This window comes from Marinobacter sp. OP 3.4, from assembly GCF_036224885.1.
Lineage (GTDB): Bacteria > Pseudomonadota > Gammaproteobacteria > Pseudomonadales > Oleiphilaceae > Marinobacter.
In genome coordinates, this window is record NZ_JAVVLT010000035.1 from 1 (window position 1) to 56,453 (window position 56,453).

Consider the following 56,453-nt stretch of genomic DNA (forward strand, 5'->3'; position numbering starts at 1 on the left):
TTCGAAAACAGGGACGTTTTCGAAGAGCCTCCATGGATGGATTCACGGCGTGTCCTGGAAAAGCATCCCGGTCCCGCTGCCAGCACGGACAAGAAGTCCTATAAAACGAGAGCCCGACAATAAATTCCGACAAAAACAAGTAAGCGGAGAACCCAATGACCCAAACGACCCAACCCCACCAGCAGGCCAACAACCTCTGGTCCTCCAGGCTCGCCTTCATCCTGGCCGCCGCCGGCTCCGCCGTCGGCCTGGGCAACATCTGGAAGTTCCCCTACATCACCGGCGAAAACGGCGGCGGCGCCTTCGTCCTCGTCTACCTCGCCTGCATCGCCATCATCGGCGTGCCGGTCCTGATCGCCGAAACCATGATCGGCCGTCGCGGTGGCCAGAGCCCGGTCGCCACCATGCGTACCCTCACCGACACCGAAGGCACCGCCCGGGGCTGGCGCGCCATCGGCTGGAACGGCGTTATCGCCTCCTTCCTGGTGCTCTCCTTCTACGCCGTGATTGGCGGCTGGGCCCTGGTCTACATCGGCAAGGCCGCCGCCGGACTGTTTACCGGCGCCGATGCCGAAGCCATCGGCGGCCAGTTCGGCGCCCTGCTCGCGAACCCCTGGGAACTGCTGCTATGGCACGCCATCTTCATGGCCGTCGTCATCTTCATCGTCGGCCGGGGCATCCGTTCCGGGCTGGAGAAAGCCGTCAACACCCTTATGCCACTGCTGTTCGTGCTGCTCATTGTCATGGTGTTCTACGCCATGAACAGCGGCAGCTTCGGCCAGGGCGTCCGCTTCATGTTCTCGCCGGACTTCAGCAAACTCACCACCGCCGGCGTGCTGACCGCCCTGGGCCACGCTGCCTTCACCCTCAGCATCGGCATTGGCGTACTCATGGCCTACGGTTCCTACCTGCCGAAAAACGTCAACATCGCCCGCACCGCCATGACCATCGCCGTGCTGGACACCAGTGTCGCCCTGCTGGCCGGCCTGGCCATCTTCCCGCTGGTGTTCGCCAACGGCCTGGAACCCGGCGCCGGCCCCGGCCTGATCTTCGTCACCCTGCCCCTGGCCTTCGGCCAGATGAGCGGTGGCGCCCTCTTTGGTACCGTCTTCTTCGCCCTGCTGCTGGTGGCGGCCATCACCTCAGCCATCTCCATGCTGGAACCCGTGGTGGAGTGGCTGGAAGAGCACAAGGGCATCAGCCGGGCCAAGAGCGCCCTCGGTGGTGGGCTGGCCATCTGGTTTATCGGGATTGGAACCGTACTGTCCTTCAACGTGTGGGAAGGTGTCCACCCGCTGGGCTTTATCGCCTTCTTCGAGGGCAAGACCGTCTTCGACCTGCTGGACTTCCTGGTCTCCAACCTGATGATGCCCCTGGGCGGACTGGCCATCGCCCTGTTTGCCGGCTGGGCCATGAGACGGGAAGGACTGGCTGAGGATATCGGCCTGCAGGGTGGCGCCTACAGGGCCTTCATGGTGGTGCTGAAGTACCTGACCCCGGCGGGCATCGCCGTGGTGTTCCTGTACAACCTGATCGGGTAACACAAAAAGGCCCTTCCCCCGGAGAGGAAGGGCCAACGCTTATACCTGCGACGCTTTGACGTTCCGGTCGGGGCCCGCCGATTCCAGGTTTGCGGCGGAACCCCGGCCTTTTTTACCGACCTGTCACAGGGGCCCGGGAATCACTCATCCCCGGACAGGGTGACGCCACCACCAACACTGCCATCGTTAAGACTGATCATCCGCGTCTTGCTGATGCGGTGACGGTAGATTTCCCGCAGGTACTTGATCGCCTTCTTGACGTTGTCCCGGCTAAGCCGGATGTCGTTGATGGACACAAAATTGTTCTGGTCGTGGCACATCTCCCGGTACTTCTTCTCGTACATCGGCTTGATGGCATACCAATTGGTATCCAGGATCTTGGCCGGATTCTCGAACTCATTGAGCATGCTGTCCACCAGCTCCTCGTCCAGCTCCGGCGACCGGATAAAGTCCAGCATGGCCTCATCCAGGCTGTCGTCGTAGCGGGCACTGTCATTGGCGAAGCAGCGCTTGATGTAGGCGACAATCAGGGTCAGGAAGTCGTCACTCAGGCAGGGGCTCTTCACCACCAGCGTGGTCAGGGACAGGTTGGCGGAGGCCCCTATCACCAGCGCGTAACGCTTCAGCGTGGTGTTGGGGAACAGCGCGTTCAGGTGCGTCTTGAGGCGGTTCAGGTCCATGTAGGACAGTTTGTAGTCCTTCGGCAACGACACGATGGATACGATGGACGAGCAGTTCTTGAAGAAGTGCAGGTCCTTGAGGTGACTGGCGTCGTAACCGGACTCCTTGTACTGCTTGAGCGCCTGGCGGTACCGGCCTGCCTCGATAGGCAGCAGGCTCACGCCCTCGATCGCCTCCGTGACCTTGTTGAAGTGCGGCAGGTCGATGGAGCGGTAGAACAGGTCGTCAATGTCCAGCCGCGAGTCCTCGTTAATACTGCGGAACTCCGTGGCATGGGCATCCGTGGGCACCACCGATTCCGCGTAGGCCACCGCCACCGGGCCGGCCAGGCTCATGAACAGGTCGTTGGCATCCAGGCGGATGGTCTCGCCAATATCCACCCCGGCCCGGCGGAAGTAGTCCTCGTCGTAGTCGGTGGTCACCGCCTGAGCGGTGAGGATGTTGAAGATCTGCTGGGAGATGTACTGGTTGGCGTACTTCTCCATGGCGTTGACGTCCACATCGCGGATCTTGCCCTCGTCCTGCTGCTCGGCATAACGCATGATGTCGTTGGAGATCAGCATCATGGCGTTCCAGGGGCGGATGCGGTGCATCATATCGGCATCACGGGTTTCATCCACGTCGAAGTTGTAGGAAAAGTCCCACTCCTCCGCCAGGTACTTGCACAGCAGGCGACCGGCGTTGATATGCAGCGCCTCGGACATCTCCACCCGGTTGTCCTGGATATTGGGCAGGATGCAGATACCGCTGGTGAAGATGGGCTCGAAGACGAAGGAATGGTCGCGGTTCTCCATCTCCCGGTCTTCCAGCTTCGGATCGAAGGTCTTGCGCATGTAGGAATACTGCTGCGCCAGACCGAACTCCGACGCCATGCCGGACCCGGTACCGCCACCGGCACTGAAGATGTAGAAATACAGCCGTGACTGGTTGGCCTTGATGCCGCAGGAATCGATCAGGTAGGAATGGATGAACTTCCAGTCCTCATTGGAGAAGTGGTCGGTATCCTTGTTGAGGATGATCCGCGCCAGGTACTGACCCAGGATCGGCGCGTTACCGGCGCCACCGGCATGGACCTCCGACAGGTCCATGATCTTCATCTTGTTGTAGTCTTCCAGGAAGGTGCTCTCGTCCGCCCGGCGGGAGAAGCGGATGCGGCCCTCAATGTCCTTGTCCAGGTCCCCCAGCATCACCATCGGCTCAATCAGGAACACCGGCTTGACACTGTTGGACGGAGGCAGGTTCAGGCTCTGGCGAATCCACCGCAGGGGACCGATTTCCTTCTCCCGGCTACGACGTTCGTCATTATCCAGCTCCTGCAGGTAGTAGGAGCGGGCGCTGTGCACCAGTTCGGCCACATCCAGGGCAATATTGGAACCACAACGCCCCAGACCAATCAGGCAGACGGACGGGAAGAACTGCTGTTTGCCTTCCTCTTTCTGGCTATCAGAAAACACCCTCGGAAACACGGATTCCCGGAGATGGTCCAGATTGGCCAGAATCTGGTCCAGGTCCCGCTCCGTGAAGTACATGTATGGCTCCTGGAGCTCCGCAGGCGATTTTCTGCTGTCTGTAGAGCGGGTCGGCTTCCGTGTCTGGCCGCGTGCGCTTTTGCTCCGGGATCTGGAAGTGCCTGGCTTGCTGACCACCCTGGCATCGGAGGCCACGCTGGTCGGCACGTCCTGCCCGGCGGACGCTGTCTTATCGTTGTTGTTGCTATCAGAAGGGTTTTGACTGCTCATGACTTTCTGCCTGTGGATACCGGATATACATTTCTTGAAATTAACCATAAAGGTAACAACACATCACAGAATAGCCAGCATAAATGTGGTTATGGAGGCGTCAGGTTACAAATTTAAACACGGTGAAACAGCGGGATACGAAGACGAGCCCTGGCATCCCTCCCAGGCACCAGTCCACAGCAGACTTTCTTTTACAACAGAGAAACAGCGATTCGTCGAAACAACTTTCGACTGACAGTGTCAGTCTTCAATCCCGAAAAACCATCAACCCATTTCATCTACATGACATTTATATATGCAGGTTTAACAAATAATCAACGCAAAACCTGAACAAATCTTACGCAAACCAAACACACCCCAAGAATAAATGTTAAATATTCAATTAAGCACGATTAACATTTCATTAAAATCCATTAAAAACAAAAATTTAAATTAATTTAATTAAGACAAAATGTCACAACGAAAACGGCGCCGCATGGCTGTGCATCGTTGAAATGACTGCCTTATTCCGGTGCAGACAGTATTGTCTTTTATTTTTATACCCATACTCGTGACATGTCTTTCGCCCTGTTTTTTCTTTTAGAATCCTTAAACCACACCAAGGCAGCTTCCCCCGACTTTCATGGCCCGCTTAATGCAGGGCATATGTGTCCTTGTTCTGTTTGGTGACCCAGGGGTATTCATGGAGGGATTTATGGGCAGTCAGCAAAAACAGCAAAAGGCGACTGTGCTTCCACCAGCTTCCGGGACCACAGCCTCAATTCGCCTGCACCGTTCCAATATCCTGGCGTTCTTTCGGGCGTTCGACAGCCTGTTGGTTATCGTCGTGCTTTGGGGCGTCCTCCAGTTCTGGGATACCACCTGGAGCCACACCTATACCTGGCTGGGTGTACTGGCCATCATTGCCTTCGTGTTCTTCGCGGAAAGCAATGAGGTATATCACCTCTGGCAGGGCTTCTCCACCCCGGCACTCGCCCACCGGCTCACCCTGGCCTGGGCAGGTACCGCCGTGGTTCTGGGTACCTTCGCCGTGGCCATGGAGCTGATGGCCAGTATCAATATTCGCGCTGTGGCCCTGTGGCTCGCCCTCACCCCCGTCACCATTATCGCCTGTCACTGGCTGCGCCGGCTGGTGCTGACACGTTTCCGCCGACAATCCGCCCAGCGCCGGGTCGGTATTGTCGGTGCCACTTCCCTCGGCCAGCGGGTCACCACCGCCATCCATAACCTGCCCTGGATGGGCTATCAGATTGCCGGCTACTACGATGACCGGCTGCTGACGGAAGACCGCAGCCGACGCCTGGACAATGACCAGATCCAGGTGTCCGGCAACCTGGAGCAACTCAAGCAGGCGGCCCGGGACGGGGAACTCGATATGGTATTCATCACCCTGCCCATGGCGGCGGAGCGTCGTGTCCGCGAACTGGTGCACGACCTGGCCGATACCACGGTGTCCGCCTACCTGATACCGGACGTGTTCAGCTTTGATCTGCTGCATTCACGCCTGACCGGTATTCAGGGCATTCCGGCGGTCAGTATCTACGATTCACCACTGGCGGATCAGGCCTGGACCAAGCGCCTGTTCGACCTGGCCGCCAGCCTGGCCATACTGACCCTGGTGGCCATTCCCATGCTGGCCATCGCCATCGGCGTCAAGCTCGATTCCCGGGGGCCGGTGTTCTTCAAACAGACCCGCTACGGTGTCCGGGGGGAAAAGATCAAGGTCTGGAAATTCCGGTCCATGAAGGTCTGTGAGGATGGACCCGATGTGCCCCAGGCCAAACGGGGCGACCCCCGCATCACCCCCTTCGGTGCCATGCTCAGGCGCACCTCCCTGGACGAATTGCCCCAGCTCTTTAACGTGCTCAGTGGCAGCATGTCGCTGATCGGTCCGCGCCCCCATGCGGTGGCCCACAACGAGTTCTACCGCAGCCATATCCAGGGTTATATGCTTCGCCACAAGGTGAAACCCGGTATTACCGGGCTGGCCCAGGTTAACGGCTTCCGGGGTGAAACCGAGACCATGGACAAGATGGTGGGCAGGATTGCCTATGACCTTGAGTACATCCGCAACTGGTCACTGTGGCTCGACATCAAGATCCTGTGGTGGACCGTTTTCCGGGGGTTCGTAGGCCAGCAGGCCTATTGACGGGACGCCCGTTCAGGCCTGATGAACCGCCCAACCTCCCATGACAATTTTTTAACCGGAAGCGGGAAAACCGTAACCCCACAGGCCGGGAAGACACTTTAATTCCGCACACGGATCGGGTAACTTGATTTCAGTGAAATCAGTAGCCTGGCGCTGTCAGCCCTATGACAGGCGTCCAGCGGACCGATATCTCGCCAGGCTGAAGGACTTCCCCATGGGTACACGGATGAACATGCCAATCCCCTTACCGGTTCTCCCGACGGCAACCTCACCTTGCCTCCTGGTTCTAGCGGCAGGTCTGGCGACAATAGCCGCACCGGCGATGGCGCAGGACGCTGAACGACCGGACCGGTTCCAGTTCAATGCCGATCTCGGGCATACCCGCGACAGCAACTACGACCGCGAGCCGGACAATGATCCGGAACACATCACCACGGGAACCGCCGGCATTCGCCTGAACCAGACCCTCAGTCGCCAGCACTTCAACGTCAGGGCGGCCGTAACCCGGGATGAGTTCGGTGAGCGGGAGGAACTGGACACCACCACCTGGTCCGGCGGCGTCGGATGGCAGGGCAATATCGGCAGCAGACTGAATCCCTACCTGTCCTGGAACTACCGCGAAAACCTGGTGGATCGCGCCGAATTCGAGGGCAAGGATGTCCTGACCGACGAGGTGATCAGTGGCGGAGTCGTCTATTCCCTGGGCCCTCACTGGAACATTCCTGTCAGGGCCCGCCGGTCCGAGCAGGAGCACTCCAACGACAGCCAGACGGCCCTGGACTATATCGATGAGCAGGCCTCCATCGGCGTGCTGTATACCAGTGACCGGTATTCCAGCGCCGGTCTCAACCTGATCGGCGGCCAGCGGGAATACCCCAACCAGGACCGCTCCCGCCCGGAAGACATTCCCCAGGGCGACGACCTTGACTACGATTACACCACCGTGGAATTCGAGACCAACTGGATCATCAGTCCCAAGACCCAGCTTGAGGGACGCCTTGGCTTCTTCGACCGGAACGGCGAAGCCAACGATGGCTCAGGGGGTTACGCCCTGGTAGAGGGACGCTGGAAACCCACCTACAAGACCAAGCTGACCACCGGCGTCCAGTACACCGAGCCGCCCATCGGTGAACGCTCAAACAGCCCCTCCGAGATTGAACGCGTCTATCTGGATGCCGAATGGCAGGCCACTCCCAAGATCCTCCTGAGCACCGGCTATTCCTGGGCCAACAATGACTTCGAGGCGAACTCACGCCGCGAGGCACGGTCCGAACATGTCCAGGTGCTGAATCCATTGATTGCCCGTTACCAGATGACCGACGCCCTGGAGTTCTACTTCCGCAGTACCTGGGTCGACCGAAGTTCCCCCGAAGACGACCGGGAATTCGACGCGACCATCGTCAAGGTCGGACTGGACCTCACGCTTTAGGCGGATTACGCACGCTCCCGGAAGCAGCGAATCAGAAAACGCCCGATATCCACTGTATAGCGCCGGGCCAGTCGCCGGGGTTCCAGACTCAGCCGGTAGAGCCACTCCAGCCGCATGCGCCGGATGATTGCCGGCGCCCGGGGCTTGTCGCCGGCCAGGAAGTCCAGCAGGGCGCCCACGCCAATGAACAGCCGAGCCTCCAGCCGGGGGGCGTGTTCGAGGATCCAGGTTTCCTGGCGCGGATTGCCGGTCGCCACCAGCACGATATTCGCTCCCCCGGCATTCATCTCCGCCACCACACGATCGTTGTCCGCTGATTCCTGATAACCATCCAGGGCACCGACAACAGCCACACCACGGCCCTCCAGTACCTGCGCCGCCTGGCGGGCAACCCCCGGTTTCGCGCCCAGCAGGAATACCCGGGGCGCTTCCCTGCCCTCATCGCCGACCCGGTGACGTTCCACCAGGGCGTCCAGCAGCGCCGGGACAAAATCCGTTCCGTTCAGGTTGTCGGGATAACGCCGCCGGTGGATCAACACGCTGGCAAGGTCCATTCCGACCCCGTCGTTTACCAGGATCACCTCGGGGGACCTCAGGGCGGCCTTAAGCTCTGTGCACTGGTTGACGAAGTTGGTGTTCACGAAGAACAGCATCCGCCGCTGGCCCTGACCCAGGTCCCGGATCAGTTGCGCCTTGAGCTGGTCCGTGGTCAATGCCGCCACCGGGAACCCCGCCAGTGGCAACAACGGAAACAGATCGGGCTTCTCGTAGGCGGTCATGGCGATATCCGGGTGTCATCGAATTCCGCAGGCGCCAGGATCCGGTCGGTCACCTCCGACCAGTTCAGGTGCTGGCGGGACGCTCCCCGGGGGGCCTTGAGAGCCTGGTTGATGGCCTGCTCCACCGAGACGCCATCACCGGGCTTGTACCCGAAACGGCTGGCATAGCTCCCCACCACGGCATGGGGGCACACGGCCGGTACTCCGAAGAAGTCATACTGGATCAGCTTCATCGAGGTGTCCGCCAGGTAGGCGGGAACCGCCTCTGAGCGGTAGGGAGCAATGCCAATATCGGCATGGCGAATATAGCGCACGGTGTCCTCATGGGGCATTTCATCGTACACCGTGACATTGGGACCATAGGACGGGTGATGGGGCTGGCCGCATCCGATAATGTGGAAATGCACATTGGGGAACCGGTGGGACGCCTCGGCAAAGAAGCCGGGGTCAAACAGCATCGACCCTACCGACACGGCATTCAGGGCATCCCGGTACGGGGACGGCGCCTCCGCACCGGCCAGTTTGTGATCGATACCATGGGGAACCAGGGCCAGGTTGTCCTTCGACGGTATCCGCTCCACCAACGTCCGCGACGGTATCCGGATGGTATCCATCTTTGGCGCCGCCCGGCGGAACGCCTCCTTTACGTAGTCCGCCACTTCGATGGTGTCCAGATCGTCCGACGCGATGTAGATGGTCCTGGCCCGGGGATTGAGGCGCCTGGCCAGGTCAAAGAACACCGGCGATATCCCACTCTCGAAGACCACCACATCCGCTTCCGACAGCCAGCGTTTAAGTACCCGGCTGGCCAGCATCACGTAGCCCCGGAACATCCACTCCTCGAGTTTGCGCAGGTCCGGGCGACGGGTGTTGAACGGGTGGATTGGCGTCTTCCAGAGATAGCATTCGACACCGTCAAGGGTTCCCACCCGGTTGGCCTCCCGGTCCAGGGACAGCCGTGGATCTCCCGTGCGTCGGGACAACAGGCTGTAACGCAGGGAGAAGAACCGGGCCTCACCGCGTCTGGCCAGTTCCCGGGCAATGAAGTGGATGTTCGCTTTTCTGGGGGAGCGATAGTCGTGGGCTGAAAGCACCAGGTACCGCAGCCCGGCACCAATACGGCCTGGCCGGGACTGTCCCGGGGATGTCCCGCGATCGGGTTGGGTGGGGGTATCGCCCTTACGCTGGACCGGTTTGCGTATCACGGATTCCATGACTTGGGTGTCCTTCTTGTTGTGTCAGTCTGTCGCCAGGTTTTCAGGAGGTTCGGGGCACTGGTCGCTGGTCATGTCGGCACAGGACCAGTTCTGGAAGTAGTCCTCCAGGATGGCCATCTGGGGCCGGTCCTGGCCGTTCTTGGGGTGCACGGTAAGGAAATAATCACCCCACCAGGCACCGGCCGCCCAATAGGCCCAGCCCCGCCAGATTATCGGGTTGTTGGTCAGCTCCAGGAGTCGCTCGAGGGAAGCCAGGCACTCCTCCCGGGGCGGCGAGCCGAATTCTCCCATGAACAGTTGCTGATCGTTCTCGTCCGCCCATTGGGAAATATTCCTGAACATGCTGTCGAAATGCTCCGGGGGCAGGCAGTCGTCCCTGGTACCGGAGTAGCCCTCGTTCAGGTACTGGTGGACCTCCAGCACGCTGCGGTCCAGGGGGTCCTCGAAATCCTTGAACTCTGCCGCGTTGCTGCTGCCCGCGCTCTGCTTGAACCATTCATGCACACCGCTCCAGCGACCGCCGGACACCATGATGAGGTGGTCGACACCCTGCTGCCGCAGGGCGGCCACCGTGTCCTGGGCCACCACTGCCCAGTCGGGGAGATCCAGGGTGTATGGCTCATTCATCAACCCCAGGGCGACATGGTCGGTGTCATCCAGTTCGGCGGCCAGCCGTGACCAGACATCCACCAGGTCCTCAGCGGTCACCCTGCCCTCGCCGATGATTTCGCCCTCGTAGGCGGCGTAGTTGTGGAGGTCAATCAGCAGACACTGGCCGTTATTGCGGGCATTGGCCACCGCCTTGCGGATCTGGTTCAGTTCCGCCCCGTCCAGCTCCCCCTGGAGTTCATGCTGGATCCGTTCCCAGCGGATCGGAAGACGGATCATATTGGCCCCCTTGTCGGCAAAATACTGAAAGTCCGACGGCGACGGATAGGTGTAGTCGGTGAACATCCTGCCCGGAATCTTGCGGCTGTTGAACTCGGCACCGGACAGGTTGACGCCCCTCAGCGGTGCGTCCTGAAGGCATACCGCCGAGGCGGACGAGGCGCCGGCAAATGCGGTGACAAGCCCCAGAACCCAGGACATCAGGGAACGGGTGAAAGACCTGGAAACAGCTTCAGGGGAAAAGCGGTGGTGGATCATCGGGGTCCTCCCAGAGTGTCGTAGAGCTGAATGTACCGGTCCGCAATACGCGGCCAGCTGTACTGACGGGCAAAGGCCATGGCCCCATCGCGGCGCTCCTGATGAGCAACCTGTCCCTGGTCATGCAGGTGCTGCAAATGGACTGACAGCGCCTCCGGCGCGGAGGCATCGGCACAGAGACCAATGCCGGAGGCTTCCTTTAACTTGCGGAACGGGGGAATATCGCTGAGCACAGGGGTCAGCCCCGCGCTCATGGCCTCGATGGCGGCCAGGCCAAACCCTTCGTGCCGGGACAGGCACAGGAAATAGGACGCCTGCCCCATCAATTCCGACAGCCTCTGGTCGGAGGGGCTGGCTTCCAGCGTTACCGCGCCATCCCCGAGATCCCGGCGGCGGACTTCCCGGTTCAGGGATTCCAGGCTGAAATCGTATTCCCGGCCAGCGATGATCAGGTGCCAGCGGCCATCCTGTTCCCGGAGCACCCGGATCAGGTCCAGCGCCTCCAGGAGCCCCTTGTTGGATGACCAGCGACCGAAGTAGATCAGGGTCCGGTTGATTTCCTCGCGGCCCCGGCCCGCATACTTGTCGGTATTCACCCCATTCTCGATAACCTCCAGCCGGCTGTCGGGAACAATGTCACGGAACCGGTGGCCGTCATTCTCACTGGTCGCCACGATCCGGTCGTAGGCATGGGAAGAGGCCCGGGTGATGGTGCGAAACCAGATCTCCTTCAGCCGGCTGGCAAACTCGGTATGGAAAAACCCGCCGTGGGTGGAGACAACCAGCGGTCGGCGATGGACCAGCCGGGTGGCGGCCAGGTAGTCAAAGAAGAAGTCCACACCATGGACATGCACCACATCGGCCCGGTGGATTTCCCGCAGGACCGACGGGCACAACGGGTAGCGGCTGGAACCCCGGTAGGGTAGTCGCGTGACCGGCACACCATCCACGATATCGACGGAGTCAAGCAGCTCTCCGGAATTCCGGAACAGACGGTTCAGTGTCACCACCGATGCGGTCTGTCGACCGGTGGCGCGCTGGCTGGAGGCGATGTTCCTCACCACATCCTCCATGCCGCCCACCGAGGGGTAGTATTGCCGGATCACGTGCACCACATTCAGGCTCATGCATCTGCCTCCTTGCGATAAGCCGTCAAGCCATCCCAGCCGGTCCACCCGGCCCGCAGGTGCCGGGGAACCGGCAGACGGAAGGGATCGGCCAGGACAGCACCAAACAGGAACCAGAGCAGCGCGGACGTCTTCATGGCGAACAGGGACGTACCACTGATGGTCAGGATCAGGGAAATATAGATGGCCGCAAAGCACCGGAACCGGGCGGCCCGTTCGTCCGGCATCGGCATCATCCAGATGGTCAGCCAGAAGCCCAGCGCCAGCACAATGCCAAAACTGGACAGCAGGTGGGCATACCCCTGGTCCGGGAACCAGGCGTTGCCATCCGCGCCCAGCAACATCGCGGTATCAAAACTCATCAACCCCCAGGCACTGGCCACCAGACGTCCGACGAAGGTGTCGCTGTAGCCGATGTCCGTGAACGAGCCCAAGGCCACCAGCCCCGCCATAATGAGAAAAGGCATGGCGGCCGGCAGGTAGAGCATCCAGCCCCGGAACAACAGCCGCACGAACATCAGCAGGCCCACCGACAACAGCGCAAAGCGGGAATCCGCCATCACCATCATGACGACACCAGCACCCACGAACAGCCACATCAGGGCGCGTTCATCACGGCCCTTGCTGAGCCCCCAGGCGGCCACCAGGGTGGCAAAGTTGCCCAGGGACACGGGCTCCAGGAAAACCGACGACACCCGATGATTGTCCAGTAGCCATGGTAATAACGTTCGCCCGATGTCCTCGGGACGAATGCCATTCATCTGCAACCGGCTGTCCCGCTCATACTCGGTGATGGGCTGCAGGCTGCCGATATTGACGTAGTAGCCGAAGATATCCAGCATTTGCGTGAAACTGTCCAGGGCAAACAGTTCGTAGAAGCCCACCACCAGCACCACGGCAATGGTGATCTTCAGTATCCGGTCCGCCAGCCGGACATCGCCCAGGTTCCTGCCCAGCCAGAAGAACCAGATCGGAATCAGCACATCCCGGAAGCCCTTGACGTCCAGCCCTCCCCGGAACAGGGCCAGGAGACACAGCATGGCCCCGGTCAGCGAGGCCAGGATAACCACACCCGGCAGCAACCGGGGCAGCAGCAACGGCAGGCATGCCAGCATCAGCATGGCCTCCGCCAGCCCCACCAGGGGCCGCGACGCCGGAAATACATGGGTATTAATCAGACACAGCACCACCTGGTAACAGACGGCGCCGATCACAATGGCCATGCCAAGTGGCCTCAGCATCACATGTTGAGCCGGATACTCTGCTGGCATGACGTTCCCTGCCTGGGGCGCACGCATTCCCGCACTGCCCCGTACGTGTGACCCCGGCTACGGCACGGCTTCCGGGCATGAAGCTTTTGGGGAGGCTCGCCCCTAGTGCGAGAGTGCCACCCCGGTAACGGCCACTCCCAGCTCCCTTAACCGGTGGGAGGCCTTGTCCAGTGCCTTCAGGGGGGTGTGATGCTCCCGGGCGACCATCAGCGCGGCCCCGGAGCGGGCCGCCACAAGCTGGGCATCAAGGTTGCCATTCAGCGCGGGGGTATTGATCAGCACGGCATCGAACTTGGCCCCGAGCTGTGTCATCAGCGTCTGGTAGCGCTTGTGCGCCAGCAGTTCCTGGGGGTTGGGCGCCACCGTGCCACCATTGAGGAGCCAGAGGGAATCCAGGGGCGGGCAATGCCGGGGGATCGCTGATGATCGCCCGGCCAGGGCGTCGGACAGCCCCCTCAGGTTCGACAGCCCGAACCATTCATGAAGCGACGGATCCCTCAGGTTGCCGTCAATCAGCAGGGTACGGGCGCCGGTCTGGGCGATTACCACCGCCAGGTTGGTGACCAGGTCCCGGATACCGGCCTCGCCGTCCACGCCGACCACCGCGAGCACCTTGTTCTCCGGCTGGTTGAAAAAACGCAGCATCAGTTCGCTGCGCAGGCTACGAAGCGCCTCCACCCGGGGATGGGTGGGCTGGTAGGCCGCAATCACCCGGGGATGGAGACTGACCTCACTGGCGGGACGGGCCACCACCGGATAGGCGAACTGTTCGGCCAGCACCGCCTTGACGTCCTCGGCCGTTACCAGGCCCAGGGACTGGGCGGCCTCGCCGAAGCGAATGCCCTTCTGTTTCTGCAGGCCCAGGATACGGTCCAGGTCGTCACCGTGGATCAGCCCCTTCTGGACCATCAGCCGACCCATCAGATCGGTTTCGCTGGGGATGTGCGAACCATCCCGGAACAGCGGAAGCGCGACTTCAGTCATACCGTCTGGGCCTCTCTTTGGCGATAGGTGCCGGCGGTGTCAGGTAAATAGGCCAGTACCGGGATACCAAGGGTTTCCTCGATATCCGACCGGCTCCTCACCCGACGGTTGCCAAGCTCCAGCAACAGCGACAGGGCCACCCCGAGCATGAAGCCCAGCGCGGTGGCAATCACCAGATTCAGTTTCAGGTTCGGTGATGTCGGCAACGACGGTGGAATGGCCTCGTTGAGCACCGTCACACTGGTTTCCGCCAGCCGGCTCTCCAGGGTGTTGGCCTGGGCCCGGCCGGAGGCGGAGTTGTAGGCATCCTGGGCCATCTGCACTTCCTGCTGCAGTAGCTCCAGTTCGTCACGCTTGGCTTTCAGGGCCAGCACTCGCTCTTTCTGGTCATCAAACGACTGCCGCAGCTCCTCAAGCCGGCTCTGGGACACATCGGCGGTAGACTCAAGGCTTTCCGCAGCGATGCTCCGCTCCCTGGACAGGCTTCCCCGCAGGGCCTGCACTTCGGAGCGCTGGCGACGGTATTCCGGGTGACGCTCCCCGTAACGGGTGGACATGTCTTCCAGTTCCGCCTCGGCCCTCGCCAGTTCCGAACGCAGGTTCTGGATGGCCGCATTATTGGGAATGGCCGTGGCTTCATTGCCCTCACCCTGGCGCAACTGGTCCTGGGTGCTCTGGTCCTGGGCTTCCACCAGTCGGGAGGACAGGTCCGCCAGGCGGGACGTTTCCAGGTCAAGCTGTTCATTCAGCCCGACAATGCCATGCTCCTGCTGGAAGCCGGACAGTTTACTGCGGGCCTCACGCAGGTTATTCCGGAGCAGTTCCATCTGGTTCTGGTACCACACGGAGAAACGGCGTGCCGGGTCGGTACGCAGCTCGATGCTGGTGTCGATGTACGCGGCCGCCAGGCTGTTCAGTGCCCCGGCCGCCACCTCCGGGTCCTCCGCCGTCAGGGTGATCGCCATCACGCTGCTGTTCTTGCCGGGTTCAACGGTCACGTTCCTGCGGACATAGCCGGACAACCAACCCGCCGGGTCAACCCTGCCCTCCGGCTGCACCTCCGCGGCCCGCTCATCCACCAGCGCGCGGATGTCGTCAGGCAGGTATTCGTAGACACGTTCCGCCACCCGCCGGCTGCGGATGATTTCCGATTGGGTGGACATGTAACCGGATCGGGCGGAAACGGACTCGCCAGTCACCCGGTCCTGCACATTGCCCTCCATGATCATTTCGGTGGACGCAGTGTACTTGCGCGGCATGAACATGGTGACCACCGCCATGGCGGCGATGCAGATCACCACCAGGGCGGCGGTGAGCCACCATCGGGCCAACAGGATTCGCAACAAACTGCTCAGGCTCATGCCTCTCTCCCTGGAAGCGGTTTCAGAACAGGCTTTCCTTGACGAACAGGACATCACCGTCGCGGATCGGATCGGACAGGTCCACATCCAGGGTCTTGACGGTACCGTCGGACTGCTTGCGGTAGAGGACCACACCGTTGGTATTGGCGCGGGGGTTGAAGCCGCCACTCACGGACAGCGCCTGCATGACGTTCAGAGGCCGATCCAGGGTGTAGGTGCCGGGCTTCTGGACCTGGCCGTGAATATAGAACTGCTCCGCCTTGGGCACGAACAGCGTATCACCCTTGCGCACCATCACCGGTGGCTGGCTGCCAGCCTTGCGGTCCAGCAGTTCGTTAAGGTAATACTCCTGGCGGATCTGGGTGCCATCCGAGCCTTCCCGGATCAACACCAGCCGCTCACCACCGCCACTCTTGATACCACCGGCCAGGGCCAGGATCTCTGTCAGCGAGGTGTTCCCCCGGAGCGCGATCTTGCCCGGCTGATTGACGTGCCCCAGCACCGATACGGTGTTACTGCGATACTCTTCCACCACCAGATTGACGTTGGCATTGCGGAGGTAGCCTTCGTTCTCCAGCCGCGATTCCAGCAGTCGGCTGACCGATGGCGGGGTCATGCCCTCAACGTTCACGCGACCGATCAAGGCCATGGTGATGGTGCCATCCGCCGCCACTTCCGTGGTGGTGCTCATGTCATCCTGGCCGAATACGGAGATGCTGACCCGGTCACCAATCCCCAGTTCATAGGCATCCTGCGCATGAGCGGCCATGGCCGTCAGCAGCATTAATGCCAGTACCAGAATCGATTTCCGGAAAGTAACGCTCTTTATCATCCCAATCCATCCCTTGTTGGAGCATCAGCATGTCAGGCGCACCGGGTGGCGAAACCTGAACTGTTCCATGCAATTGCTGGGCCTTTGGGAACAAGGCCCGGGTAAGCATTCGAATCACGACCTGCAAGGGGCGTCAGGCAACCCTTACGCAACCTATTATGCGCACCTCTTCACGGCATCATCAACGTGTCGCAGTCGTGGATAGGTGGAACACAGGATGTCGTAACTATCAGAATTATCGACACTTTCCAGTTTAGCGACAGAACATGACAGGCATGTTATGAGATCTTCATCACATTGAGCCTGCAGGAAGGGTTCAGGCCGGGGACATAGCTGCGATTTTCAAGGGAGGAGATGACCCCGGCAATGGCCGGAGTCGTACCGGGATCAGTGGTCCGAATGATCGGCGTGACCTGAATCCCCCGAACGGCCTGAATGATCGGAATGGTCCATGGCCGGCTCCCCACCCTGATCGTCCACATGCAGCCAGACCTCCATGGGCTCCAGCCCATCAAATGTGAGGGTCAGGGGAATTTCATCGCCGGACTTCAGGGGCGCCTCCAGCTGTTCCAGCATCAGGTGATAGCTGTGAGGCTTCAGGGCGATGGTTTCCCCGGCGGGAATGGTCAGCCCCGAGGTTAGTGGCCGCATTTTCATCAGGCCGTCCTGACTGACGGTTTCATGGATGGAGACATTGGCAGCGACCGGCGTGTCACCGGCAACCAGAACCACGGGATCCTCTCCATGGTTGTGGATGGTCATATACCCTACGCCCATCGGTGTTCCAGGAGGCGTTGGGCGGGACCAGGGATGCTCGATCACAAGATCCCCACGGCTATACTCGTGGGCCATGGTCGCAGCAGGGATGGCCAGCAACCCCAGTGTCAAAGTCAGTGCTCTTGGCAACATCAGGTTGTCCCTTAATTGGTATCGGAGTATTCAGACCGTCTTGTTTACCGTGCCCAGTCTTCCTTCAGTACCCGCCAAAAACAAGCGCTATGGGTGCGATAAATTGCCGCGTGCCCGGAAATGCCGGTGCAGGAACGGCCTGAACCGGTCCATGGCTGGCCCCTCCTGCCCCGCGTCAGGCCAGACACCTTCACGGAAACCCGCCAGGCCATCCCCCTGCCCGGCGGTGCCAGCAAATGGCTCAAGCAGGTCCGGGTCCGCACTGATCAGGTGCACGGGAACGTCGCGACTCGCCCCCTCGCCGGTTACCAGCGGCGCCGGTTGATGATCGCCCATGACCACCAGCAGTGTCCGGTCATTCATGCGGTTCTCGATGTAACCGGCGATCACGTCGATGCTGTAGGAGACCGCCCGGGCATAGTGCTGCCTGACCCGGTCCGGGTCCTGCCAGAGGGAGGCCGGCGTTTCACCCGCCTGTCGCCAGGGTTCAAACACCTCACCCCGGCCAATGGACTGCCAGTCCTCCAGTACCGGCAATACCGGCACCCAGGGCGCATGGCTGCTGATCAGTGACAGCTCCGCGAACACTGGCGCACCAGAGTCCCCCAGGACCACATCGTGCATCCGGGACCAGGTGTACTGGTCCGGCATGGTCACCCAGTTCAGGCTGGGGCCCAGGTAACCCATGTTGTCCGCGTCCAGTATGCGGTCGTACCCCAGAGCCCGCCCCTCCGGCCAGGCCAGGGTGATGGCGGGCATCACGGCAACGGATTCATGCCCCGTGCGCCGGAAATCATCGATCAGGGTGGCGCGGCCACTGGCCAGCAGTGCGTCATAGTCCTGCTGGCTGTCGATCCACAGCCCGCTGAGCAGCGTCCCGTGGGCCAGCCAGGACTGCCCACCCTGCACCGGAGACCGCAGGCGACCGGACACCACATGGAATCCGCGCTCTTCCGCCGCCTGCCCCAACCGTTCCAGGGACGGCGCCAGGGTGGGCCGGTAGCGGTCATCCGTCAGCGCCGAAACACCATAGGATTCCACGAACGCCAGCACCACCGTGGTACCGGAGAGCCCTTCCAGGGCCACGCCATCGTCTGCCGACCTGTCCGGGCGCAGGGACAACCGCTCCCGGAATCGCTTATTGGCCTGGCGCGCATCCAGCACGTGATCCGCCTGGGAGGCCCCAATCCTGATGGCGGTGGCTCCCACCAGCGGCACCGGAACCACCAGACCCGCCATAACCAACAGGGTCAGGCCCAGCGCCAGGGGACGGTAGGCCACCTGCGGCCCCAGTTCGCCAATACCCAATAACAGACGCGACACCAGCACTGCCAGGGCCAGGCACAGCAACAGGCCAAGGGCACATGCCACCACCGCACCCGGTATGCCGAGATTGGACACCAGCAAATCCATGCTGGCCCGGATAATGGAGACATCGAGATACAGGTTCAGGGGGCGCCCGAGACTCATCCTGACCAGGCCGTCCAGCATGACGAACAGGGCCGACACACCGTAGAGCAGGCCCACGCCCCGGGCCAGCCCGAGACGCAACCACCGGTCGGGCAGCCACAGGAACAGCCCCGCCAGCACCAGGGTTTCGGCGGCAATCCAGGGCAGGCTGGCATCACCCGGTACCATCAGGGCCACCAGGAATGCGTTCAGCAGGAAAGTCAGAAAGGCCAGACGCGCCATATTATCGGTCCCGGAGAAAGCAAAGCATTGACGACCACTCACGTCCGTTCCACGTCGCGCACATTCGCGAGTGTGCCATCTGACTTTACTGTGTCGCCCGCGTCCATGGATGTCTTTTCCACATGAAAATCCTGTTATTTGCGGATTGCGTCATGGCGAGGGTAAATGAAATGATTGCTATCATTAGGACCCAAACAACCTACAGGTATTCCCATGTCCAGACAGGTTCCCCAGGTCGACCCGGACGGGTTGCTCGAATACTCGGTGGTCTTCAACGACCGTTCCCTGAACCATATGTCGGCGCTGTTCCAGCAGGTGATGCGCGACATCTCCGCCACCCTCAAGCGTACCTACCGGGCCGAGGCCGCGGTGGTGGTTCCCGGCGGCGGCAGCTTCGGCATGGAAGCGGTGGCGCGCCAGTTCGCCCATGACCGGCATTGCCTGGTCATCCGCAACGGCTGGTTCAGCTACCGGTGGAGCCAGATCTTTGACATGGGCCGGATCCCCTCCCGGGAAACCGTCCTCAGGGCACGCCCCGTGGCCGACAGTCACCAGGCCGCCTATGCCCCACCCCCCATTGATCAGGTGGTGGACACCATCCTGTCGGAAAAGCCGGAAGTGGTGTTCGCGCCCCACGTGGAAACCGCCTCGGGCATGGTGCTGCCGGATGACTACCTGACCGCCATCGGCGATGCCGTGGCCCGGGTGGGTGGTCTGTTCGTGCTGGATTGCGTGGCCTCCGGCGCGCTCTGGGTGGACATGGAAGCCTGTGGCGTGGATGTGCTGATCAGCGCCCCGCAGAAAGGCTGGAGCGCCTCCCCCTGTGCCGCCCTGATCGCGTTGAGCCCGAAGGCCCTGGAGCGGATCGAACAGACTACCAGCAGCAGTTTCGCCGCCGATCTGAAGAAATGGCTGAACATCATGCGGGCCTACGAAGACGGCGGACATGCCTACCATGCCACCATGCCCACGGACACTCTGGCGATCCTGCGGGATGCCATGGCGGAAACCGAGAGCGCCGGGCTCGAGACGCTGAAGGAACACCAGTGGACGCTGGGCAACCGGGTCCGGCAACTGTTCGCGGAGACGGACTTCAACAGCGTCGCGGCGGAAGGATTTGAAGCTCCCGGCGTGGTAGTGCTGCACACCGACAATATCGACATCCACAATACCAGCCTGTTCCGGCAACAGGGCCTGCAGACCGCCGCCGGGGTGCCCCTGATGTGCGACGAACCGGACAGCTTCCGCAGTTTCCGTATCGGGCTGTTCGGGCTGGAGAAGCTCAACCACCTGGACCGCACTGTGGACAACCTGCGCCAGGCGCTGGCCGCCATCCGGTGAGGATCGCGGTTACGGCATCCGCCCGGTACGCTCCAGCCGCCGGTTGACCATCCAGTGGTAGATCCGCGCCAGCAGGGGGCGGATAACCGGCAGGCCCATCACCCAGGCCAGTGGCTTCAACAGCCTGACCCGGGACATGAGCAGGATATAGGCATCCATCTCCCGGTGGATGCGCCCCTGACCATCCTCCACATGCAGCTCCTTGAGAGCGGCCTGTGGCTCGATACCGACGGACCGTAACTCCTCATCCCGGCCCGTAATATCCACCCACTCAACGTTGTTGCCGGCATCGCCGGCCAGCTTCTCGTACTGTTCCCGGTCCCGGATACAACTGGGACAGGAGCCATCGTAGTACACCCGAAGTCTGTCACTGGAATCGACCATGGTGTCTCCTCCATCCGGTGACGTGTCCCTCACCCTAACATCCCGGCTCCGATGTTTGGGCCTGCCGCAGGGGAAAGTTCGCCAGCACTTGGTAGTGCGAGCCACTGTCTCCGGTCTGGCTCAGGAACAGGCTGACCCGATCCACCAGGAACCCCGGCGCCGAGGCCTCGCGATGGTCCAGGAGGAAGGCGTCCGCGGGCCCTCCCGCCTGCCGGCCAAACCGGGCCAGGGTAATGTGGGGCGTGAACGGGCGAACCTCCACCGGCAGCCCGGCATCGCGGATCCTGCCGGTGACCTCCTCGTGTAACGCCTTCACCGGTTCCTCCGGATCAACCCCGGCCCACAGGGTCCGGGGGCGCGGTGAGGGGCCGAAACAACCTACCGACACCGGCTGCAGCTCGAAGGCGGCACTCTCCAGGTCCGCCATGGCCCGGAAGACCGCCGGCACCCGGTCAGGGGCAAGCTGCCCCAGGAAACAGAGGGTCAGGTGGAGCTGCTCCCGGCGCTGCCAGCGGGCACCAGCGATATCGGTTTTCCAGTCCAGCAGCCGGTCCTTGACCGGCTCGGGCAATTCCAGCCCCAGGAACAGTCTGGGCATTGGGTAACCCCTGTTTAAGATCGACGACGCGGCGGGAACCACCACCAGGTTGCCACAACCAGCAAACCAAACCCCGTATAGAGCGTTATGAACACCCAGGCCGGTGCCTGGTAGTACAGTAGCTGCTGCAGCCAGTGTTCAATAAAGCTGCCATCATAGCCAGCCTGACCGGCCTGCCGTCGAAGCCACATTTCCAGGGTGGTGAGTGGACAGATCACCCCGAGCCAGGCCTGGAGCACCACCACCCCGATCGCCACCAGGTGGGCCAGCCGGAACCACAGGTGGTTGACCCATCGCCAGCCCAGCCCGTTGCCCAGGAACACCAGCACCAGCCCCAGCACCACGAACAGGACCACCCCCACGTGGAGGGCCAGCACAGCGTCCGCCAGCCATTGCCAGATCATCGCCTGCCCCATCCGGGATTCACGGTGGGCATGGGTGCCTCCCTATTTCCGAAAAAACCGGGGATTACGTTCGACAAACTCTCCGATCCATCGTTCCAGGAAGGACGCCTTCTGCGGATTCTTCAGGTAACGCCAGCCCAACACACTGATAACCAATGCTCCCAGGGCATCGACGGTCAGGTCCCACATGGTATCGGTGAGCCCCGACGGATCCCCCAGCATCGGCTTCTGCATGGTCGTACCGGCCACCTGGTCCATGGTGAACTCGAAGATCTCCCACAATGCCCCGACACCCAGGGCGAACAGGAATGCGAAGAAGGCGACAAATCCCGGTTTCATGTGCACCTGGACCCGTTCCGCTTCGTTCAGCACGTGCACCAGCAGGAACCCGAAAATGCCCAGCAGGAAGCCGGAGGAGGTGTGCAGCACAATGTCCCACCACCAGAAACGGTTGTAGTAGTCCCGTACCTCCCCCAGGAACAGGGAGGCGAACACAAAGGCGATGGCCAGCAACTGCATTTCCGGCGGGATGTGGATCCTGAAGCGGCGTTCCAGCAGCACCGGCAGGAAGGTCACCAGGATAATCAGCACGGTGAAGAACCCCGTGAACCAGCGCTGGGTCCACAGAGCCACCAGCACCTCGATAAACAGCAGGCATTGCAGCACGAAGGTAATGCGCTGATGGGTTACCCGTATGCGCATCGGCTCCTCATGACAGTTCCGGTCGTGTGAGATCGTAGGGCTCATGCAGCGGCGGGTGCCGCTCCCGGCATTCCTGCCGCTCGTACAGGGGCAGATTATCACACTCCCGGGCGTCACCCGGGTAACGGCCATCCTCGTCGGGCTGACCGGTGGCACAGCCGGACAGCATCACCAGCGCCAGCAGGCCGGCCAGCGCCGACCGGGAAGAACCTGCCATCAGAGCACCAGCACGAAGCCCACCGCCACCGCCAGCATGAGCAGCAGGAACCAGCGGGCATAAAACTCACTGCCGTCATCCGCAGAAGGAATACGGCGACCGTCGGTGGTGGCCGCCCCCTCGTACTCGGCAATCAGGCGACGGGCTTCCAGGTAGTCTTCGTCATCCACCTGCACATTGGTGAAGCCGGCGGCACCGATTTCCCCGAGAGCGCCCTGCAGGTAGTGCCCGCCCACATGACTGTCGATGCCGTGGGCGCCCAGCAAACCGGCTATGATGTGGGCCTCGGTGAGGTCCCGGGCATTGTAGGCTATCTGCATAGTATGGCTCCCGATGCAGCTGCGGAAGCCCCTGCCCGGTTCTACGGCGAACCGGCAGGGACACTTTCACTATAGTCAGTTATCCACCCGTGCGCCGAATCGGTTACGCAGATATCACCGGAACAAACTAGACTGCGCACAAACAACAAATGGAAAACCGAGTCTATGCTGGTACTTATCCTTGGACTGATTATCTTCCTGGGCGTTCACTCGCTCTCGATCATCAACGAACCCTTCCGCCACCGGCTCCTGGAAAGACTGGGCGAAGGTCCCTTCAAGGGGGGCTTCTCAGCACTGTCGGCCGTCGGCCTGGTCCTGATTGTCTGGGGCTACGGCCTGGCCCGGATGGAACCCACCCTGCTCTATGCGCCACCGGCCTGGCTACGGCATGTGGCCCTGTTGTTACTGGTGCCGGTATTCCCGTTGCTGGTCTCGACCTACTTCCCCGGTCGGATCAGCCGTACGGTCAAGCATCCGATGCTGGTCGCGGTCAAGCTCTGGGCGGTGGCTCACCTGCTGGCCAACGGCATGCTCCACGACGTCCTGCTGTTCGGCAGTTTCCTGGCCTGGGCGGTGATCGACCGGATTTCCCTGAAACGTCGCAGCGGGCACCCGGTACCGACCCTGCCCACCAAACCGGCAAACGACGCCACTGCGGTGATCGGCGGACTGGTCATCTACGTGCTGTTCGTCATGTGGATCCACCAGTGGCTGATCGGCGTGCCGCCGGTAGTGATGTAATGAGAACCCGGGGGCATCAGGACCTCCTATACTGTCGTCTACGAATACGGTGATTCTGAAGATTAATGTCAGGAGTCAACAACAATGAAAATTGGTATCCCGAAGGAAATCTATCCGGATGAACGGCGGGTGGCCGCCACCCCCGCCAGCGTGGAGAAGCTGATCAAACTGGGTTATGAAGTGGTGATCGAATCCGGCGCCGGTGACGCCGCCGACTATCACGACGATGTCTACCGGGAGGCCGGTGCCGCCATGGCCGAGGACACCACCAGCCTCTGGCGGGAATCGGACATCATCCTCAAGGTACGGGCGCCCACGGAGCACCCGGACACCCACAAGCACGAAGCAGACATGATCCGCGAGGGCGCCCTCCTGGGGAGCTACATCTGGCCGGCCCAGAATCCGGAACTGCTCCAGAAGCTGGCGGATCGCAAGGTCACCACCTTCGCCATCGACGCCCTGCCCCGGATAAGCCGCGCACAGAAGATGGACGCCCTCAGCGCCATGGCCAATATTGCCGGCTACCGGGCCGTGATCGAGGCCGCCAGCCAGTTTGGCCGCTTCTTCACCGGACAGGTCACCGCCGCCGGCAAGGTACCGCCAGCCAAGGTGATGGTGATTGGCGCCGGGGTGGCCGGGCTGGCGGCCATCGGCACCGCCAACAGCATGGGCGCCGTGGTACGGGCCTTCGACACCCGCCTGGAGGTGAAGGAACAGGTGGAAAGCATAGGTGCCGAATTCCTGGAGCTGGACTTCGGTGACGAGGAAGGTAGCGGCGGGGGCGGCTACGCCAAGCAGATGAGCGATGAGTTCATCAAGGCGGAAATGGCCCTGTTCGCCGAGCAGGCCAAGGAAGTGGATATCATTATCACCACCGCCCTGATCCCCGGCAAACCCGCACCAAAACTGATTACCGAAGACATGGTCAAGTCCATGAAGCCCGGCAGCGTGATCGTGGATCTGGCCTCGGAACGCGGTGGCAACTGCGAACTGACCGAGCCCGGCAGGATCGTGGAAAAGCACGGTGTGCGGCTGATCGGCTATACCGACCTTCCCAGCCGCATGGCCAAGGTGGCCAGTGATCTCTACGCCACCAACCTGGTGCATATGATGACCGAGCTTACCCCCGAGAAGGACGGCCAGCCGGTGGTCAACATGGAGGACGCGGTGATCCGCGGCCTTACCGTGGTCAGGGACAACGACATTACCTGGCCGCCCCCCGAACCGGAGAAACCGGCCACCTCGGCGCCACCACCAGGCACGGAAGAGCCTTCACCGGCAAAACCCGCGGCGCCGGCACCCTCACCGGCACGGAAGGCCGCAGGCAAGATCGCGCTGCTGGCGGTGACCGTGCTTGCCCTCTACGGGGTGGGGGCCTATGCGCCGGAGAGTTTCCTGAGCCACTTCACGGTGTTCGTACTGGCCTGCTTTATCGGCTGGCAGGTGATCTGGAACGTCACGCCGTCATTGCATACCCCGTTGATGAGTGTCACCAACGCCATCAGCGGCATCATCGTGATCGGCGCCCTGCTGCACCTGGCCGAGGCTGAACATGCCGCCGTGGGTATCCTGTCGTTTATCGCGGTACTGATCGCCATGATCAACGTATCCGGCGGGTTCCGCGTCACCCATCGCATGCTCAAGATGTTCCACAAGTAGGAGGCCTGACTTATGAGTACCGGACTGATCAGTGTCGCCTACGTGGTGGCCAGCGTACTGTTTATCCTCAGCCTGGGCGGACTCGCGCACCAGGAATCCGCCCGTCGGGGCAACTGGTACGGGGTGGCCGGCATCCTCATTGCCATTGCCGCCACCGTTGCCGGTTTCGACCCCGGCAGTCTCACTGCCATTATCATTGCCATGGTTTTGGGGGCGGCCATCGGCCTGCCCATCGCCAACAAGGTGGAAATGACCCAGATGCCGCAACTGGTGGCCCTGCTGCACAGTTTCGTGGGCCTGGCGGCGGTTCTGGTGGGCTTTTCCAGCTACATCGACCCGCTGGTGGTGATGGTGGGGGTCGAACACACCATCAAGCTGGTGGAAGTCTTCCTGGGCATCTTCATCGGTGCCGTGACCTTCACCGGGTCCCTGGTGGCCTGCGGCAAGCTGGACGGGCGTATCGACAGCAAGGCCCTGACCCTGCCCGGTCGCCACTGGATGAACCTGGCCGCCGTCATTCTCTGCGTGCTGCTGGGCGCCGCCTTCCTGGGCACCGGCAGCATGGCCATGGGCATTATCTTCCTGATCGTGATGACCCTGATTGCGGCGGTGCTGGGCGTTCACCTGATCATGGCCATCGGCGGGGCCGACATGCCGGTGGTGGTATCCATGCTCAACAGCTACTCGGGCTGGGCGGCCGCGGCCATCGGCTTCATGCTGGGCAATGACCTGCTGATTGTCACCGGCGCACTGGTGGGCAGCAGCGGTGCCATCCTCAGCTACATCATGTGCCGGGCCATGAACCGGTCGTTCATCAGCGTGATCCTGGGCGGCTTCGGCCAGACCTCATCCAGCTCGTCCAGTAGCAGTGGCGACGAAACGGTACAGGAAATCGCCGCCGATGAACTGGCGGAGGAACTGCGCAATGCCGACTCGGTGATCATCGTTCCCGGTTACGGCATGGCCGTGGCCCAGGCCCAGAACGGCATCAGCGACCTGACCAAACTGCTGCGGGACCGGGGCGTCAACGTGCGCTTCGGCATTCACCCGGTGGCAGGGCGCCTGCCCGGGCACATGAACGTGCTGCTGGCCGAGGCCCATGTGCCCTACGACATCGTGCTGGAAATGGACGAGATCAACGATGACTTCCCGGAAACCGATGTGGTCCTGGTGATCGGCGCCAACGACACCGTCAACCCGGCCGCCGCCGAGGATCCGACCAGCCCCATCGCCGGCATGCCCGTGCTGGAGGTCTGGAAGGCCCGCCAGGTGGTGATCCTGAAACGGGGCATGGCCACCGGCTATTCCGGGGTCGAGAACCCCCTGTTCTTCCGGGACAACAGCTACATGCTGTTCGGGGATGCCAAGGAGTCCGTGGACAAACTGCTTGGTGCCATCCGGTAAGGCAAAGCGTGATGGGCGGACCTGGTGCGACCAGGTCCGCTATACTGCCTGGTGTCCCGTTCTCTTACACCAGAAGGATTGCCATCGTTGACCCTGACCACCCCCGCCCTGCTGTTTCCCGCCATTTCCCTGTTGCTGCTGGCGTACACCAACCGCTTCCTGGTGCTGGCCCAGCTCATCCGTCAGCTCAGGCAGATGGATTCGGAGGAGGACCACGCCCTGATCGCCCGCCAGATCGGCATGCTGCGCAAGCGCATTGTGCTGACCAAGCGGATGCAGACGTTCGGGGTACTCAGCTTCTTCGTGTGTACCGTATCCATGTTCATGCTGTTCCTGGGCGCACAGATGGCCGGTGCCATGACCTTCGGCCTGAGCCTGGTGCTGCTGTCGGTGTCGCTGCTCTACTCCCTGTACGAGATCGTGATCTCCACCAACGCCATCAACGTGGAACTGGAAAGCTTCGAAGCCAGGAAACAGGCGGACCGCCCTCAGGACTGAGGATTGGATGAAGGGCGATCGCAGGACCCCAGTCCCTGTTGCACGGGCGGACAGTTTTCCGATCCCCAGGAGCAGAATACGCAACAGTCGCCGGGTTTGGGCCTCAGGATCTCGCCGCAATGGGGGCACTCGAAACTGATCTGACAGGCATTGGGTGGCATCGTTTCGGGGCTCCGGTGTCCACAGACCGGGCAGGTAATGATGGAGGTGGTAATCACTGCACCCATGGCCAGTCGGCGCTCTCTTTCAGGATGGATCGGAAAGGCCCTGCGTGACACAGGGCCTGGGCTGGTCCGTCAGCCGGTGGGTTCAACGGTCACTGCGTCACTGGTAGTGACGGGCACAGCTCACCAGCTTCCGGGCCAGTTGGTCGTCTTCACAGTGATTGGCAATATCACCCAGTGACACAATGCCTGACAGGTCCTTCTTCTCAGGGTCATTCAGTACCAGCAGGCGCTGGACATGCTGATCGATCATGTTCTCCAGCACGTGGTCTACATCCTCACTCTCGTAGGTGTAGAGGACCTTGTCACTGGCGATGGCACTGACCTTCTCGTCCAGGCTGCGGTTATCGGCATAGGCCCGTAGCGCCAGGTCACGGTCGGTCACCACGCCGGTCACCCGGTCGTCCTTCACCAGGGGCTCGAAGCCGGTATTGCGTTCACTCATGGTCTGGGCGACTTCCCGGATGGAGGCATCCGCGTCCAGATAATGCGGCTGTTTCGTCATGACGTCTCTGACTTGCATAACACGTCTCCTCTCAAAACCATGAATGGTTGGTGGGTCACCCATAAATCAGTGACCTGTCAGTAGGAGTTGGTCTACATTAGGAGTTTTCAACCGCCCCATGAACCACCTGACCTCACTGTAATGTGGCGCCATGTTCAACCAGAGCGAGGCCGGAGAACTATGATGACCAGACTGTTCAGCCAGCGGGCCCTGCGGGTGCCCCGACCCACACTCCTGCTGTCACTGATAATTGCCTCCCTGCTAGCCCCCGCAACCCGGGCCGAGGTGGAAATTGCCCCCTTCGCCGGGTTCCGCATGGGCGGCGAGTTTGACGTCAGCGACCGGGACACCGACGAGGAGGACTCCCTGGAGTTCAAGGATTCCGAGAGTTTCGGCGTGGTCATGAATGTCGACCTGAAGGAGCCGGGCAAGCAGGCGGAGCTGTACTTCAGCCGACAGGAAACCACCGCCTCCACCTCGAACCAGTTGCTCACCGAGGACAGCTATTCGGTGGACGTGACCATCTACCAGCTCCAGTTCGGTGGCCTGTACTTTCCCGGCCACAAGAACACCGGCGGGTTCGTGTCCGGGGTGGTCGGCGTCACCCGGCTGGACCCGGAGCCCTCCGGCCTGGATGAACACCACCGGGCGTCCATTGCCATCGGCGGCGGCTACAAGCTGGCGTTGACGGAAAGCCTGCTGGCCCGGTTCGACCTGCGCGGCGTCTACACCGTGCTCGACAGCGGAGGCTCGGTGTTCTGCGATGGCGGCTGCGCCGTGCGCTTCGACAGCAGCGGTTATGGTCAGGTGGAGGCCAGTGCGGGGCTGGCATTCCGGTTCTGACAGGGGGCTTACCCGCAAGCATCAGACACCGGGACTGTAAATACTGCGCAAATCCGCAAATCCAGACCTGACAGGCCGGCGGACGGGTTGTACAGTTCTCCCTGAAACCCTGTCGAGGAAGCAATCCATGCATTTTTTTCGTCAGCCGGCTGGCCTGCTGCTGATCCTTGCCCTGCTGTTGACGGGCTGCGCTTCCGGGCCGGATGTCGGCCACCGGGGTGGCCAGGACTACACACCGGTCTACCAGCCCGCCACCGAGGCCGATCACGAGCGCATCGCCGCCCTGGAGGACGTGTTCGCCCGATACGAGGGTACGCCCTACCGGTATGGCGGCACCAATGCCCGTGGCTTCGACTGTTCGGGCTTTATCGGCAGGGCCTACCAGGAGGCCTTCGGCATGGAACTGCCCCGCACAACCTCCCAGTTGCTGGACAAGGGGGACTATGTGCCACCGGACCAGCTAAGGCCCGGTGATGTGGTGTTCTTCAATATCCGGGGCAAGGAAAGCCACGCCGGTATCTTTATGGGCGGAGACGATTTCATCCATGCTTCCACCTCCGTGGGCGTCACCCAGTCATCCCTGAACGGTTACTACTGGCGGGGCCGTATGACCCAGGCCCGGCGTTTCGATTGAGGCCGTGTTTCAGGACCTTCCAAGACCGAACAACTGCGGGTACCAGCGCAAAACCGCAATCACCACCAGGTCGTACACCGCGTGCCAGACCATCACCAGCTGCAGGCTGTCGGTGAGGGCATAGGCAACACCAAACAGCGCCCCCAGGGCCGTGGCCACCAGGAAGTAGGCCCGCGACATGGCATGGGCCAGGCCAAACGCCATGGCCCCGGCCAGGATGCCCGCCACCGTGCCCAGGTGCTGCCCCACCCAGCCCTGGATCACGCCCCGGAACAGCAGTTCCTCGCCAATGCCGGCCAGAACCGCCAGCCCGACCAGCACCGGCCAGCGCTGGGACCCGACAAACCGGTGCAGGTCCCGGATATGCTTTTTCATGGTGTCGGAGGACAGCACGTCCATCAGTGACAGCAGCAACAGCACGCCATAGGTCAGCAGGCCAGCCAGCGTGCCCAGGGCCAGGTAGCCGGCTACCGTCAGTCCCTTCAGGGCCACCGGGATATCGAACACCATCAGCGATATCAGTCCCAGCACCACAATGCCCGCCTGGAACATCAGGCCCGCCAGCGGTGAAAGCCCCCGTTTTCGACGTGTCGCCATGCTAGTGTCCCGTGATTGATCCTCCGTACTGCGCTCACTTTACGTGGCCACGGGCCAAAGACAAGCGTTCACCCATGTAGTAATCCGCTAATACCCGCCGCTATGGCAACCCTGATAGCGTTATTGATGGCAACTGTGCCGAGACAATGACAAGGAGAAGGCCATGAGCGGTAAAAAGATTCTGATGATCACCGGTGATTTCACCGAGGACTATGAAACCATGGTGCCCTTCCAGGCCCTGATGGCCGTCGGCCATACCGTGGACGCCGTCTGCCCGGACAAGAAGGCCGGCGATACTGTCGCCACCGCCATCCACGATTTCGAGGGAGACCAGACCTACACCGAGAAGCCCGGCCACCGCTTCGCCCTGACCGCCGACTTCGATTCGGTGGACCCGGCCAGCTACGACGCCCTGGTGATCCCCGGCGGACGTGCCCCGGAATACCTGCGCCTGGATGACCGGGTACAACAGATGGTGAAGCACTTCTTCGAGACCGAGAAGCCGGTGGCGGCCATCTGCCACGGCGCCCAGATCCTGGCGGCGGCGGGTGTGCTGAAAGGCCGCAAGTGTTCCGCCTACCCCGCCTGTCAGCCCGAGGTGGAACTGGCCGGAGGCTCCTTCGCCAACATTGAAGTGGACCAGGCGGTCACCGATGCTAATCTGGTAACAGCACCGGCATGGCCGGCCCACCCGGCCTGGCTGGCCCAGTTCTTCAAACTGCTGGACCGCTGACGGTTGCCCGGGCCGGCTTTGTCCGGCCCGGGAACCCAGGCGGAGGAGATCCCGTTATGTGCAAGCTCTTCATCAATGCCGACCCGGATCTCTGGGTCAGCAAGACCCATTCCCTGCGCATTGATGGCATGGTTACCAGTATCCGCATGGAAAACACGTTCTGGCACGTGCTGGCGGAACTGGCGGACCGGGACGGCATGAACGTGCCCCAACTGGTCACCCGGCTGTACCATGAGTCCATCGACGCGGGCCATGACCTGGGCAACTTCACGTCCTTCCTGCGGGTCTGCGCCATGCGCTACCTGGCCCTGCAACTGAGTGGCGACGTGCCCCGGGATCATCGGGTATCCATCGCCTCACTGGACGCGGAAAAGATCCTGGAGCAGGAACCCAAACGGCCCGTGGTCAGTGCCAGCGCCGGCAACGCCGCCCATTGATCCGTCGCTCACGACAGTCCGCTGATGGCCAGGTGCAGGGCGATGCCCGCCATCATGGCGCCGATCACCCCATCAATTACCCGCCAGGCCACGGGCTTCGCCAGCACCGGGGCCAGGGCCGAACCACCCCAGGCCAGGGCCCCGAACCAGAGGATGGATGCACTGCTGGCACCGGCCACAAAGGTCGCCGTATTCTCCTGCTGGGCGCCAATGGATGGGATCAGCAGCAGGGTGTCGAGGTAGACCTGGGGGTTGAGCAGGGTCACCGCCAGGGTAGTAAAAAGAACGCCCTTGAGACTCCGGCTTTTCACCTCGCCCACCTGTAACCGGTCCCGGCCACGACCGGCCCTCACCAGGGCCTGGATCGCCAGCCACCCCAGGAACACCACCCCCAGCCAGCGCAGGACTTCCAGCGCCTGGGGCACCGCCATCAGGGCGGCACTCACCCCCAGCATACCGGCGCTGAACAGCACCACGTCCGCCAGCATGCACAGGCCGGCGGACCACCAGTGGTGTTCCCGTCGGATTGCCTGGCTCAGCACATAGGCATTCTGCGCGCCGATCGCCACGATAATCCCGCCACACACCAGTAATCCGGTCAGGTAACTGTCCAACATGTCCGCCTCTTGCTTCGATGTTTTTCTGTTAGAGAGGCGATCATAGCCACTTCCCGATATACTGGAAATTCATATTGCTACTGCCACATCAGTTTTACTTATGATCGACTACAAATTGCTGGAAGCCCTGTCGGCGGTGATCGAACATGGCGGGTTTGAACGGGCCGGCGATGCTCTCGGCATCAGCCAGTCCGCTGTCTCCCAGCGGCTGCGTTCGCTGGAGGTGCGGGTCGGGCAGCCGGTGCTGATCCGTTCACCGATGCCCCACGCGACGCCGGCAGGCCAGCGGCTGCTGAACCATGTGCAGCAGGTCAAGCTGCTGGAACGGGACCTGGCCCAGAGTATCCCTACCCTGGCGGAATCCACCAGCCGCCTGCGGATTGCCCTGAACGCCGACAGCCTCGCCACCTGGTGGGCGGATGCCCTCAGCGAGTTCTGCCAGCAGGAGGGGTTGCTGCTGGACCTGGTAATCGAGGATCAGGACATCGGCCTGCAACGGATGCGCGAGGGGGACGTCGCCGCCTGCCTGTGCAGCAGCCCGCAGCCGGTGGCCGGGGCCCGCTGCGTGTCCCTGGGCACCATGACCTACCTGCCCCTGGCGACACCGGCCTACCAGGCCCGGTACTTCCCGGACGGCCCCACCCTGGAGGCGTTCCGCTCAGCCCCGGTGATCGTATTCGGCCCCAACGACCAGCTCCAGCACCGCTTCCTGGCCCAGTGCGGCTACCATGGCCGTTTTCCCTACCACCTGTGTCCGTCGTCGGAAGGTTTCCTCAAACTGGCCACCAGCAGCATGGGCTACGGCATGCTGCCGGAAAGCCAGGCCCGGCGGGAGCTGGACACCGGCGTGCTGTCCAGCATCGTGCCCGGTCAACAACTGGATGTGCCCCTGTACTGGCACTTCTGGCGCCACGGCGGCAGCCTGATGGACCGCCTCACCGACGTATTACTGGCTGCCTGGAACCCCTGACCCGGAGACGGACAGGCAGATTTGTTACACTGCCCCGTTCATTCTGTTGAGTCCGTCTGTCTTATGCCGACACTGATACGCCTGTCCAATGCGGTGGAACTGGCCGACTGGGAGGTCGAACTGACCCAGATCCGCGCCCAGGGCGCCGGCGGCCAGAACGTCAACAAGGTGGCCAGCGCGGTGCACCTGCGCTTCGACGTCGCCCGATCCACCCTGCCGCCCTTCTACAAGGAGCGACTGTTGGCCCTGTCGGACCACCGCATCACCAAAGACGGCGTGATCATCATCAAGGCCCAGTCTTTCCGCACCTTTGAACTGAATCGCCAGGATGCCCTGGACCGGCTGAAGGCGCTGATTCTGGATGCGGTAAAAGTGCAGAAGAAACGACGGCCAACCCGCCCCACCCGATCCTCCCAGCGCAAACGCGTGGATAAAAAGACCCAGCGCGGCAAGACCAAGTCCCTTCGTGGCAAGGTTGTGTAATATCCTGGCTGGATAGGCAGATCAGGAAAGCACTTCCAAAAGAGCACCCGACATCCATCAGAAGGAGACAGCCATGTCCAGGCAACAGGTCGCCGTTGTCATTGGCGCCGGCGACGCCACCGGGGGAGCCATCGCCCGCCGCTTTGCCCGCGAGGGTTTTACCCTCTGCGTGACCCGGCGCAACGCCGACGCCCTGGACCCCCTCAGGGAATCCATCGAGGGCGACGGTGGCACCGTCCACACCTTCGGCTGTGACGCCCGGGATGAAGACACCATGACAACGCTGTTCGACGGCATAGAACGGGATATCGGCCCGGTTACCGTGGTGGTCTTCAACATCGGCGCCAACGTCCGCTTCCCCATCACCGAGACCACCGGTCGAGTGTATCGCAAGGTCTGGGAAATGGCGGCCTTCGCCGGCTTCCTGACCGGCCGCGAAGCCGCCCGGGTCATGCTGCCCCGGCAACAGGGCACCATTATCTTTACCGGGGCGACGGCATCCCTGCGCGGTGGCAGCGGCTTCTCCGCCTTTGCCGGCGCCAAGTTCGCCCTGCGGGCCCTGGCCCAGAGCATGGCCCGTGAACTGGGGCCGCAGGGTATCCACGTGGCCCACAGCATTATCGACGGCGCCATCGATACCGACTTCATCCGCGACAACTTCCCGGACCGCTACGCGCTCAAGGACCAGGACGGCATCCTTAACCCGGACCACATCGCGGAGCAGTACCTGCAGCTGCACCGGCAACCCCGGGACGCCTGGACCCACGAGCTGGACCTGCGCCCCTGGCTGGAAACCTTCTGACGCAAACGGAGAATAACCATGAGCAAGACACTGGAGTGCTACTTCGATGTGGGCAGCCCGGCCAGCTACCTGGCCTGGACCCAACTGCCCGGGATCGCCAGCCGTCACAACGCGACACTGGTATGGAAACCCATGCTGCTGGGTGGCGTGTTCCAGGCCACCGGCAACCAGTCCCCTGCCGCCATTGAGGCCAAGGGCCGCTACTCACGGATGGACATGCAGCGATTCGCCCGCCGCTATGGGGTCACCCTGAACCAGAACCCCTACTTCCCGGTGAACACACTCCATCTGATGCGGGGTGCGGTGGCCTTCCTGGACACACCCCGATTTGATGACTACCTGACGGCGGTCTTCAACGCCATGTGGGTGGACGAGCAGGACATGGGGCAGCCGGAGGTGGTGTCCCAGGTCCTGTCCCGCGCCGGCTTCGACCCGGAGGACGTCATGGCCCGGGCCAGCGACCCAACGGTCAAGGACCGGCTCAAGGCCATCACCACCGAGGCCGTCGGGCGGGGAGTGTTTGGCGCCCCCACCCTGTTCGTGGACGACGAGATGTTCTTCAGTCAGGATCGCCTGTGGATGGTGGAGGAAGCCCTGGCCTGAAGGCTAGCGGATAGCGAAGGACGCCACCAGTGCCAGCAGCAGCAAGGCCGACACCCCCTGCCAGAAGGCCACGGGGTGTCGCTCCATCAGCGGTCGACGGGCCTGTTCCAGGTAGGCCCTGTTGGGGTGGCGTAGGTCGTGGATGAACTCCGACAGCGCGGGGTAGCGCTTGTCCGGGTGCGGGTGGACGGCCCGGTGGATGGCATCGTCCATCCAGGGGGGCACATCGGCCCGGTCCAGGGTCAGGGGATGGTACCCCAGGCGGTTCAGGTCCCGGGGATGGCGCACCCGAGGGACCTGCACGCCATAGGGCAAGCGCCCGGTCAGCATCTGGTAGACCAGCATGCCCAGGGAGAACTGGTCCGAGGCTTCGGTCCCGGCCTGCCCCAGGAAATACTCCGGGGCGCTGTGCTGTTCCGTTCCCTGCAGGCCGCCAGACCTGCCTTCGGCATCCATCTCCTCAACCCCCGCCACCCGGGTGGCCCCGAAATCCACGATCCGCACCGTGCCGGCACGGTCAATCATGACGTTGGCGGGCTTCAGGTCCTGGTGCAGCATCTCCAGACGATGGAAGGCCCGCAGCCCCCTGGCGATCTGCCCGATGATGTCACGGACGCTTTCCAGGTCCGGCTTCGGGTGGTCCTGCATCCATTGCGCCAGGGTCTGGCCGTCGATGTACTCCATCACGATATAGAGATACCGCCGCGGCCGCTCCGGCAGGCGGGGCCGGACCACATGGGCACTGTCAATGCGCCGGGCGATCCATTCCTCCATCAGGAAGCGCTCCAGGTAGGCCGGGTCACCCCGCAGGTCGATGGACGGGGTTTTCAGCACTACCTGGGCGTCGGTGTCCTCGTCCACCGCCAGGAACACATGGCTGCGGTTGCTGCCATGCAGTTTGCGGAGGATGCGGTAACCATCGAACACCATGCGCGCATCCAGTTCCGGCGGGAACGGCAGCTCGGTAAGCTGCCGGTAGAGTTCATCCGCCTCCCGCACCCGGGGCACGCCGTCCACCCGGACCAGTTGTACCGTAAGGTTATCGTCACTGCCGTTATCCAGGGCCTGCCCCACTATCGCCTGGGAGGCGGCATCCAGATCCTCGCCATGGGCCTCGATGGCGGCGCGGATATCCCCAGCGGTGACAAACTCATAGACGCCATCCGTGGCCAGGACAAAGAGGTCGCCCGCGTCCACCGGCAGGCTCCGGTAGTCAATCTCCAGCGACTGGCCGATGCCCAGGGCCCGGCCCAGGTAACTCTGGTCCCGGGACACCCAGAGCCGGTGATCGGTGGTCAGTTGCTCCAGGGCACTGCCCTGGAACCGGTAGATCCGGGCATCACCCACATGGAACAGGTGGGCCGTGGCGGACTTGAGTACCATCACGCTCAGGGTGCAGACATAGCCCCGGTCCCGGTCGAACCGGTACTGGCTCTGCTGGGTCTGGGCGTACAGCCACGAATTGGTGGCCAGCATCACCCGCTGGGCCGACTTCCTCACCGACCAGGCGTCGGAGGTGCAGTAATAGTCCGCCAGGAAACCGTTAACAGCGGCCTGGCTGGCCACCTGGCTGACGTTGCTGCTACTGATGCCATCCGCCAGGGCGACCGCTACACCCTTGCTGGCCAGCGGGTGCCCCTTAGGCACACGGGCGCCATGAAAGTCCTGGTTAATGGCTTTGGGGCCCGGGTGGGAATACTGGCCGATGGCAACGCTCAGATCATGGTTCACTGCCTGCTCCCGCCGGAAATGGGCCCCGGCCAGCAAATGGCCGGGGCGCTGGACTCAGACCAGGTTGCGCTTGGGCGCGGTGCGCACATGGGTGGTATAGAGGGTCAGGCCGGTAAACGTCAGGCCACCCACCAGGTTGCCGACCACCACCGGTAGTTCATTCCACAGCAGGTAGTCCATCAACGAGAAGTTGCCGCCCAGGATCAGACCGGAGGGGAACAGGAACATGTTGACCACGGAATGCTCGAAGGTCATGTAGAAGAACAGCATGATGGGCATCCACATGGCGATGACCTTGCCACTGACGTTGGTGGAGATCATCGCGCCCACCACGCCCATGGACACCATCCAGTTACACAGCACCCCCCGCAGGAAGATGGTGAGCATGCCGGCAGCGCCGAACTCCTTGTAACCCACGGTCCGGCTCTCACCGATGACGCCGATGGTCTGGCCTATCTCATTGGGCTCCACCGAGAAGCCGTAGGTAAAGACAATCGCCATAATCACGGCCACGGTAAAGGCGCCGGCGAAGTTGCCGCAGAACACCAGCCCCCAGTTCTTGAGGATACGGGGAATGGTCACCCCAGGCCGCTTGTCGAGCCACGCCAGCGGCGTGAGCATGAAAACGCCGGTCAGCAGGTCAAAGCCCATCAGGTAAAGCATGCAGAACCCCACCGGGAACAATACCGCCCCCAGTAGTGGCTCCCCGGTCTGGACGTTGATGGTGATGGCGAAGACGGCAGCGAGGGCCAGGATTGCCCCGGCCATAAAGGCCCTGATCAGGGTGTCGCGGGTGGACATCCAGATCTTGGCTTCACCGGCGTCCACCATCTTGGTGACAAATTCCGAAGGAACTAGATAGGACATAGGGTTTTCCTCGCACGCATAAAAAAACGGTGCCGTCCGGCCACGACCCGGTCTGGGTCGCGAACAGGACAGACACCGTTGTCTGTAAGTCTTTCAGATCTAATGTTTCAGAAATGGTTTTGCAGGGAGCATGCCAATACACCGGATGCCGGGCTCACCGGGGCAGGCTGGGGCAAACGCAGGCAACCGGCGAACCGTTAGCGCCCCTAAAGTGCGCAGGTGACGGGCTTTCCCGCACAAAAATGGCGCAGTTACCGGGAAATGAGGTTACACCAGGAGACGTTAGCGGAGCTGGGAATCCTTGCTGCCCCGGCGATTGAACAGACTGGCATCCGACTGCTCACGATCCCTCTCGCCCTGGCAGCGTACGCAGAGGCGAACACCCGGCAGGGCCTTGCGCCGGGCTTCCGGAATAGGCTCTTCACATTCCTCGCAGTGCGTCAGGCTCTCACCCTGGGGCAGATTCGAGCGGGCCCGCTCGAGGGCATCCTCCACGGTGCTGTCAATCTGGTCCTGTACCGCACCATCCCTTGACCAGCCGCCAGCCATCTCAAACTCCTTCCGGGTCCGGCGGCAGCACCACCCACTCCGGGTCCTCGAACTCGCCAAGAGGGGTGATATCCACGAACGGGGCGGCGCTGCGGATAATCTCGGTGATTTCCGGGTTGTGCTGGCCTTCCATGGCATCCCGCTGTTCCTTGCTGTCCCAGCTGGCGATGGCGATCAGGGTGTTGGGATCGCCGATCTTGCGGTGCAACTCGGTGCCCCGGGCACCGGGTGCCTGCTGGATCAGTTCGCTGGCGCGGACCCAGGCGTCGGCATATTCCTCGGCGGTGTGGCCTTCTTTGACTCTTACTTCAAAGATGAATTTCATACCTGTCTCCCCGGTTTCGACGGATCACATTCCGTTGCGGTATTTAACATTTTTTTACGGCTGTATCCCCCATTTGGGTGATTCCCCCAACCGATGCTCCTGACAACATTAATAGGCGGTAATAATAATCCAGACCATGTTGAAGGAGTTCCCATGGAGCAGTTCAAGAAAGTTATTCTAGCACCCGCCATTGCCTCGGTCCTGGCCCTCACCGCCTGCGGTGGTGGGGGTGGTAGCGGTAGCAGCAGCGACAGTAGCGGTGAAGACAACAATAACGGCGGAGACGTCACCGCAAGCGAAACCGGCGTATTTGTAGATAGCCCAGTGTCCGGTATCAACTACACCACCTCAAGCGGTAAGACCGGAAAGACCAACGAACTGGGCGAATACGACTACGCACCTGGCGACACAGTCACCTTCAGCATCGGCGGTACAGAACTGCCGCCGGTAGAGGCCACCGGTCGGATCACTCCGGCAGACATGGGTAGCGGTACAACCGACTGGAGCTCCGATCCGACCGTCCTGAACATCCTGCGCCTGTTGCAGACCCTGGATGACGACGGCGATGCCAGCAACGGCATTACCATCACCGACGCCATTCACACCGCATTGCAGGACGTCGATCTGGATCCCACTAGCAGTGAGTCTGATTTTGAAACCCAGGCCAGTACGGCCCTCAACTCCACGGGGAAGACACTGGTTGCCAAGGACGATGCGGTTGCCCACTTCCAGGCCACCCAATCTGGCGATCTGATCGGTAGCTGGGTACTCGTGGAGGACTGGGGCAACGTCAATGTCCTGACCTTCCTGAATGAAACCGAATATCTGATTGCCCACTCCATGGCCGATGACGGCGACCAGGATGCTGCCAGCGCCGAGTATGGCACTTACGAATGGGACAGCGCCGCCGGCGAACTCATACTGACTGTGACCAACGAGTCCGATAACAGCGGCGGCCTGGTCCACAACGGCTCCTCCACCACCTGGAACATGGCGTTGAAGGACGGGGCGCTGGTCCTCAACACCCTTGAAGAACCCGATGACATTGTTTTTGAAGCGGTACGCAATGCCAAGGACAGTCTGGTAGGCAGTTGGTACCTCAGAGAGGATTATAACGAAACGAAAGAAATCGATCGCCACAACATCCTCACCATTCTTGACGACAACAACTACGTCATTGTCCACAACGACAACACGGAAGCTTATGACGGAGAACTCCACGTCGCCGTTTCCTCTGAGTGGGGTACCTACAGCTTTGATGGCAACAACTTCGCGGTGACCAGTGTATCCGCGGAACTTGATGGCCCTGGCGGATTTTACGACAACCCTGCAAGGGAAGAGGGCGGAAACGGCTTTGTCGATGGTCCGGCCCGGCTTCATCCGACGGGTCAGTTGACACTGTCCGACAACCTGCCCGAGTCAGAAGGCGGTGAACAATTCACCCTTCGTCGTCTGGGTCGCTATGCGGTAACCCTGAAAGACTTTAATGGTGACACCAAGCAGGTGTACGTCGAAGCCAGCGGCAACGATTTTATCGATGGCGTGACCCAGACCCTCAGCTTTGCCGATATCGATGGCGGTGCGGAAACCACAAAGGATGGCACTTATGAGATGACGGCGTCAGCCAGCGAAACCATTGATCTGGAGCTGAGCAGCGACGGCACTGGCTACATGCAGTTTGGTGTCACCGGCGACCAGAATTTCATTAACGATGATGGCTGGTCCGTCCTGACTTCTGGCTCCCTGACCTACGTGGAAGGCGAGGCCGAATGGACGTACCTGCCAGTGAAAGGCTCCAGTCCCTACACCACGCTGGTGTACCAGGGTGACATGGATCTGATGTTCATCACCGAAGTCACCGAATAACCTGACCTACCTGTCCTCTGGCCCGCCTTGCGCGGGCCTTTTTTATGGGTGTGACTGCCGGAGAGTACCCGGATCCGGGCTTCTCTAATCGTGCGTCACACCATGGCGGTCAAAGATCTCCCAGACCTCACGGGCTTCTTCCTCGGGCAGCATCACCCGGATTTCCATCGCCTCTTTATCAATGAAGATCCGGTCCTGCGGAATTTCGCTGCCGATCAGGTCGTCCCGTGTATTGCGGGCCTGGTCCATGTCCTGGAACTTTCCGTTGATGGCTTTGCTCATGGCTGGTTCTCCTCTGCTTTTCAGGGAACCCATTATTCAGCTTAGAAGCCCACCAAAGACCTGTAAACAAACCCGGCTATCGCTCTCTACGGCGGCGTCACCCTCAGGAGGCGCCCTTCCGGGCTGTCCGTGAGCAGGTACACCGTGCCCTCCGGGCCGGTGCGGACATCGCGGATACGCTCCTCCTGCTCCCCGAACAGCTTCTCCTGTTCCGTGACGCCCCCGGAGTTCAGCTCAACCCGGTGAACCGCACGGGTCACCAGGCCACCCACCAGCAGGTCGCCGCGCCACTGGGGGAAGCGGTCGCCGGTGTACAGGGTCATCCCCGACGGCGCGATGGACGGTGTCCAGTGCAGCCGGGGCGGCTCGGTTCCCGGGTAGTCGGTATAGGGCGTGACCCGGGCCCAGGTGTAATCCAGGCCATGGGTGGCCACCGGCCACCCATAGTTGGCGCCGGGTTCGATGACATTGATCTCGTCACCACCCCGGGGGCCATGCTCATGGGCAATCAGCCGTTCGCCGGCGTCATCGTAGGTCAACCCCTGCACGTTGCGATGGCCATAGCTGTAGATTTCCGGCAGGGCATCGGGGTCGTCGACAAACGGGTTATCCGGTGGCACCGAGCCGTCGGGCCGCAGCCTGACCAGGGTGCCGATATGGCTGGACAGCCGCTGCGCCTCCTCCCGATAGTCAAAGCCATCCCCCAGGGACAGCACCAGCGTGCCGTCCGACAACCAGGCGATGCGGCCGCCATAGTGAGCCGTGCCCACCTTGGCGGGCCTGGCCCTGAACAGTTCTTCCAGGTCCCGGAGTTCATTCCCTTCCAGACGGGCGCGGGCCAGGCAGGTGTGGTTGGCCTGGACAGTGCCGCAGGCGTAACTCAGGTAGAGCATGCGGCTGTCCTCGAAATCCGGCGCCAGGGACACCTCGAACAAGCCGGCCTGCCCGCCCGTAAGCACCCCGGGCATCCCGCTGACCGGATCCGGGTCCAGCTCTCCGTCCGGCGTGATCCGGCGCAGACGGCCCGGCCGCTCGGTGACCAGCATGCCACCATCCGGCAGGAACGCCAGGGACCAGGGATGCTCAAGACCGGACACCACCGTTTCCACCTGATAATCCACGGCCGGCTCCGCCCGGACCTCGCCATCGGGGAACCCCGCCAGTGTCACCAGGGCCACCGCGGCAGCCGCGCCGGAGTGACCACGGGGGCCGGGCCTGCCGGTTGCCATGCGGGCAAACAGCCAGCCGGCAATAGCCGCCGTGGCGAGCATCGCCAGCATGCCGCCGATATCACGGGTGGCGGCAATCAGCGTCGGCGGCGGGGCCAGGTGGTCCACCAGCTTGAAGGTGGCCCATAGCCCGACGGCGGCGGCCAGCGCACAGACCGGCGTGCGCCATGACGTCAGCACAAACCGGGTGCCCACCATGGCCACGATCTGGGACACCAGGAAACTGACACCGAACATGACCAGGTACACCGGCCCGAACTTGAGCAGGTCCTCCAGGGTGGTCGCCAGCCAGGCGCCGATACCGATCTCCACGTCCAGCCCCAGTAAAGCGATCAGGTTCACCTGGGTCTGTACCACCGAGCCCAGTGCCGCCCCCACGACCAGGGCCGTGGCAAAGCCCAGGATGATCCGGGGCCAGGATGTCCGTTCACTCATGCCTACCTCCCTCTTGGATTCTGATATCCTCAGCCGGTACAGGACCAGACAAGGAGCAGTGGTGGAATTTACCTTTCTCGGCACCTCCGCCGGCACCCCGACCCGGGCGCGCAATGTCACCGGCCTGGCACTGCAGCACGGCGGCCCCAGGCAGTGGTACCTGATCGACTGTGGCGAAGGCACCCAGCACCAGCTCCTGCGTACCCGGCTGTCGGTGATGCAGCTACGGGCCATTTTTATCACCCATGTCCATGGTGATCATACCTTCGGATTGCCCGGGTTGCTCACCAGTGCCTCCATGTCCGGGCGTACCGAGCCCCTGCCGCTGATCGGCCCGCCGCAGTTGCAGCCATTCATCGAGGCCGTCCTGGCCAATACCGACTCCAACCTGGGTTTTGAGCTGCCGTTCATCAATGCCGAAGCGGCGGACTTCCATTGGCAGGATGACGCCTTCCGCGTCACCAGCTTTCCCCTGTCCCACCGGGTACCCTGCCACGCCTTCCGTTTCGAGGAGACCCGGCTGGAGCGCAAGCTGCTGACCGACCGGCTGAAGGCAGATGGCATCGAAGCCGGGCCGGACTGGGGCCGGCTGCAGAAGGGTCAGGACATCCACCTGCCGGACGGCAGGCTGGCCCGCGCCGATGACTACACCACCATCCCCCGCCTGCCGCGCAAGGTGGTGGTGGCGGGCGACAACGACACCCCGGAGCTGCTGGGCGACGCCTGCCAGGATGCGCACCTGCTGGTACACGAAGCCACCTACACCCAGGATGTGGCGGACAAGGTCGGCCCCTGGCCCCAGCATAGCTCAGCCCTTCAGGTGGCCGGTTTTGCCGAGGCGGTACAGCTGCCCAACCTGATACTCACCCACTTCAGCTCCCGCTACCAGCTCCATGGCAACCGGGGACCGGTGATCGGGGATATCGCCGCCGAGGCGCGGCAGGCCTACAGCGGCAACCTGCACCTGGCCCGGGATTTCCAGCGCTATCGGCTGGCCCAGGACCTGACACTGGTGGAGATGGATGAGTAAATATACCCACGATGAAAAATAACAGTAGCTATTTGCCGGCAAGGCAGGTTACATTGGTCGCCGTAGGAAAGAGTTAGCAAAGCAGTTCATCAATAAGACGCCCTGTCGAAGTTCGTAGTGCACGTCCTGTTTTTGATCCCGCATGTTTCTTGTTTCCGAACAATGCTGACCAGTCCCATTCGGGGATCCTGGCGGCGTATTTAGAAGATTGATTTCAGGATATTAAAAGATATGTCTACAGTTACCGGTACCGTTAAGTTCTTCAACGAATCCAAAGGCTTCGGCTTTATCACTCGTGAAGGCGGCCCCGACGTATTCGTGCACTTCAGCGCCATCCAGGGCGACGGCTTCAAGACCCTGGCTGAAGGCCAGCAGGTCGAGTTCACCGTGACCCAGGGCCAGAAAGGTCCTCAGGCGGAGAACGTTGTTGGCCTGTAAATAACAGGTTCAACAGCACGCAAAAAGGCAGCTTCGGCTGCCTTTTTTATTGCCCGGAATTTACCCCGAAATCCCCTGGCCCGCGCTATCCCGGGCAGCGATCCACATCCGGGTGACTCCCCAAACCCGGATCAGCTATCCAAAATAGTACCGGGCTATGGATAGCACCAGCACCAGGGCCATCAGGGGAATGATCCAGCGGGAGAGCTTGCGGTCATCAATGGCATCCCCCTTGGAGGCGTGCTTCTCCAGCAGGGGGACGATGATGAACAGCGCCGCGAACAGCACGACCAGTATGATGAACAGTGTTGTCATGGACTTACCACTCCCGGTCCGTTTCCTTCAGACTACGCAGCTTCCCTGCCCCGGACAAGGGCGCCTGCCCGGAGTTCACACCTGATTCAGGCGGGCCACCGCGTCCCTTGAAGCCAGGTCACGCTGCTCACCGGTCAGCTCGGCCAGGTGCCCTTCCTTCATTTCCAGCAGACGATCGGCCCGCTCGAAGTAGTGGTCATCGTGGCTGATCGCAAAGACCGTCACCCCCATATCGTGAAGGTTGGTCAGCAGTTCCTGGTAGAAGGTACGCCGGAACTGCGGATCCTGGTCCGCCGCCCACTCGTCCAGCAGCAGGAAGTCCCGGTTTTCCGCCACCGCCAGCAGCATCGCCAGGCGTTTACGCTGGCCCTGGGACAACTGCGGGTTGGTGACCCGGTTACCGTCAAACAGCAGCTTGCCCTTCATCTGCAGCCGCTGCAGCCAGGTGTCCACCCGTTCCGGGTCCGGATCCTCGCCGTTGGGGCCCATGAGTCGGTCGAACAGGTGAAAATCGGTGAACACGGTGGAGAATCGCTGGCGGAACCGCTGCCAGTCGTCTTCGGTTTCCACTGGCGTGCCGTCCACCAGCACCTGGCCTTCCCGGGGCCGGTAGAGCCCGGTCAGCAGCCGCGCCAGGGTGGACTTACCACTGCCGTTTCCACCGATCAGGAATACCAGTTCGCCACGGTGCAGGGTCAGGTCAATGGGTCCCACGGTGAAGCCATTGCCGTCGCTATCCGGGTACTGGTAGGTCACACCCTTCAGCTCGATGGTCTGCCAGTCCCGCGCCGGGGTGGTTTCGCCGAAATCCCGCCGGTATTCCGCCAGCTTGAGGGATTCCAGCTTGCGGAAGGCCACCTGGGCATTGAGCAGGGTCGGCAGGGCCCCCACCGCCTGGATCAGCGGCGTACGCAGGAACAGCAGCGTCAGGGAATAGGTGGCGGCCACGTTGGTGTTGGCCCAGCCCAGGCCGTTGGCCAGGAAGAAGGCCACGCCGATGGCCCCCAGCATCATGATATTGGACCAGTTCACCGCCGACAGGTGGTAGGTGTCGGAGCGGATGATATGGCTGCGGTAGGTGCGGGAGTGGGTATCATAGTCCCCCTCGTACAGCTCCCTGGCCCGGCTGCGGTTGAGGGCCAGTTCCTTGTGGCCGTCGATGACCGACTCATAGTCCCGGTAGAGGGCATCCTCTGTCTCCCGCACCCGCGCCAGGTGATGGTACACGTTCTGCACCAGGAACCAGCCCACCATCATGGTGAACACCACCCACAGGGCGGTCACCGCCAGCATGCCCGGCGACAGCCACCCCAGGTAAAGCACCGCCCCGATGGTAACCACCACCCCCTGGACCAGTTCCGGCAGGCGCACGAAGGCAATGGTGACATTACGCACATCGGCGGACAGGCTGGCCAGCACCCCGGCGCTGCCGATCCGCTCCAGGGTTTCGGTGTCGGTATCCATGATCCGCTTGATCAGGCGCGCCCGCAGGTCATAGACGAAATGGTGGCCCAGGGTGGTCAACGCCAGTTGCGCCCCCAGGGTGACCACCAGCAGGAGCAGCACCAGCCCGAGGAATTCCGGCAGCACCTGCCAGGGCGCGGCCACCGACTCGATCAGCTTGTCGTTGATGTAGGCGATCACACCAATACCGACCACGGCGCTGGCCAGGCTCAGTAACATGATGATCAGGAACGAGGTCCGGTATTGGCGATAGACGATGGCCAGTAGTTCCATCTGGTCTCCAGGGTGCAGGATGAAGGGTGAGTGGCCCGGCGGGGCGGGCGAATGTATAATGCGAATCAGTAATTTTCGCGCACAGCCACCCTGCATGCAAACGGAGCTGCATCCCATCGGGCCTTCCCGGATACCGGGACGCCAGCCTGGTTCACCGGTGCAGCGCAGTTCCCGAGGTCCACTTCACCCGATGTTGCCATCAATGCCCCGACATTCATTGGCCCGTGACGGTCTACGGCATGTCAGCAAGGCACCGCTGGCCGCCACCCTGGCGATCTGCTGCCTGTTCCTTGCCAATGCCCTGTCCGACGCCCACGCGGATTCCTCCACCCCACGGCTTGCCACCGTCGACTGGACCATTGCCGAAACCCTGATGTCACTGGGGGTGGAGCCGGTGGCCGTCGGACAGGTGGCGGAATACCAGGCCTGGGTGGAGCAGCCCGCCCTACCGGAGTCCGTGGTGGACATTGGCCTGCGGGCCCAGCCCAACCGGGAGCTGGTGGCGTCCCTGGACCTCGACCGGTTCCTGCTGTCGCCCCTGTTCGCGGCCCTGGAGCCCACCCTGTCCCGAATCCTGCCGGTCACCACCCTGTCCATCTACGAACCGGAAGGGGACCTGTGGCAGAACCTGGTCACCGCTACCCGGGAAATCGCCGACATCGCCGGGGTGCAGGCACGGGCGGACCGGGTTGTGGAGGCGCATCGCGAGCGTATTGCCCAGGTCCGGAAACGGCTGCCGGACGCGGTCCCGGAGTTGCTGGTGGTGCAGTTCATCGACGACCGTCACGTGCGGGTCTACGGCAAAGGCAGCCTCTACGACATGGTTCTCGAACGGCTGGAGCTGGACAACGCCTGGCAGGGCGGCACCAATCTCTGGGGCTACGCCACCGCAGGCCTGGAGGAACTGACCACCACTGGTTACCTGGTGGTGGTGGCCCCCATGCCCATGGGCGTTGGCGACCACCTGGCCAGCAACCGTCTCTGGCAGTCCCTGCCATCGGTGAAGGCGGACCAGGTCCTGCACCTGCCGGCGGTCTGGAGCTTCGGCGGCCTGCCCTCCGCCGCCCGTTTCGCGGAGGAACTGGGTGAATCCCTGGCCACATCCCGGTCCGAGGCGGCTGATTCATGAACCGACTCGCCCTCCGCCTCTCCCCGGCTTCCCTCTCCCCAGCTCCCCTCTGCCTGTTGCTGGCCCTGGCCTGTGGCTGGCTCGGATTCAACCTGATGCAGGAGACCCTGTCCCAGGCGGCGGGCTCGGTTGTTGACTGGATCTCGCTGCTGACCTCGCGGAACAGCGATGACATGACGGCGGCGGTGGTCTGGTACAGCATGCTGCCCCGCATGGCCATGGCGCTGATGGTCGGCGCCGGCCTGGGGCTGGCGGGCGTACTCATGCAACAGGTGCTGCGCAACCCCATCGCCGGCCCCACCACCCTGGGCGTGGCCAGCGGCGCACAGCTCGGCCTGCTGGCCGCCACCCTCTATGCCCCCGGCCTGCTCGCCTTCGGCGGCGAATGGCCGGCCCTGGCCGGTGGCGTGGCCTCGCTGCTGCTGGTGGTCGCCCTGTCCTGGCGCCGACGGCTGGCCCCGGTGGCCGTGGTGCTGGCGGGCCTGGTGGTCAACCTCTACCTGGGGGCCCTGAGCACCGTACTGATCCTGTTCAACCAGGAGGAATTCCGGGGCCTGCTGGTGTGGGCGGCCGGCTCCCTGGCCCAGAACAACTGGGATGACGTGTTGCACCTGCTGCCCAGGCTGCTCGTGGCCGCGGTGGTGGCGGGCCTGCTGGCGCGCCCCCTGCGCCTGCTGGAACTGGATGAAGCCAATGCCCGCAGCCTGGGCGCCTCGGTGCGGCAGTTGCGACTGCTGGGCCTGGGCGTTGCCGTCTTCATCACCGCCTCGGCCGTCAGCCTGGTGGGTATTGTCGGCTTTGTAGGCCTGGCCGCCCCGGCCATCGTCAGGCTGATGGGGGCACGCTCCCTGATACAGCGCCTGCTGTGGGCTCCCGTGCTGGGAGCCCTGCTGTTGCTGACCACGGACCTGGCCCTGCTGCAGGTGGCCGGAAAGTTGCCCGCCGTGATCCCCACCGGCGCCATGACCGGCCTGCTGGGGGCACCGCTGCTGCTATGGCTGATTCCCCGCCTGGCCCTGAAAGGCGGCCCCGCCACGCCGTCCGCCGTTGGCCTCCACACCCGGAAGGTTCATGCGCCCCGTCTGCTGGTCCGGCTTCTGGTGCTGCTACTGGTCTCCCTGGCGGTGGCCCTGTTCGTCAGCCGGGTGCCGGAAGGCTGGTCGCTGGAAGGCCTGGACCAATGGTCCACCATCAGCCAGTGGCGCCTGCCCCGGATACTGGCGGCCATGGGCGCTGGTGCCCTGCTGGCCCTGGCCGGCACCGCCATCCAGCGCATCACCGGCAACCCCATGGCCAGCCCGGAGGTGCTTGGCATCAGCTCCGGCACCGCCATCGGCCTGATCGTCACCATCGCGTTGATGACCAGTGTCTCGCTGCCGGGACTGCTCCTGGCCGGTTCCCTCAGTGCCTTTGCCACCCTGATGCTGCTGGTGCTGCTGAACCGCCGCAGTGGTTTCCAGCCAGAACGGCTGTTGCTGACCGGCATCGCCATCACCGCGCTGTTCGACCCGATACGGAGCATGATCCTGGCCAACGGCGACCCACGGGTGCAGCAGATGATCGCCTGGATGTCCGGGTCCACCTACTACGTGGACACCTTCACCGGCACAATCGCCCTCCTGTGCGCCGCTATCATGGTCGCCCTGACACCCCTGGTGGCCCGCTGGCTGGACCTGCTGCCCCTGGGCCAGGATTCGGCCAGGGCCCTGGGCGTTGGTGTCAGCCGGGTGCGGCTGCTGTTGCTGGCGCTGGTATCGGTGCTTACCGCCTTCGCCACGCTGATTGTCGGGCCCCTGAGTTTCGCCGGTCTGCTGGCACCGCACCTGGCCCGCATGCTGGGCCTGTCCCGGGCCCTGCCCCACCTGTTGGGTGCGGCGCTGATCGGGGCCACCCTGATGGTGGCGGCGGACTGGCTGGGGCGGCAGATCCTGTTTCCCCAGGAAATTCCCGCCGGCCTGATCTCGGCGCTGCTGGGTGGCGCCTATTTCATGTGGAGCCTGCGCAGGCACTGATGGGCCACGGCCCAGACTCCCAGGCTACCCGTCTCCAATCCCGGCACGTTGACCCTCCAGGGGTGATTCGGCACTCTATCGCTCGCCAGGGAATGACGTATGGGCAAGGAATCGCCGGATATCCCCTCCCCTTCTCCACGTGTGCTTCAGGTCCGGGTTGGCACCCATAATGCATTGCATCTGGTGTAGCCATACCAACCAATCTCATCGACGACGGGTGGTCCGGCACCGTTTCATTGCCATCTGTTAAGTGGGCCCGGGGACGGGTAAGGCGATACTCTAACCGGATACTCAACTGGATTCGCTTCATGGCCGTGTAGCAATGGCGATGTAACGTCGCGGAAAGTACAGGTCCGGATTCGGCCTGTGGCATTCACTCTCATAGACGGTTAAAACGGACTTACCTTGTCTACCAACGCCGATCGTGTCTTTTCGAACCAGCACCTGGAAGGGGACCTCAAGGGCCACTCCGTGCGGAGTGTCGGCTTCACGGTGACGGCCCAGGGCCTCAAGCTGCTGTTCCAGCTCGTCTCCATTACCGTGCTGGCCCGTCTGCTACAGCCGTCGGATTTCGGTCTGGTGGCCATGGTCACGGTGTTTACCGGTCTGGCCATTGTGTTCATGGAAGGCGGTCTCTCCATGGCCACCATCCAGCGTCCCCACATAACCCATGCGCAGGTGTCCAACCTGTTCTGGACCAACGTTGCCCTGGGGGGCCTGCTGTGCCTCATCTACATAGCCGCGTCCCCCCTGGTGGCGTGGGTGTATGGCGAGGACAGCCTGATCGGGATCATGTGTGCCCTGAGCCTTTTCTTCCTGATCGGCGGGCTCTCGGTACAGCATGAGGCCATCCTCAAACGGCAGATGAATTTCCGGTCCCTGGCGGTGATCGAGGTGGTTGCCAACCTGTTCGGCGTTGGCGTGGCCATCGCCATGGCCTGGTACGGCTTTGGCTACTGGTCCCTGGTGGGCCAGCAGATCGCCACCATTGCGGTGATGAGCATCATGCGGTGGCAGGCGGCCCGCTGGGTGCCGGGGTGGTTGTCCCGGGGCAGCGGCGTGCGGTCACTGCTGGGGTTCGGCGTCAACCTCACTGGCGCCAACTTCGTGGGTTACTTCGCCACCAACATCACGCCCTTCGGCATTGGCCTGGTGGGCGGTGCCCAGCCCCTGGGGCTGTACGACCGCTCCTTCAAACTGACGTCCATCCCCTCCAAGCAACTGCTGCCGCCGGTGTTCAACGTGTTCCAGTCGGCCCTGGCCCGGGTGGCGGAAGACAAGCCCCGCCTACGCTCCGCGATTGTGTCCCTGGCTGGCAAGATCGCACTGACCACCGTGTTCGTGACCCTGGTGATGGTGGTCACGGCGGACTGGATGGTGGCGGTGCTGTTGGGTGATGGCTGGGATGAGGCCGTGCTGATGTTCCAGCTCCTGGCTACCTTCTCCGTGGTCACCCCGATCACCACGTTTACCGCCATCAGCCTGGTGGCCATCGGCGAGTCGAAGGCCCTCCTGAAGTGGAAGGTCATCACCTTTTTCATCCTGCTGGTGGCCATCGCCATCGGCTCCATCTGGGGTGTCATGGGCATTGTGGTGGCTCACGCCATCTCCGGGTTCTTCATCCGGATGCCGCTGTTCCTGGTCTACTCCACCCGGTTCCTGCCCATCACCATGGCCGACCACCTGCGGGCACTTGTGCCCAGCCTGCTGATCGGCCTGGCCACCGCTGCGCTGCTGTATGCCCTGCGCACAGTGTTCGAGCCACAGAATCCGGTTCTGGCGCTATTACTGTTCGGTGCCATCGGTGCCGGTCTCTATCTGGTGCTTTCGCTGTCCGTCCGACGGACGCGGGTGGATATTGTCGAGCTGCTCGGCTATGTCCAGACCGCCTGGATGCGAAAGCGTAACAGTCACTGATCCAACATCGTGTCCTGTACAGGGAGGTGATCATGAAACTGCTTGTCATCGGAATCGACGGTGGTTCCCGGAACATTATCGATGCCATGCCCATGCCCTTTACCCAGGCGCTGTTTGCCCGGTCCGCCAGCCGCAACCTGGACGAGGACCTGATCAGCCGGGGCTGGGCGGAAATCCTCACCGGTGAGCATGCGTCGGACAACAAGGCGTTCTACCTGATGCCGGTGGCGGAAGGGGGCCTGGACTTCAACGCCTCCTATTCCAAGTCAGACATGCTGTCCTACAGCCGCAATGACCCCATCTGGAAAAGGCTGAACCAGGCGGGCACCTCGGTGGGCCTGATGAACATTCCCACCACCGGACCGGCGGACCAGGTCAAGGGGTTCCTGGTGGCCGGCGGTGGTGGTGGCGTCAAGGCCGACGGCGCCATCCCGCCCACCATGATGCACCCCCAGACCTATAAGCCAGTGCTGGAGCAGCACAACTACGTGTTTGATGTGCGGTTGCCCGGCGGTGAGAGCACGGTCTCCGGGTTCCTGGAGAAGATCCGCCAGGCGGAGAATGCCCAGAAGGACACCTTCATCGAACTGGCGCGCAGGGAGAAACCCGAGTTCGGCTTCCACTGTTTCCGGATCACCACCGAGGTGCAGTACCTGGCCCGGTTCGAGATTGAACGGGCCGCGGAAGCCATCCGCAAAGCCAAGGAGAACGGTGGCGACTTCCAGCCGGAAACCCCCACCCAGCAGAAGGTGATCGAGCACTACACCAACCTGGACAACAGCATCCGGGAGCTGTTCGAAACCCTGGAACCGGAACACTACATCTTTGTGGGGGACCACAGCACCGCCCTGCTCAAACATGAGGGCAACGTGGATGTCTGGCTGGAGCGGGCCGGTTACCTGAGCCGCATGTCGAATGCCGAGCGCAAGGCCCGGGGCGGCCTGATCCGCCTGCGCAACAAGTCTGACCGGATCGCCGTGAAATACTTCGGCAGGAAGTCCCCGCCCCTGATCCGCCGGCCCCTGACCAAGTTCAGCCCCGGCCGAACCCGGGCCTTCGGCACCTTCTACGACACCGGCAACTTCGCTGGCATCTTCATCAACGACCGGTCGCGGTTCGGTGGGCCGGTGTCCAGCGAGCAGGAACACGAACGCCTGGTGGATGAGATCTGCGAGAACCTGAACACCAGCGAGGAAGCGAAGGAATACCAACTGCAGGCCAGGCCGTACCGCCGGCAGTATCCCGGCGCGCAGTTCCAGCGGCTGATGCCCGACATCCGCCTCCACAAGCCCGACAGCCTCTATTTCTCCGGTCGCAACTGGGAATTTATCCGCGACAACGGCAACCTCAAGCCGCTGGACGAGAACCTGGCGGGAATCCGCTACCCCCACACCGGTGCCAAGGGCCACGACCCGCTGTTCGTGTTCAGCCAGGAACTGGAACAGCATCTGCAGGCCGACGATCCCAACGACCTGCGGGTGGTCTACCGGATGATCTGCCGGCACTTCGAAGGTGCCGCCTGACACCATGAAGATCGCGATCCTCACACAACCACTCGGCCACAACTACGGTGGGTTGCTCCAGGCCTTCGCCCTGCAGCAGTATCTCCGCGACCAGGGCCATGAGGTCCAGACCCTGGACCGGCGACCGCCGGACCGGCCCCTGCAGGCGCTACTGGACTACACCATCAACACCGCCAAGTACCTGCTGGGCCGGATCGGCACCGTTCCCACCCGGCGCAGACAGGAACAGGTATACCGCGAGCTGGCCACTTTCCGGGACCGGCATATCAGCCTGTCCAGGAGCATCACCTCGGAACGGACACTGCGGGACTATTACCGGCAGAATCCGTTCGATGCCTACATCGTGGGCAGTGACCAGGTGTGGCGGCCCCGTTACTCGCCAGGGCTGACCAACTACTTCCTGGACTTCCTGGACGATATCGGCAGCCCGGCCCGGCGGCTGAGTTTCGCTGCCTCCTTCGGCGTGGACGAATGGGAATTCTCACCCCGGGATACCGACCGCTGCCGAGACCTGCTGAGGCGCTTCCATGCGGTGTCGGTGCGGGAGCAATCCGGCGTCCGACTGTGCGAGCAGTACCTGGGGCGGACCGCCGAGTGCGTCCCCGACCCTACCTTCCTGCTGGAACGGGAGGACTACGAGACCGTGATCGACAGCCCCGCCGGGCCCGACAACCAGGGCAAGGTACTGACCTACGTGCTGGACACCCAGCCCTCGAAACAGCAGATAGTCCACCGGGTGGTGGCCCTGCTCGGCCGGGAGAGTTTTACCATCAAACCCCGGAAAGCCCTCTGGGAAGTCCGCAGGGACACCTTCGACCAGTGCCTCTACCCCGGTGTCGGCGCCTGGCTGCAGGGCTTTCGGGACGCGGAGTTCGTGGTGACGGACTCCTTCCACGGCACCGTGTTCTCCATCCTGTTCAACAAGCCCTTTATTGCCGTGGGCAACCACACCCGGGGGCTGTCCCGCTTCCAGTCGCTGCTGACCCGGTTCGGCCTGCTGGACCGGCTGGTGGAACACGCGGACGAGATCACCACCGAGCAACTTCAGGCGGAGATCGACTGGCCCCGGGTCAATACCGTCCGCCGCCAGCAGCAGGCCCTGGCCCGGCAGTTCCTGGATGACAACCTGCGGGAGGTGACACCGTGACCGATCCACTCGTCTCCGTCATCGTGCCGGTGTTCAATGGGGTGGATACCCTGGAACGGTCCGTGGACAGCCTGCTGGACCAGAGCCTCAAGGCTCTTGAGATCATCCTCATCAACGACGGTTCCTCCGATGGTTCCGGGGACCTGATTGACCGGCTGGCTGCAAGGCACCCGCAGATCCGGGCCGTCCACAACCCACAGAACCAGGGCGTCCACGAGACCCGCCTGAACGGCCTGCGGGCCGCCACCGCCCCATGGATCGGCTTCCTGGATGCCGACGACATTGCCTGCCCGGCGATGTTCGAACGCCTGCACGCCGCCGGCGAGCAACACCGGGCCGATATCGTGGTCTGCGGCGCCTACCGGGTGACCGGCGACCGCAAGGTCATCAGTCCCAAGCTGCGGTTCCGCGACAATGCCACCATAACCCGCGATATCTTCCCCCGTTTCTGCCAGTTCCGGTTCGGCACCGGCATGCTCTGGAACAAGCTATTCCGGCGCGAACTCATCATGCCCTACGCCGAACTGCACTTTCCCTGGCGCCAGAACATCAACGAGGACCTGATCCTCAACATCGCCTGCTTCAAGGATGCCGATACGGTGCACCTGATGAAGGACATGCTCTACGAGTATGTGTTCCGGGACACCAGCGTCAGCACATCCGGCAGCGTGGAAAAGGCCTGCCTGCAGACCCTGAGGGCCTACGCCATTGCCGTCAGCCTGTTCCGGGACAGCGGCGACGAGGTGCTGGCGGAGATTACCAACATGTACCGCCAGCAACTGTCCTGGCCCCCCTACCGGCTGGACGATACCCGCGCCATGTCGTCGTTCGGACCGGAAATAGCGGAGGCAGTGGAGCTGATCATGCGCTGTTATCCGGCCGGCCTGGGCGGCCTGACCACCACGCCGCCAAGCGCTCCCATGTCATTGGGCCGGGTGGTCAGGGCGCTCTCGAGAAGATTCCTGGGGGAGCCCGTCTAATGTTCAGCCCGGCTCATTTGAAAGGACTATCCCAATGATAACGGTCAACCTGACGACAACCTGCCAACGACTCCCACTGTGCAAGATCACCCTGATGTCGCTGTGCCTGCAATCCCGGCAACCGGACGAGATCAGGCTGTGGGTATCCGCGGAACCTTACCTGCGCGACGGTGGCATTCCCGATCAGGACGAACTCGCCCGGTATTTCAGTGACCTGCCAGCCGACTGGCAGCAACGGATCAAGCCGCGCTGGGTGACCAACACCGGCCCCTATCGCAAACTGATCCCCGCCCTGCGGGATGCCGGACCGGACGACCTGCTGATCACCGCGGACGACGACATCGCCTACGGCAAGCATTGGCTCAGCACCCTGCTCCAGGCCTATGAACCCGGCAGCGGCGTGGCCATCGCGGGGCGGGTCAGGAAGAAGCGCTATAACGCCTTTGGCAGGACCATGTCCTACATGAACTGGGACATCCTCAGGGACCCCGCCGTGGTCTCGGAGGGCTACATCATCACCTTCGGTGGTGGCGCCGTGCTGTCACGGTCCATGTTCCGGGAGCAGGATATCCTGGACGACGGTTTCCTGGAGGTGGCGCCAACCGCCGATGACCTCTGGTATTCCAAGCTGTTACTGCGCAATGACACCCGCGTCAGGATCATCCCCGAGGTGTTGCGGGAGCTGAATTTCATTGAGCACAACGACGGGCTGGTCAACCACAACCACCCCAGGCAGGTCGCCCTGCTGCAGAAGATCGGCCTGAGGCTTTGGGAATGGATGGCGGGTTACCTGGGCATCCCCGTGTGCGGCAATGACCGGGCCTACCAGAAGGTAGAGCGGTATTTCAGCAAACGGGATAACGACCGCCGGATCCTGCCGGGGCATACCGCCTGACGCCCTGGGGAAAGTCCATCCCGTCCGGGCCTCTGCACAAGACGGATCACTGCACCTGTCCGGCGCCACCATCGCGGACCGCATTGCCCGCCGTCAGTCTGTCCCAGAGATGATAGGCATTGGCCACCGCCGCCAGCTGCCGGTCATTGCGCCCCTCATCACAATTGATCTTCTGCAGTGAGTTCTCGAGGTCGTTCATCCGGATGGCGATATGCTCCTGGTAGCCCAGGCAGCGCACCGGCACGTCAGAGCGCAGGGCCACCGCCCAGAACCAGATATCATCCGCCGTGGGCGCCAGCTCCTGGGCCGATGCCATATCAAACAGCATATAACCGTCCATCACCCCCGGCGGGTACAGGATACCGCCAACACCGGTGAGCAACGTCCGGCAGGGAGGCGTGTTCAACGTGGCCAGGGGCCAGTCCCTATAGGGCCGGAAGTCGCCAACGTCCCGCAGACAGACTTCCCGCCCCCGGAAACCGATGATACTGCCGGGATGTTCCCTGGACTGGGCCACCAGCCGTCCCAACCGCCAGGGCTCGTAGATAATGTCGTCATCCAGGGTAACAATGGCGCTGTCCGGATATCGGTCCCGGACCGGCAGCAGTTTCTTGTAGCTCCTCGTATTGTGAGGCACCCAGAGTATTTCGAGCCCCCGCGCCACCTGGCGCTTGAGGGACCTGGGCAGCTTCCTGCCGGGGAACTCCGGCTCCGCCAGCACCAGTACCACCCGGGAAGGTTGGTAGTCCTGCTGGAAGATGGACTCGATGGTAATCCACACATCATCGATCCTGGCGGGGAACGACGTCAGGCTGACCACCAGGTTGGCGGCCTTATTCCCCTGAAACGCCCGGAACTGCCCCAGCCTCAGCCGGCCCACCAGCAACCGGACCCGGAGATACCGGTATACCCGGTGATACGCCCTGTAAACAATGTTCCGCCTGGCCATACCTGCCCCCTCCTGATGCCCTCATCCATGGATGCATCAACGGTGCCAGGCCGGCCCACGTAGGCGGATAACCCTCAGGACGACATTTTCCCAGTGGGAACAGTCCGATACAGGCAGTGCTCCCGCAGGGGCGACCCCACCGGTACGGCCGGGTGCTCAAATGTGGTTCGATCACGCACCATTCCCAGGCGTTTCATCACCGCTTCCGAGCGGGTATTGAGAACAGCCGTGAACGACACGATTTCCGACAGGTTCAGTTCATCAAACCCGAATGCCAAGGCCGCCCGGGCCGCCTCCGTGGCGTAGCCCTGCCCCCAGGCGTAACGTGCCAGCCGCCAGCCAATCTCCACACACGGACTGAAGGGCAGGTTCGCCTGGGGCTTATTCAACCCCACGAATCCCAGGAACCGCCCGTCCAATCGGCTCTCCAGAGCCCAGAAGCCCCACCCCTGGTCTCGTATCAATGCCTCGCACCGATCCGCCATGGCGTCGCTTTCGGCACGTGTCAGGCGCGCGGGGAAATA

57 protein-coding genes (1 of these 57 running past the window's edge) are annotated in these 56,453 nt (G+C 62.5%); 26 read left to right on the plus strand and 31 right to left on the minus strand.

Going from position 1 to position 56,453, the window contains the following annotated elements; genetic code table 11:
* The first annotated feature begins 155 nt into the window (after positions 1–155).
* On the plus strand, positions 156–1,541 hold the full coding sequence (locus RO069_RS06875; protein ID WP_328186238.1) for a sodium-dependent transporter: 1,386 nt from the start codon (positions 156–158) through the stop codon (positions 1,539–1,541).
* A 140-nt stretch (positions 1,542–1,681) separates the two neighbouring features.
* On the opposite strand, the gene RO069_RS06880 is transcribed toward RO069_RS06875, so the two are convergent.
* Positions 1,682–3,751 (minus strand): hypothetical protein, encoded by a 2,070-nt coding sequence (locus RO069_RS06880; protein WP_328186240.1) that lies wholly within the window; start codon positions 3,749–3,751, stop codon positions 1,682–1,684.
* Positions 3,752–4,655: 904 nt separating this feature from the next.
* On the opposite strand from RO069_RS06880, the gene RO069_RS06885 reads away from it, so the two are divergent.
* Positions 4,656–6,110 carry an undecaprenyl-phosphate glucose phosphotransferase gene (locus RO069_RS06885; RefSeq protein WP_328186242.1) on the plus strand — a complete coding sequence of 485 codons (1,455 nt, stop codon included), beginning with the start codon at positions 4,656–4,658 and terminating at the stop codon, positions 6,108–6,110.
* A 322-nt stretch (positions 6,111–6,432) separates the two neighbouring features.
* Complete coding sequence (locus tag RO069_RS06890) at positions 6,433–7,539, plus strand: hypothetical protein (RefSeq protein ID WP_328186243.1); 1,107 nt, start codon at positions 6,433–6,435, stop codon at positions 7,537–7,539.
* Between the two features lie 5 nt (positions 7,540–7,544).
* Here RO069_RS06890 and RO069_RS06895 read toward each other — a convergent pair whose 3' ends face one another.
* The 10 genes from RO069_RS06895 to RO069_RS06940 all read right to left on the minus strand — a co-directional run bounded on the left by RO069_RS06895 (position 7,545) and on the right by RO069_RS06940 (position 18,857).
* A complete protein-coding gene (locus tag RO069_RS06895) occupies positions 7,545–8,318 on the minus strand; it encodes a WecB/TagA/CpsF family glycosyltransferase (RefSeq protein ID WP_328186244.1) in 774 nt (257 codons plus the stop codon).
* The gene (locus tag RO069_RS06900; RefSeq protein ID WP_328186246.1) at positions 8,315–9,532 is read right to left on the minus strand and encodes a GumK N-terminal domain-containing glycosyltransferase; all 1,218 of its coding nucleotides are present in this window, start codon (positions 9,530–9,532) and stop codon (positions 8,315–8,317) included. Before RO069_RS06900 ends, RO069_RS06895 begins: the two co-directional genes overlap by 4 nt.
* A 24-nt stretch (positions 9,533–9,556) precedes the next feature.
* The gene (locus RO069_RS06905; RefSeq protein ID WP_328186247.1) at positions 9,557–10,681 is read right to left on the minus strand and encodes a glycoside hydrolase family 5 protein; all 1,125 of its coding nucleotides are present in this window, start codon (positions 10,679–10,681) and stop codon (positions 9,557–9,559) included.
* Positions 10,678–11,808, minus strand: a complete 1,131-nt coding sequence (locus RO069_RS06910; RefSeq protein ID WP_328186249.1) for a glycosyltransferase family 4 protein — start codon at positions 11,806–11,808, stop codon at positions 10,678–10,680. Before RO069_RS06910 ends, RO069_RS06905 begins: the two co-directional genes overlap by 4 nt.
* Entirely contained in the window at positions 11,805–13,031 is a 1,227-nt protein-coding gene (locus tag RO069_RS06915; RefSeq protein WP_328186250.1) for a polysaccharide biosynthesis protein GumE, read from the minus strand. Before RO069_RS06915 ends, RO069_RS06910 begins: the two co-directional genes overlap by 4 nt.
* Before the next feature lie 150 nt (positions 13,032–13,181).
* A complete protein-coding gene (locus RO069_RS06920) occupies positions 13,182–14,063 on the minus strand; it encodes a CpsD/CapB family tyrosine-protein kinase (protein ID WP_328186252.1) in 882 nt (293 codons plus the stop codon).
* On the minus strand, positions 14,060–15,424 hold the full coding sequence (locus tag RO069_RS06925) for a Wzz/FepE/Etk N-terminal domain-containing protein (protein ID WP_328186253.1): 1,365 nt from the start codon (positions 15,422–15,424) through the stop codon (positions 14,060–14,062). The genes RO069_RS06920 and RO069_RS06925 overlap by 4 nt, the downstream gene beginning before the upstream one ends.
* Positions 15,425–15,446: 22 nt before the next feature.
* On the minus strand, positions 15,447–16,256 hold the full coding sequence (locus RO069_RS06930; RefSeq protein ID WP_328186255.1) for an SLBB domain-containing protein: 810 nt from the start codon (positions 16,254–16,256) through the stop codon (positions 15,447–15,449).
* Positions 16,257–16,643: 387 nt separating this feature from the next.
* Positions 16,644–17,165, minus strand: coding sequence for a copper chaperone PCu(A)C (locus RO069_RS06935; protein ID WP_328186257.1), 522 nt, complete (start codon positions 17,163–17,165; stop codon positions 16,644–16,646).
* An 87-nt stretch (positions 17,166–17,252) separates the two neighbouring features.
* Positions 17,253–18,857, minus strand: a complete 1,605-nt coding sequence (locus tag RO069_RS06940; protein ID WP_328186259.1) for a hypothetical protein — start codon at positions 18,855–18,857, stop codon at positions 17,253–17,255.
* A gap of 213 nt (positions 18,858–19,070) precedes the next feature.
* On the opposite strand from RO069_RS06940, the gene RO069_RS06945 reads away from it, so the two are divergent.
* The gene (locus RO069_RS06945; protein WP_328186261.1) at positions 19,071–20,198 is read left to right on the plus strand and encodes an aminotransferase class V-fold PLP-dependent enzyme; all 1,128 of its coding nucleotides are present in this window, start codon (positions 19,071–19,073) and stop codon (positions 20,196–20,198) included.
* 9 nt (positions 20,199–20,207) lie between these two features.
* Here RO069_RS06945 and RO069_RS06950 read toward each other — a convergent pair whose 3' ends face one another.
* Genes RO069_RS06950 through RO069_RS06975 form a run of 6 tightly spaced genes read right to left on the minus strand, consistent with a single transcriptional unit; the run spans position 20,208 to position 22,823 of the window.
* Positions 20,208–20,582: a thiol-disulfide oxidoreductase DCC family protein gene (locus RO069_RS06950; RefSeq protein ID WP_328186263.1), complete on the minus strand. Its 375-nt coding sequence runs from the start codon at positions 20,580–20,582 to the stop codon at positions 20,208–20,210.
* 34 nt (positions 20,583–20,616) lie between these two features.
* Positions 20,617–21,180: an RNA 2',3'-cyclic phosphodiesterase gene (gene thpR / locus RO069_RS06955; protein ID WP_328186264.1), complete on the minus strand. Its 564-nt coding sequence runs from the start codon at positions 21,178–21,180 to the stop codon at positions 20,617–20,619.
* 14 nt (positions 21,181–21,194) lie between these two features.
* Positions 21,195–21,584, minus strand: a complete 390-nt coding sequence (locus tag RO069_RS06960) for a DUF2784 domain-containing protein (RefSeq protein ID WP_328186265.1) — start codon at positions 21,582–21,584, stop codon at positions 21,195–21,197.
* 42 nt (positions 21,585–21,626) lie between these two features.
* Positions 21,627–22,286 carry a hypothetical protein gene (locus RO069_RS06965; RefSeq protein ID WP_328186267.1) on the minus strand — a complete coding sequence of 220 codons (660 nt, stop codon included), beginning with the start codon at positions 22,284–22,286 and terminating at the stop codon, positions 21,627–21,629.
* Positions 22,287–22,293: 7 nt separating this feature from the next.
* Entirely contained in the window at positions 22,294–22,503 is a 210-nt protein-coding gene (locus RO069_RS06970) for a hypothetical protein (RefSeq protein WP_328186269.1), read from the minus strand.
* Positions 22,503–22,823 (minus strand): putative signal transducing protein, encoded by a 321-nt coding sequence (locus RO069_RS06975; RefSeq protein ID WP_328186270.1) that lies wholly within the window; start codon positions 22,821–22,823, stop codon positions 22,503–22,505. The genes RO069_RS06970 and RO069_RS06975 overlap by 1 nt, the downstream gene beginning before the upstream one ends.
* A gap of 165 nt (positions 22,824–22,988) precedes the next feature.
* On the opposite strand from RO069_RS06975, the gene RO069_RS06980 reads away from it, so the two are divergent.
* The 4 genes from RO069_RS06980 (at position 22,989) to RO069_RS06995 (ending at position 27,125) form a co-directional block, all read left to right on the plus strand.
* The gene (locus RO069_RS06980) at positions 22,989–23,564 is read left to right on the plus strand and encodes an NnrU family protein (RefSeq protein ID WP_328186272.1); all 576 of its coding nucleotides are present in this window, start codon (positions 22,989–22,991) and stop codon (positions 23,562–23,564) included.
* Positions 23,565–23,648: 84 nt separating this feature from the next.
* Entirely contained in the window at positions 23,649–25,223 is a 1,575-nt protein-coding gene (locus RO069_RS06985; RefSeq protein WP_328186274.1) for a Re/Si-specific NAD(P)(+) transhydrogenase subunit alpha, read from the plus strand.
* Between the two features lie 12 nt (positions 25,224–25,235).
* The gene (gene pntB / locus RO069_RS06990) at positions 25,236–26,627 is read left to right on the plus strand and encodes a Re/Si-specific NAD(P)(+) transhydrogenase subunit beta (protein ID WP_328186275.1); all 1,392 of its coding nucleotides are present in this window, start codon (positions 25,236–25,238) and stop codon (positions 26,625–26,627) included.
* A gap of 87 nt (positions 26,628–26,714) precedes the next feature.
* Positions 26,715–27,125, plus strand: coding sequence for a DUF2721 domain-containing protein (locus tag RO069_RS06995; protein WP_328186276.1), 411 nt, complete (start codon positions 26,715–26,717; stop codon positions 27,123–27,125).
* On the opposite strand, the gene RO069_RS07000 is transcribed toward RO069_RS06995, so the two are convergent.
* Positions 27,116–27,352, minus strand: coding sequence for a GDCCVxC domain-containing (seleno)protein (locus RO069_RS07000; protein ID WP_328186278.1), 237 nt, complete (start codon positions 27,350–27,352; stop codon positions 27,116–27,118). The genes RO069_RS06995 and RO069_RS07000 overlap by 10 nt on opposite strands.
* A gap of 97 nt (positions 27,353–27,449) precedes the next feature.
* Positions 27,450–27,872 carry a CBS domain-containing protein gene (locus RO069_RS07005; RefSeq protein ID WP_328186279.1) on the minus strand — a complete coding sequence of 141 codons (423 nt, stop codon included), beginning with the start codon at positions 27,870–27,872 and terminating at the stop codon, positions 27,450–27,452.
* A 165-nt stretch (positions 27,873–28,037) separates the two neighbouring features.
* On the opposite strand from RO069_RS07005, the gene RO069_RS07010 reads away from it, so the two are divergent.
* Both RO069_RS07010 and RO069_RS07015 read left to right on the plus strand, forming a co-directional pair.
* Positions 28,038–28,697 carry a hypothetical protein gene (locus tag RO069_RS07010; protein WP_328186281.1) on the plus strand — a complete coding sequence of 220 codons (660 nt, stop codon included), beginning with the start codon at positions 28,038–28,040 and terminating at the stop codon, positions 28,695–28,697.
* A 127-nt stretch (positions 28,698–28,824) separates the two neighbouring features.
* On the plus strand, positions 28,825–29,331 hold the full coding sequence (locus RO069_RS07015; protein WP_328186282.1) for a C40 family peptidase: 507 nt from the start codon (positions 28,825–28,827) through the stop codon (positions 29,329–29,331).
* A 9-nt stretch (positions 29,332–29,340) separates the two neighbouring features.
* Here RO069_RS07015 and RO069_RS07020 read toward each other — a convergent pair whose 3' ends face one another.
* Positions 29,341–29,928, minus strand: coding sequence for a CPBP family intramembrane glutamic endopeptidase (locus RO069_RS07020; protein ID WP_328186284.1), 588 nt, complete (start codon positions 29,926–29,928; stop codon positions 29,341–29,343).
* 163 nt (positions 29,929–30,091) lie between these two features.
* Here RO069_RS07020 and RO069_RS07025 point away from each other — a divergent pair, with 163 nt between their 5' ends.
* On the plus strand, positions 30,092–30,661 hold the full coding sequence (locus tag RO069_RS07025) for a DJ-1/PfpI family protein (RefSeq protein WP_328186285.1): 570 nt from the start codon (positions 30,092–30,094) through the stop codon (positions 30,659–30,661).
* 56 nt (positions 30,662–30,717) lie between these two features.
* A complete protein-coding gene (locus RO069_RS07030) occupies positions 30,718–31,098 on the plus strand; it encodes a ribbon-helix-helix domain-containing protein (RefSeq protein WP_328186287.1) in 381 nt (126 codons plus the stop codon).
* 8 nt (positions 31,099–31,106) lie between these two features.
* On the opposite strand, the gene RO069_RS07035 is transcribed toward RO069_RS07030, so the two are convergent.
* The gene (locus RO069_RS07035; protein ID WP_328186289.1) at positions 31,107–31,715 is read right to left on the minus strand and encodes a LysE/ArgO family amino acid transporter; all 609 of its coding nucleotides are present in this window, start codon (positions 31,713–31,715) and stop codon (positions 31,107–31,109) included.
* A gap of 100 nt (positions 31,716–31,815) precedes the next feature.
* On the opposite strand from RO069_RS07035, the gene RO069_RS07040 reads away from it, so the two are divergent.
* The 4 genes from RO069_RS07040 (at position 31,816) to RO069_RS07055 (ending at position 34,573) form a co-directional block, all read left to right on the plus strand.
* The gene (locus RO069_RS07040; protein ID WP_328186290.1) at positions 31,816–32,685 is read left to right on the plus strand and encodes a LysR family transcriptional regulator ArgP; all 870 of its coding nucleotides are present in this window, start codon (positions 31,816–31,818) and stop codon (positions 32,683–32,685) included.
* A 72-nt stretch (positions 32,686–32,757) separates the two neighbouring features.
* Complete coding sequence (gene arfB, locus RO069_RS07045; protein WP_328186344.1) at positions 32,758–33,168, plus strand: alternative ribosome rescue aminoacyl-tRNA hydrolase ArfB; 411 nt, start codon at positions 32,758–32,760, stop codon at positions 33,166–33,168.
* Positions 33,169–33,241: 73 nt separating this feature from the next.
* The gene (locus RO069_RS07050) at positions 33,242–33,970 is read left to right on the plus strand and encodes an SDR family oxidoreductase (RefSeq protein WP_328186292.1); all 729 of its coding nucleotides are present in this window, start codon (positions 33,242–33,244) and stop codon (positions 33,968–33,970) included.
* Positions 33,971–33,988: 18 nt separating this feature from the next.
* The gene (locus RO069_RS07055; RefSeq protein WP_328186294.1) at positions 33,989–34,573 is read left to right on the plus strand and encodes a 2-hydroxychromene-2-carboxylate isomerase; all 585 of its coding nucleotides are present in this window, start codon (positions 33,989–33,991) and stop codon (positions 34,571–34,573) included.
* 3 nt (positions 34,574–34,576) lie between these two features.
* Here the strand turns inward: RO069_RS07055 and RO069_RS07060 are convergent, their stop codons facing one another.
* The 4 genes from RO069_RS07060 to RO069_RS07075 form a co-directional block, all read right to left on the minus strand.
* Positions 34,577–36,304, minus strand: a complete 1,728-nt coding sequence (locus RO069_RS07060) for a bifunctional protein-serine/threonine kinase/phosphatase (protein WP_328186295.1) — start codon at positions 36,302–36,304, stop codon at positions 34,577–34,579.
* Between the two features lie 54 nt (positions 36,305–36,358).
* Positions 36,359–37,171: a formate/nitrite transporter family protein gene (locus tag RO069_RS07065; RefSeq protein WP_328186297.1), complete on the minus strand. Its 813-nt coding sequence runs from the start codon at positions 37,169–37,171 to the stop codon at positions 36,359–36,361.
* A gap of 282 nt (positions 37,172–37,453) precedes the next feature.
* Positions 37,454–37,720 (minus strand): DksA/TraR family C4-type zinc finger protein, encoded by a 267-nt coding sequence (locus RO069_RS07070; protein WP_328186298.1) that lies wholly within the window; start codon positions 37,718–37,720, stop codon positions 37,454–37,456.
* A 1-nt stretch (position 37,721) separates the two neighbouring features.
* Entirely contained in the window at positions 37,722–38,045 is a 324-nt protein-coding gene (locus tag RO069_RS07075) for an antibiotic biosynthesis monooxygenase family protein (RefSeq protein ID WP_328186300.1), read from the minus strand.
* Between the two features lie 153 nt (positions 38,046–38,198).
* On the opposite strand from RO069_RS07075, the gene RO069_RS07080 reads away from it, so the two are divergent.
* Positions 38,199–39,911 carry a hypothetical protein gene (locus tag RO069_RS07080; RefSeq protein WP_328186302.1) on the plus strand — a complete coding sequence of 571 codons (1,713 nt, stop codon included), beginning with the start codon at positions 38,199–38,201 and terminating at the stop codon, positions 39,909–39,911.
* Between the two features lie 84 nt (positions 39,912–39,995).
* On the opposite strand, the gene RO069_RS07085 is transcribed toward RO069_RS07080, so the two are convergent.
* Both RO069_RS07085 and RO069_RS07090 read right to left on the minus strand, forming a co-directional pair.
* The gene (locus RO069_RS07085) at positions 39,996–40,193 is read right to left on the minus strand and encodes a hypothetical protein (protein ID WP_328186304.1); all 198 of its coding nucleotides are present in this window, start codon (positions 40,191–40,193) and stop codon (positions 39,996–39,998) included.
* Positions 40,194–40,279: 86 nt separating this feature from the next.
* Positions 40,280–41,857 (minus strand): PQQ-dependent sugar dehydrogenase, encoded by a 1,578-nt coding sequence (locus RO069_RS07090; RefSeq protein WP_328186305.1) that lies wholly within the window; start codon positions 41,855–41,857, stop codon positions 40,280–40,282.
* A gap of 61 nt (positions 41,858–41,918) precedes the next feature.
* Here RO069_RS07090 and RO069_RS07095 point away from each other — a divergent pair, with 61 nt between their 5' ends.
* Both RO069_RS07095 and RO069_RS07100 read left to right on the plus strand, forming a co-directional pair.
* Entirely contained in the window at positions 41,919–42,887 is a 969-nt protein-coding gene (locus RO069_RS07095) for a ribonuclease Z (RefSeq protein ID WP_328186307.1), read from the plus strand.
* A gap of 231 nt (positions 42,888–43,118) precedes the next feature.
* Positions 43,119–43,325, plus strand: coding sequence for a cold-shock protein (locus RO069_RS07100; protein ID WP_328186309.1), 207 nt, complete (start codon positions 43,119–43,121; stop codon positions 43,323–43,325).
* A gap of 135 nt (positions 43,326–43,460) precedes the next feature.
* On the opposite strand, the gene RO069_RS07105 is transcribed toward RO069_RS07100, so the two are convergent.
* Positions 43,461–43,640 (minus strand): hypothetical protein, encoded by a 180-nt coding sequence (locus tag RO069_RS07105; RefSeq protein ID WP_328186311.1) that lies wholly within the window; start codon positions 43,638–43,640, stop codon positions 43,461–43,463.
* Between the two features lie 75 nt (positions 43,641–43,715).
* The gene (locus RO069_RS07110; protein WP_328186313.1) at positions 43,716–45,377 is read right to left on the minus strand and encodes a multidrug ABC transporter permease/ATP-binding protein; all 1,662 of its coding nucleotides are present in this window, start codon (positions 45,375–45,377) and stop codon (positions 43,716–43,718) included.
* Between the two features lie 202 nt (positions 45,378–45,579).
* Between RO069_RS07110 and RO069_RS07115 the strand changes: the two genes are divergently transcribed.
* The 7 genes from RO069_RS07115 to RO069_RS07145 all read left to right on the plus strand — a co-directional run bounded on the left by RO069_RS07115 (position 45,580) and on the right by RO069_RS07145 (position 54,980).
* Positions 45,580–46,506, plus strand: coding sequence for an iron-siderophore ABC transporter substrate-binding protein (locus RO069_RS07115; RefSeq protein ID WP_328186314.1), 927 nt, complete (start codon positions 45,580–45,582; stop codon positions 46,504–46,506).
* Complete coding sequence (fhuB, locus tag RO069_RS07120; protein ID WP_328186315.1) at positions 46,503–48,518, plus strand: Fe(3+)-hydroxamate ABC transporter permease FhuB; 2,016 nt, start codon at positions 46,503–46,505, stop codon at positions 48,516–48,518. Before RO069_RS07115 ends, fhuB begins: the two co-directional genes overlap by 4 nt.
* Before the next feature lie 405 nt (positions 48,519–48,923).
* Positions 48,924–50,435, plus strand: coding sequence for a lipopolysaccharide biosynthesis protein (locus tag RO069_RS07125; protein ID WP_328186316.1), 1,512 nt, complete (start codon positions 48,924–48,926; stop codon positions 50,433–50,435).
* A 32-nt stretch (positions 50,436–50,467) separates the two neighbouring features.
* The gene (locus RO069_RS07130; RefSeq protein ID WP_328186317.1) at positions 50,468–51,958 is read left to right on the plus strand and encodes an alkaline phosphatase family protein; all 1,491 of its coding nucleotides are present in this window, start codon (positions 50,468–50,470) and stop codon (positions 51,956–51,958) included.
* 4 nt (positions 51,959–51,962) lie between these two features.
* Positions 51,963–53,105: a polysaccharide pyruvyl transferase family protein gene (locus tag RO069_RS07135; protein ID WP_328186319.1), complete on the plus strand. Its 1,143-nt coding sequence runs from the start codon at positions 51,963–51,965 to the stop codon at positions 53,103–53,105.
* Entirely contained in the window at positions 53,102–54,085 is a 984-nt protein-coding gene (locus tag RO069_RS07140) for a glycosyltransferase family 2 protein (RefSeq protein ID WP_328186320.1), read from the plus strand. The genes RO069_RS07135 and RO069_RS07140 overlap by 4 nt, the downstream gene beginning before the upstream one ends.
* Before the next feature lie 34 nt (positions 54,086–54,119).
* The gene (locus RO069_RS07145; RefSeq protein WP_328186322.1) at positions 54,120–54,980 is read left to right on the plus strand and encodes a hypothetical protein; all 861 of its coding nucleotides are present in this window, start codon (positions 54,120–54,122) and stop codon (positions 54,978–54,980) included.
* Positions 54,981–55,026: 46 nt separating this feature from the next.
* Here RO069_RS07145 and RO069_RS07150 read toward each other — a convergent pair whose 3' ends face one another.
* Both RO069_RS07150 and RO069_RS07155 read right to left on the minus strand, forming a co-directional pair.
* Positions 55,027–55,929, minus strand: a complete 903-nt coding sequence (locus RO069_RS07150; RefSeq protein ID WP_328186323.1) for a hypothetical protein — start codon at positions 55,927–55,929, stop codon at positions 55,027–55,029.
* A 74-nt stretch (positions 55,930–56,003) separates the two neighbouring features.
* A protein-coding gene (locus tag RO069_RS07155) for a GNAT family N-acetyltransferase (RefSeq protein ID WP_328186325.1) crosses the window boundary here: on the minus strand, positions 56,004–56,453 show its 3' portion. It continues 102 nt past the right edge of the window; the window shows 450 of its 552 coding nt (coding positions 103–552); its start codon lies off the right edge, out of view — the gene reads right to left on this strand; its stop codon occupies positions 56,004–56,006.

Coding starts and splice junctions, on each gene's coding strand:
- RO069_RS06875 (WP_328186238.1), top strand. CDS start 156: ATGACCCAAACGACCCAACCCCACCAGCAGGCCAACAACCTCTGGTCC.
- RO069_RS06880 (WP_328186240.1), bottom strand. CDS start 3,751: ATGTACTTCACGGAGCGGGACCTGGACCAGATTCTGGCCAATCTGGAC.
- RO069_RS06885 (WP_328186242.1), top strand. CDS start 4,656: ATGGGCAGTCAGCAAAAACAGCAAAAGGCGACTGTGCTTCCACCAGCT.
- RO069_RS06890 (WP_328186243.1), top strand. CDS start 6,433: ATGGCGCAGGACGCTGAACGACCGGACCGGTTCCAGTTCAATGCCGAT.
- RO069_RS06895 (WP_328186244.1), bottom strand. CDS start 8,318: ATGACCGCCTACGAGAAGCCCGATCTGTTTCCGTTGTTGCCACTGGCG.
- RO069_RS06900 (WP_328186246.1), bottom strand. CDS start 9,532: ATGGAATCCGTGATACGCAAACCGGTCCAGCGTAAGGGCGATACCCCC.
- RO069_RS06905 (WP_328186247.1), bottom strand. CDS start 10,681: ATGATCCACCACCGCTTTTCCCCTGAAGCTGTTTCCAGGTCTTTCACC.
- RO069_RS06910 (WP_328186249.1), bottom strand. CDS start 11,808: ATGAGCCTGAATGTGGTGCACGTGATCCGGCAATACTACCCCTCGGTG.
- RO069_RS06915 (WP_328186250.1), bottom strand. CDS start 13,031: ATGGCCATTGTGATCGGCGCCGTCTGTTACCAGGTGGTGCTGTGTCTG.
- RO069_RS06920 (WP_328186252.1), bottom strand. CDS start 14,063: ATGACTGAAGTCGCGCTTCCGCTGTTCCGGGATGGTTCGCACATCCCC.
- RO069_RS06925 (WP_328186253.1), bottom strand. CDS start 15,424: ATGAGCCTGAGCAGTTTGTTGCGAATCCTGTTGGCCCGATGGTGGCTC.
- RO069_RS06930 (WP_328186255.1), bottom strand. CDS start 16,256: ATGATAAAGAGCGTTACTTTCCGGAAATCGATTCTGGTACTGGCATTA.
- RO069_RS06935 (WP_328186257.1), bottom strand. CDS start 17,165: ATGTTGCCAAGAGCACTGACTTTGACACTGGGGTTGCTGGCCATCCCT.
- RO069_RS06940 (WP_328186259.1), bottom strand. CDS start 18,857: ATGGCGCGTCTGGCCTTTCTGACTTTCCTGCTGAACGCATTCCTGGTG.
- RO069_RS06945 (WP_328186261.1), top strand. CDS start 19,071: ATGTCCAGACAGGTTCCCCAGGTCGACCCGGACGGGTTGCTCGAATAC.
- RO069_RS06950 (WP_328186263.1), bottom strand. CDS start 20,582: ATGGTCGATTCCAGTGACAGACTTCGGGTGTACTACGATGGCTCCTGT.
- thpR (WP_328186264.1), bottom strand. CDS start 21,180: ATGCCCAGACTGTTCCTGGGGCTGGAATTGCCCGAGCCGGTCAAGGAC.
- RO069_RS06960 (WP_328186265.1), bottom strand. CDS start 21,584: ATGATCTGGCAATGGCTGGCGGACGCTGTGCTGGCCCTCCACGTGGGG.
- RO069_RS06965 (WP_328186267.1), bottom strand. CDS start 22,286: ATGCGCATACGGGTAACCCATCAGCGCATTACCTTCGTGCTGCAATGC.
- RO069_RS06970 (WP_328186269.1), bottom strand. CDS start 22,503: ATGGCAGGTTCTTCCCGGTCGGCGCTGGCCGGCCTGCTGGCGCTGGTG.
- RO069_RS06975 (WP_328186270.1), bottom strand. CDS start 22,823: ATGCAGATAGCCTACAATGCCCGGGACCTCACCGAGGCCCACATCATA.
- RO069_RS06980 (WP_328186272.1), top strand. CDS start 22,989: ATGCTGGTACTTATCCTTGGACTGATTATCTTCCTGGGCGTTCACTCG.
- RO069_RS06985 (WP_328186274.1), top strand. CDS start 23,649: ATGAAAATTGGTATCCCGAAGGAAATCTATCCGGATGAACGGCGGGTG.
- pntB (WP_328186275.1), top strand. CDS start 25,236: ATGAGTACCGGACTGATCAGTGTCGCCTACGTGGTGGCCAGCGTACTG.
- RO069_RS07000 (WP_328186278.1), bottom strand. CDS start 27,352: ATGGGTGCAGTGATTACCACCTCCATCATTACCTGCCCGGTCTGTGGA.
- RO069_RS07005 (WP_328186279.1), bottom strand. CDS start 27,872: ATGCAAGTCAGAGACGTCATGACGAAACAGCCGCATTATCTGGACGCG.
- RO069_RS07010 (WP_328186281.1), top strand. CDS start 28,038: ATGACCAGACTGTTCAGCCAGCGGGCCCTGCGGGTGCCCCGACCCACA.
- RO069_RS07015 (WP_328186282.1), top strand. CDS start 28,825: ATGCATTTTTTTCGTCAGCCGGCTGGCCTGCTGCTGATCCTTGCCCTG.
- RO069_RS07020 (WP_328186284.1), bottom strand. CDS start 29,928: ATGGCGACACGTCGAAAACGGGGGCTTTCACCGCTGGCGGGCCTGATG.
- RO069_RS07025 (WP_328186285.1), top strand. CDS start 30,092: ATGAGCGGTAAAAAGATTCTGATGATCACCGGTGATTTCACCGAGGAC.
- RO069_RS07030 (WP_328186287.1), top strand. CDS start 30,718: ATGTGCAAGCTCTTCATCAATGCCGACCCGGATCTCTGGGTCAGCAAG.
- RO069_RS07035 (WP_328186289.1), bottom strand. CDS start 31,715: ATGTTGGACAGTTACCTGACCGGATTACTGGTGTGTGGCGGGATTATC.
- RO069_RS07040 (WP_328186290.1), top strand. CDS start 31,816: ATGATCGACTACAAATTGCTGGAAGCCCTGTCGGCGGTGATCGAACAT.
- RO069_RS07050 (WP_328186292.1), top strand. CDS start 33,242: ATGTCCAGGCAACAGGTCGCCGTTGTCATTGGCGCCGGCGACGCCACC.
- RO069_RS07055 (WP_328186294.1), top strand. CDS start 33,989: ATGAGCAAGACACTGGAGTGCTACTTCGATGTGGGCAGCCCGGCCAGC.
- RO069_RS07065 (WP_328186297.1), bottom strand. CDS start 37,171: ATGTCCTATCTAGTTCCTTCGGAATTTGTCACCAAGATGGTGGACGCC.
- RO069_RS07070 (WP_328186298.1), bottom strand. CDS start 37,720: ATGGCTGGCGGCTGGTCAAGGGATGGTGCGGTACAGGACCAGATTGAC.
- RO069_RS07075 (WP_328186300.1), bottom strand. CDS start 38,045: ATGAAATTCATCTTTGAAGTAAGAGTCAAAGAAGGCCACACCGCCGAG.
- RO069_RS07080 (WP_328186302.1), top strand. CDS start 38,199: ATGGAGCAGTTCAAGAAAGTTATTCTAGCACCCGCCATTGCCTCGGTC.
- RO069_RS07085 (WP_328186304.1), bottom strand. CDS start 40,193: ATGAGCAAAGCCATCAACGGAAAGTTCCAGGACATGGACCAGGCCCGC.
- RO069_RS07090 (WP_328186305.1), bottom strand. CDS start 41,857: ATGAGTGAACGGACATCCTGGCCCCGGATCATCCTGGGCTTTGCCACG.
- RO069_RS07100 (WP_328186309.1), top strand. CDS start 43,119: ATGTCTACAGTTACCGGTACCGTTAAGTTCTTCAACGAATCCAAAGGC.
- RO069_RS07105 (WP_328186311.1), bottom strand. CDS start 43,640: ATGACAACACTGTTCATCATACTGGTCGTGCTGTTCGCGGCGCTGTTC.
- RO069_RS07110 (WP_328186313.1), bottom strand. CDS start 45,377: ATGGAACTACTGGCCATCGTCTATCGCCAATACCGGACCTCGTTCCTG.
- RO069_RS07115 (WP_328186314.1), top strand. CDS start 45,580: ATGCCCCGACATTCATTGGCCCGTGACGGTCTACGGCATGTCAGCAAG.
- fhuB (WP_328186315.1), top strand. CDS start 46,503: ATGAACCGACTCGCCCTCCGCCTCTCCCCGGCTTCCCTCTCCCCAGCT.
- RO069_RS07130 (WP_328186317.1), top strand. CDS start 50,468: ATGAAACTGCTTGTCATCGGAATCGACGGTGGTTCCCGGAACATTATC.
- RO069_RS07135 (WP_328186319.1), top strand. CDS start 51,963: ATGAAGATCGCGATCCTCACACAACCACTCGGCCACAACTACGGTGGG.
- RO069_RS07145 (WP_328186322.1), top strand. CDS start 54,120: ATGATAACGGTCAACCTGACGACAACCTGCCAACGACTCCCACTGTGC.
- RO069_RS07150 (WP_328186323.1), bottom strand. CDS start 55,929: ATGGCCAGGCGGAACATTGTTTACAGGGCGTATCACCGGGTATACCGG.